Below are 54,944 nucleotides of genomic sequence, written 5' to 3' on the forward strand. Positions count from 1 at the left end.
ACCCGGCCCCGACCGGGTTGCGCCGGTGTTCCGCGCCGGGCTTCCGTTCGTTGTGAAGTCCGTGTACGAGGTTGCCCGGAAAGGGGTGGGTCCTGCGGGACCGGCGGTGCTTGTTGCGTCGGTCTGATAGATGTGGAGGCCCCCAATTGACCCTCGAGCAGATACCGGACGACGGACATGAGCGCCCCAACCCCGGCCCCGGGTGACGACAGGCCCCGCGATGGGTACTACCCGGACCCGTCCATTCCTGGATATGTCCGGTACTGGAACGGCGCCTCCTGGGTGCCGGGCACCAGCCGTCCGGCACCGACGGACGGCGAAACGCTCGCCCCGCCGCCGGGCGCGCAGCCGGCCCAGCCCGCGCAGGCCGCCTCGGTGGAGGAGACCGGCCCGCACTTCTTCGACGAGGAGCCGGCCCAGGAGCCCGCACCGGACGGTGCCCAGCACGGCAGCCGTCCTGAGCCGGCGTCCGCCTGGGGCGCCGACCCCTCGCGGCAGTCCGGGTTCGGCGGCGACCAGGAGAACCGCGTCTCCTGGGGCGCCCCGCAGGGCACCGACCCGCGCGTGGCCCAGCCGGACGGCCGGGCAGCCCGTACGGACGGCTCGGCGACGATCCCCCCTGCCGAGCCGGAAGCGGACTCCGGAAGCCTCGCCTCCGGTGACACGTTCATGATCCGTCGGCCGGTCGCGGGGGCCGGGGGAGCAGCCGGGAGAGCAGCCGGTGGAGCGCCTTCCTCCGGCACTCCCGAGCAGGCCACTCCGCACATCCCCAACCCCGCGGGCCCCGCGCCCGTCGACGGCACCATGGCCATCCGCGCGCTGTCCCCGCGCACGGGGCAGCAGGGCGGGGCGGCCGGGGCGCAGGCCGGGAGCACGGGCGCGTCCGCCGGTTCGGGCGCCGCACGTCCGGACGCGGGCCACCCCCCGGCGGCCGGTGCCCCGCAGGGCCCCGGCTTCGGCGCCGGGAAGGCCGCCGCCGACCGTGCCGCAGGGGCCCAGGGACAGGCTCAGGCGGGCGCGCAGCCCGCGGCAGGCCCCCAGGCCGCCGGTACCGCTCCCGCGGGCCTCTCGGGCCCGCAGCAGGCCGCCCCGAGCGTCCCCCAGCAGGGCGGCCCGCAGTCCGCGGCGCCCATGGCCGGCGGGGCCGGCGGCGGCCAGGCCTCCTGGGCGCAGCAGGTGCACCGGCTCGCGGGTGACGAGCAGCCGGTCGCCCCGTGGAAGCCCCCGGTCGAGGACATCTTCCAGGCCGCCGCCATGCGCCAGGCCTCCGCCCGCCCCGCGAACCTCGGCAAGCGGCTGGTGGCCCGGATGCTGGACAACTTCGTGGTGGCCGCCGTCACCTCGGCCGCCGCCGTGCCGTTCGGCATCAAGGCGATCGACCACGTCAACGAGAAGATCGACGCCGCCAAGCTCTCCGGCGAGACGGTCACCGTGTGGCTGCTGGACGGCACGACATCGGTGTACCTGGGCATCACCCTGGCCGTCCTGCTGCTGGTCGGGCTCGTCTACGAGGTCCTGCCCACCGCCAAGTGGGGCCGCACGCTGGGCAAGAAGCTGCTCGGCCTGGAGGTGCGGGACATCGAGGCCCACGAGCCCCCGGAGTTCGGCGCGGCTCTGCGCCGCTGGCTCGTCTTCACCGTCCCCAACCTGCTCGTCATCGGCGTCGTCGGCGTGGCGTGGTGCCTGTTCGACCGGCCCTGGCACCAGTGCCTGCACGACAAAGCGGCCCGCACGTTCGTCGCCGGCTGACCGGGGTACGTCCGTCCTACGCCCGTCGCGGGGTCACCCCCTGAGGCGAACGGCCCGGACGATTCCGTACTCCGGACGGCCCCGCGCCGGATGCGAAGTCGCGGGGTTCGCGGTCGACTCGGGCCATGAGCAGCGAACCGCCGCCCGGCTCCGGTCAGCCGCCTCCGGAAGACGACCCGTTCAGGAAACAGCCCCCGCCGCCCGAGGGCTCGGGATCGCCGTACGGCGATCAACCGCCGTACGGCAGCCAGCCCCCGCCGCCCTACGGCGGTGGCGGTGATCCGTACGGCGGCGGCGGGTATCCCACCGACCCGCTCGCCGGGATGCCGCCGCTCGCGGACAGCGGCAAGCGCACACTGGCGCGCATCATCGACATGATCCTCGTGGGCGTCGTCGTCTGGCTGCTCACCTGGGGATTCGGCGTCACCTCGTACGACATGGACACCGACGAGGTGGAGTACGGCAAGTCCTTCGCGCAGTCGCTGGTCGCCGCCGTGCTCTTCATCGGCTACGACACCTTCCTGATCGCCAGGACGGGGCAGACACTCGGCAAGAAGCTGCTCAACATGCGGGTCGCCAACCTCGACAACGGCGACACACCGTCCGTGCAGACCTCGCTGATGCGGGCGGCGGTGCTGTGGATCCCGTTCGCGTTCTGCTGCGCCTGCATCTGGACCGTCATCTGCGGCGGCTGGAGCTTCTTCGACAAGCCCTACAAGCAGGGCCTGCACGACAAGGCGGCGAAGACGGTGGTGGTCAGCACCGACGGCTGACGTATGCCGGCACGGTCAGGACTGCGTCAGGACTGGGTCAGGACGGGCTCTTCGGTCTGCTCCCGGTCGCCGACGGGCTTGCGCACCGTCACTACGCGGGACTTCTTCGGCAGGGGCACCGTCATGGCGACCAGCAGCCCGAGCAGGAGCGCCGCCACGGCGATGACGGCGATCCCCGCGCCCGAACTCGTCTGTGACAGCAGCAGCATGGCGAGCGTCGAGAAGATCACGGTGCACGAGCCGTAGGAGAGCTGTGCGGCGGTCGGACGAGGCATGATCATCGTGTCCTCGGAATCAGGGGTGCACGGGGGTTTCGGCCTGGCTTTCCGCCGACGTCCGGGCGTTCCGCCATCCGACTCTAACCGCGTGCATGCCCGAGGGGAACAAACCGTAAGCGTGACCTGACCAACAGTGCCGGTGCACGGGGGGCGCACGGAGTCATGGCGTCCAGCAAGTGGACGGGCGCACGCGCCTGTTGGTAGGGGAGTAGTTGTCCGTAAAACGAACATCAACTCCGCATAGTGCACTTGACTTGTTCAAGTCAAGGTCTGTTTTTTCTGCTTAACCTCTAGTCAAATGTCGTCACTTGACTACACGCGTTGATCAGGCGTGCGCGGACCCTCCGAGACCAGGACCTCCTTCCGCGCGCCCGGACGCGGGGGAGGAAGCAAGTGACCAGTAGACCCTGGACGTTCAGAGCGGCGGCAACCACCGTCGCGCTCGCGACGGCAGCGGCGACGTTCTCGACCTTCGCGGTGGCTCAGGCCGACGAAGGCGCGGCGGCACCGTCCGTGGAGCGCCACGACCCGGCGGAGCACCCTCACGCCGACCACAACCTGGAAGGCCCCCTGAGCAAGACCCTGGAGGCGCAGCGCGAAGAGGCGCTGAACCAGGTCATATCCGGCAAGGCCAAGGTGAAGGAGCGTGCCGGCTCCAAGGTCGTCGAGCTCAAGAGCAAGAAGGGCGACAGCAAGTACGTCGAGCTGGGCCGTGAGCAGACCGACAAGATATTCACGATCCTGGTCGAGTTCGGTGACCAGATCAGCGAGTTCGGCGGCACGCCCGGCCCGGCCCACAACCAGATAGCCGCGCCCGACCGCAAGAAGGACAACTCGACGGCCTGGCAGGCCGACTACAACCAGAAGCACTACCAGGACCTCTACTTCGGCACCGGCGCGAAGACCGAGTCGCTGAAGAAGTACTACGAGAAGCAGTCCTCGGGCCGCTACTCGGTCGACGGTGAGGTCACCGACTGGGTCAAGGTCCCGTACAACGAGGCCCGGTACGGCAACAACGCCTGCGGCCAGACCAACTGCTCCAGTGTCTGGAACGTCGTCAGCGACGGTCTGAACGCGTGGGTCGCCCAGCAGAAGGCAGCTGGGAAGACCGACGCCGAGATCAAGGCGGACGTCAAGCAGTTCGACCAGTGGGACCGCTACGACTTCGACGGCGACGGCGACTTCAACGAGTCCGACGGCTACATCGACCACTTCCAGGTCGTGCACGCCGGTGAGGACGAGTCCGCGGGCGGCGGCGCGCAGGGCACCGACGCGATCTGGGCCCACCGCTGGTACGCGTTCGGCACCGACGCGGGTGCCACCGGCCCCGACGGCAACAAGCTGGGCGGCGCGAAGATCGGCGACACCGGCGTCTGGGTCGGCGACTACACGGTCCAGCCGGAGAACGGCGGCCTCGGCGTCTACGCCCACGAGTACGGCCACGACCTCGGCCTGCCGGACCACTACGACACCTCCGGCGGCGAGAACTCCACCGGCTTCTGGACCCTGATGTCCTCCGGTTCCTGGCTCGGCACCGGCAAGCAGGAGATCGGTGACCTGCCCGGCGACATGACCGCCTGGGACAAGCTGCAGCTGGGCTGGCTGAACTACGACACGGCGAAGGCCGCGACGGAGTCCGAGCACAAGCTGGGCGTCGCCGAGTACAACACCCGGCACAAGCAGGCCCTCGTCGTCGAGCTGCCCAAGAAGAAGGTCACCACCGAGATCGTCGCCCCGGCCCAGGGTGCGAACCAGTGGTGGAGCGGAAGCGGCGACAACCTCGCCAACACGCTGACCCGTTCCGTGGACCTCACGGGCAAGTCCGCTGCCTCGCTGACGCTCGACGGCTGGTACGACATCGAGGCCGAGTACGACTACCTCTACACCGAGGTCTCGACCGACGGCGGCGCCAACTGGACGGCCGTCGACGGCACGGTCGACGGTGCGGCCCTCCCGAAGGACGCCAGCGGCAAGCCGGCGCTCACGGGCACGGTGGACGCCTACAAGAAGCTGGTCTTCCCGCTCGACGCCTACGCGGGCAAGAAGATCGACCTGCGCTTCCGCTACCAGACGGACGGCGGCGTGGCCCAGAAGGGCTTCGCGGCCGACGAGATCACCGTGACCGCCGACGGCACCGCGGTGTTCTCCGACAACGCCGAGAGCGCGGACGCGGCTTGGAAGACCAAGGGCTTCTCGCGCATCGGTGCGTCCATCACGGACGACTACGCGCAGTACTACATCGCCGAGAACCGCCAGTACGTGTCGTACGACAAGGTCTTGAAGACCGGCCCGTACAACTTCGGCTTCTCGACGACCCGTCCGGACTGGGTGGAGCACTACGCCTACCAGAACGGCCTGTTGATCTGGAAGTGGGACACCTCCCAGGCGGACAACAACACCAGCAAGCACCCCGGTGTCGGTCTGGTCCTCCCGGTGGACTCCCACCCGACCCCGCTGAAGTGGGCCGACGGCACGCTGATGCGCAACCGCATCCAGTCCTACGACGCACCGTTCAGCCGCTTCCGCACGGACGGCATGACGCTGCACAACGCGGACGTCGCGGCGAAGATCCCGTCGCGTGCGGGGGTGTCGGTCTTCAACGACCGCACCAACACGTACTACGACGCGGCGACCCCGACGGCGGGTGTCAAGATCACTGACACCAACACCAAGATCAAGATCATCAAGGAAGCCTCGAATGGCTCGACGATCACGGTCGAGGTCACTCCCGCGGTGAAGTAATCCACGTTTTAGCAGGTCAGAGCGCTATCGGCGGCGACCCCCTGGCGGGGTTGCCGCCGATCGTGTTTAGGTGCACCTTGTGCTTCCCTTATTGACACCGACTCGCACGGGGGTGTGACCGCATGGCCGCAGGAGGTTTCTGCAAGCTGCCGACCGGCAGCGTGGTGGTGGCGCTGGAACTGCCCAGACCCACCGCCGACGGCACGGGCTGCGTCCGTGTCCTCGTCCACGCCCAGAACCGCGCCCGAGCCCTGACCAGGCTCCGCAACCTGGGCATGCGCGCGGTGTACCTGCGCGGCAACGGCTCCCCGCCCACCCCGGACGAGATCACGGCGGTCCTGCACCACCCGGACGGCCTGATATGGCGAACGGCACCCGACAACGGTGTCGCGACCGCTCCAGAGCTGATGCAGGAGCTGTGGCACCCGATCCGGGCGTTGCTGAGAAGGCCCGCTGCAACGCCCTGAAGGGGCGCGGGGCTGCATCGATATGCGGCTCCGCCGCGCGGGCGCGACCAGCCACAACGCCGCCGCAGCCGCCCGACGGCCTATCGCGGCACTACCGCAGAGCGCCCGGCGCTACGCGACCACGGGCTTCCCCAGCAGCTCGACCCCCGCCTCGCGCATCTCCTCCAACGCCCGCTCGGTGGTCTCAGTAGCCACACCCGCGGTCAGGTCCAGCAGCACCTGAGTACGGAAGCCCTCCCGCGCCGCGTCCAGCGCGGTGGCGCGCACGCAGTGGTCCGTGGCGATGCCCACCACGTCCACCTCCGCGACCGCCCTGGCCCGCAGCCAGTCGGCCAGCTTCACCCCGTTCTCGTCGGCCCCCTCGAACCCGCTGTACGCCGCCGAGTACGCCCCCTTGTCGAACACGGCGTCGACCGCGCCGGAGGCGACCGCGGGGGCGAAGTTCGGGTGGAAGCCGACGCCCTCCGTGCCGGCGACGCAGTGGGCCGGCCAGGAGTGGGCGAAGTCGGGGTTCGTGGAGAAGTGGCCGCCGGGCGCGATGTGGTGGTCGCGGGTGGCTACGACGTGCTGGTAGCCGGACCCGGCCGCCTGCCCGATCAGCTCGGTGACGGCGGCGGCCACGTCGGCACCGCCGGCCACCGCGAGGCTGCCTCCCTCGCAGAAGTCGTTCTGCACGTCTACGACGATCAAGGCGCGGCGCATGGTCGGTGTCCTTCGGTTATGGACGCTGAGGTCGGGACGGTGAGAGCGTGCGGGCCCGGCCGTGAACTTCCGAGCCTAGAGACTTCGCGTCGGGTGCGGGAGGGGGCATGGGGTGAGCGCGCCGGGCGCACTCGCTTCACGACCCCGTCTGGCTACCCGAGCGCCCGTTGACATACTCCGTCGGGATGACGGGTTCCCCGCGCGAGAGCTGCGTCGCGGACAGCGGCAGGTCCGCCAGGACGGCCGCGTGCCGGTCCCGTACGACGTCCAGCGGCTCGCGCGCCACGACGTCACCGCCCTTGACCAGCTCGACCAGCAGCTGCCGTTCGGCGAGCTCCGCCGGAACCGCTCCCGTGCCGATGACCTCGGCCTCCGCGACGCCGTACTCGTCGGAGCGCCGCGCGGCCCACTTGCGTCCGCCGATGGAGGTCTTGCCGCCGCTCGACTTCTTCGCCACTGCCACCAGCGGGGCCATCGGGTCGGTGGACTCGGCACGGGCGACCAGCTTGTAGACCATCGAGCAGGTCGGATGCCCGGACCCGGTCACCAGCTGGGTGCCGACGCCGTACGCGTCCACCGGCGCCGCCGCCAGCGAGGCGATGGCGTACTCGTCCAGGTCGGAGGTCACGATGATCCTCGTGTCCGTCGCGCCCAGCTCGTCCAGCTGCTGCCGGACCCGGTGCGCGACCAGCAGCAGGTCGCCCGAGTCGATCCGGACGGCGCCCAGCTCGGGCCCGGCGACCTCCACGGCCGTACGGACCGCCTCGGCGACGTCGTAGGTGTCCACCAGCAGCGTGGTGCCCCGGCCCATGGAGTCCACCTGGGCCTGGAAGGCGTCCCGCTCGCGGTCGTGCAGGAGGGTGAAGGCGTGGGCGCTGGTGCCGACGGTGGGGATGCCGTAGCGGAAGCCGGCGGCCAGGTCGGAGGTGGAGGCGAAGCCGCCGACGTAGGCGGCGCGGGAGGCGGCGACGGCGGCCAGCTCGTGGGTGCGCCGGGCGCCCATCTCGATGAGCGGGCGGTCACCGGCGGCCGACGACATGCGGGAGGCGGCCGCGGCGATCGCGGAGTCGTGGTTGAGGATGGAGAGGATCACCGTCTCCAGCAGCACACACTCGGCGAAGGTGCCCTCGACCCGCATGATCGGCGAGCCGGGGAAGTAGACCTCGCCCTCGGGGTAGCCCCAGATGTCGCCGGAGAAGCGGTAGCCGGCCAGCCACTTCAGGGTCTCCTCGTCGACGATCTTCCGTTCGCGCAGGAAGCCGAGGACGTCCCCGTCGAAGCGGAAGTTCTCGACGGCGTCCAGGACGCGGCCGGTGCCCGCGACGACGCCGTAGCGCCGCCCGTTGGGCAGTCGGCGGGTGAAGACCTCGAAGACCGACCGTCGCTCGGCGGTGCCCGCCTTCAGGGCGGCCTGCAGCATCGTCAGCTCGTACTGGTCCGTGAAGAGCGCCGTCGAGGGAACGTCCACCGGCAGCCCAAGGTCCGCTGTGTTCATGGCAACCGATGGTACCCCCATCTCGTCAGTCTGACGATTTGGTCCCCGGTGTTCGCCGAGGATTTGTGCGACCACCCCCCTCCGGTGGCAGCATGGGCTGTGTGACGTCACCCGCTCCCGTAGAGATCGAACGCACCGAAACGGCGGAAGAGACCTTCGCCGTACCCGAGCCGGACGTCCCCTGGGTCACGATCGTCCACAACGACCCGGTCAACCTCATGAGCTACGTGACGTACGTCTTCCAGTCGTACTTCGGCTATCCCAAGGACAAGGCCACCAAGCTCATGCTCGACGTCCACCACAAGGGCCGGGCGGTCGTCTCCAGCGGTACCCGCGAGGAGATGGAGCGCGACGTGCAGGCCATGCACGGCTACGGCCTGTGGGCCACCCTTCAGCACGACCGCAAATGACCTCCCGCCCGCAGGACCGGAAGTAGCGAATCGCCTCCATGCCAGGAACCTTCGAACCGCTCCCCGGCGGCGGCGCGGCCGTCGCCCTCGACGACGTCGAGATCTCCATCATCCGGTCGCTGGCCGTGCAGCTCCTGGAGCTCATCGGCCCCGGCCCCGGCGGGGACGCCTCCGACGACCCGCTCGCCGAGCTCTTCGCCGAGGGCCCGAGCGAACCGCCGGCCGACCCGGTCCTCAGGCGCCTGTTCCCGGACGCCTACAGCGACCCGGAGGGCACCCCGCAGGCCAAGGAGGCCGAGGAGCAGCGGGCGTACTCCGCGGAGTTCCGCCGCTACACCGAGAACGACCTGCGGGCCGGCAAGCGAGCGGGTGCGCTCGCGGTGGTGCACTCCCTGGACGCGCTCAGCGCCGCCTCCGCCGGGGAGGGCGGCGCGGTGCTCAAGCTCTCCGTCGAGGAGTCGCAGCAGTGGCTCGGCGCCCTCAACGACCTGCGCCTGGCCATCGGCTCCCGGCTGGACATCGCCGACGAGGACGACACCGAGCTGCTCTACCGGCTCCCGGACGAGGATCCGCGCAAGCCGATGGTGATGGCGTATCTGTGGCTGGGCGGGCTCCAGGAGACGCTGGTCGCGACGCTGATGCCGTAAGGCGTGCTCCCTCTCCTGAACTCGTCCTCCTGAACTCGTCGTGCCCCTTTTCTTGACGATCTGTGATGGTTTTGTGTTCGCTCAGCGGACGCTCAAATCCGGATAACGATCGCGTCACCGCCGCCGCCCGCTCTGCGGGCGGTGGTGCTGTTTGTCCGGTTCTTCCTGTGCGATGCGCCACATGTCCTGGGCCCGATCACTGTTACGGCCGTGATAAATCTTCACGACGCCCGACGAGCACCACCCGAATGTTCGGCCGGGTGCGCCACATGATCGGCGGATCGTCGGTCAGGCACAGCTCCAGCAATCCGGGGGGATCGAGACCCGATCCGAGGCCGACGAAGGCCCGGGTCGGCATGGAGAAAGGCGCACTACACATGACCTCTGCGAAGGTCACTGACGAGAAGGTCACGGGTGCCCCGGAAGAGGGGTACGAGCGAGGCCTGGGCAGCCGTCAGGTCCAGATGATCGCGATCGGCGGCGCCATCGGCGTCGGGCTGTTCATGGGTGCCGGAGCGAACATCGCGAAGGCCGGCCCCAGCATCATCCTCATGTACGCCCTCGCGGGCGTCGTCATCTTCTTCATCATGCGGGCCCTGGGCGAACTGCTCCTCTACCGGCCCGTCTCCGGCTCCTTCGCCGAGTACGCCCGCGAGTTCCTCGGCCCGTTCTTCGGGTTCGTCACGGGCTGGACGTACTGGCTCATGTGGGTGGTCACCGGCATGGCCGAGCTCACGGCCGCCGCGATCTACATCCACTTCTGGTTCCCCGAGATCCCGCAGTGGGTCAGCGCCCTGGTGTTCCTGGTGGTGCTCTTCGGCGTCAACCTGATCTCCGTCAAGATCTTCGGCGAGGTCGAGTTCTGGTTCTCGATGATCAAGGTCACGGCCATCATCGGCATGATCGTCATCGGCCTCGGCGTGCTCACCCTCGGCTTCTCCGACGCCGGTGACACCGCCACCGTCTCCAACCTCTGGGCGCACGACGGCTTCTTCCCGAACGGCATCGGCTCCAGCCTGATGACGCTCCAGGGCGTCATGTTCGCCTACCTCGCCGTCGAGCTCGTCGGCGTCACCGCGGGCGAGTCCGAGAACCCCGAGAAGACCCTGCCCAAGGCCATCAACACCCTGCCCTGGCGCATCATCGTCTTCTACGTCGGTGCGCTGCTGGTCATCCTGTCCGTCGTGAAGTGGACCGAGTTCTCCGCGGGCGAGAGCCCGTTCGTCCACGCCTTCGGCAAGATCGGCATCCCGCTCGCCGCGGGCATCGTCAACTTCGTGGTGCTCACCGCGGCCCTGTCGTCCTGCAACTCGGGGATGTACTCGACCGGCCGGATGCTGCGCGACCTCGCCTCCAACAGCGAGGCTCCGCAGGCCTTCGGCAAGCTCACCGCCCGCAAGACGCCCGCCATCGGCATCGCGGTCTCCGTCGCGCTCATGGGCATCGGCGTCGTCCTGAACTACGTCGTCCCGGAGAAGGCGTTCCAGTACGTCACCTCCGTCGCCACCGCGGCAGGCATCTGGACCTGGATGATGATCCTCGTCAGCCACATCCGCTACCGCGCCGCGGTCGACGCGGGCCGACTGCGCGCCTCGTCCTTCCCGGCTCCCGGCGGGGCGATCTTCAGCTGGGTGGCGCTCCTCTTCCTCATCGGCGTGACCTTCATGATCGCGTACGACAAGGACGCGCGGATCTGCCTGTACGTCGCGGCCGGCTGGGCCGTGGCCCTGGGCATCGGCTGGGCGATCCTCAAGAGGCGCAACCCGCAGATCACCGTTCGCGGTGGCGACGAGCCCGAGCTCGAGAAGGTCGGCTGACACCAAGACCGTGGACGTCCGCCGCAGGGGGCACTCGTGGCGCTCCCTGTGGCCGCCGCTCAGGACGTCCACATCCCAGGACGTAACCCACGTCCGGCATATGGGCCGCTCCGTACCATCCCTCGGTACGGGGCGGCCCCTCTGCTTATCCTGACGGGCATGCTGACCATCACCCAGGCCCTCGTCGACCAGATCGTCGCCCACGCGCGCAAGGACCACCCCGACGAGGCGTGCGGCGTCGTCGCGGGCCCGGCCGGCTCGGACCGTCCCGAGCGCTTCATCCCCATGCTGAACGCGGCCATGTCGCCCACGTTCTACGAGTTCGACTCCGGCGACCTTCTCAAGCTCTACCGCGAGATGGACGACCGCGACGAGGAGCCGGTGGTCATCTACCACTCCCACACCGCCACCGAGGCCTACCCCTCGCGCACCGACATCTCCTACGCCAACGAGCCCGGCGCCCACTACGTCCTCGTCTCCACCGCGGACACCGACGGCCTCGGCGATTTCCAGTTCCGTTCGTTCCGGATCGTGGAAGGCGAGGTCACGGAGGAGGAGGTCACGGTGGTGGAGTCGTACTGATCTCGCTATTCGGCCGGAATCCATCCAGTATGCGAGATCACACTCCAGGGCCCTGACCGGGAATCGATACGATGACCCCATGGTTCTGAACGACGTGAGCGACAAGGCGCCGAGCGTGCTGCTCGTGGCGCGGCTGCACGTCGACCTGTGCAGGCTGAACAGCGCCATCTGTTGACGTTCCCTGCCGCCGTACGGCCGTGAGCCGCGGCGTGCCGTCGTGCGCCCACTGACCCCTTTACTCCCGACAGGAGCCCGCAACCATGGCCATCGAGGTCCGCATCCCCACCATCCTCCGCACCTACACCGACGGTCAGAAGGCGGTGGAGGGCAGCGGTGACACCCTCGCCGAGCTGTTCACCGACCTCGAGACCCGGCACGCGGGCATCCAGGCCCGCATCGTGGACGGCGGCGAACTGCGTCGCTTCGTCAACGTCTACCTGAACGACGAGGACGTCCGCTTCCTCGAAGGCATCAACACCAAGCTCGCCGACGGCGACAACGTCACGATCCTGCCGGCCGTGGCCGGCGGTATGGCCTGATCCACATGCGCTACGACTCCCCGCTCGCCGCGGTGGGCAACACTCCTCTGGTGTGCCTGCCGCGGTTGTCGCCGTCCGAGGACGTCCGTATCTGGGCCAAGCTGGAGGACCGCAACCCCACCGGCTCGGTCAAGGACCGCCCCGCCCTGCACATGATCGAGCAGGCGGAGAAGGACGGCCGGCTCACCCCGGGCTGCACGATCCTGGAGCCGACCAGCGGCAACACCGGCATCTCGCTGGCCATGGCGGCGAAGCTCAAGGGCTACCGCATCGTGTGCGTGATGCCCGAGAACACCTCGCAGGAGCGCCGGGACCTGCTCGCCATGTGGGGCGCGGAGATCATCTCCAGCCCGGCCGCGGGCGGCTCCAACACCGCCGTACGCGTCGCCAAGGAGCTGTCGGCCGAGCACCCCGACTGGGTGATGCTCTACCAGTACGGCAACCCGGACAACGCGGGCGCCCACTACGCCACGACCGGCCCGGAGATCCTCGCCGACCTCCCCTCGGTCACCCACTTCGTCGCCGGCCTCGGCACCACCGGCACCCTGATGGGCGTCGGCCGCTACCTGCGCGAGAACAAGCCGGACGTGAAGATCGTCGCCGCCGAACCGCGCTACGACGACCTGGTGTACGGCCTGCGCAACCTCGACGAGGGCTTCGTCCCCGAGCTGTACGACGCCTCCGTCCTGACCACCCGCTTCTCGGTCGGCTCGGCCGACGCGGTCACCCGCACCCGTGAACTCCTCCAGCAGGAGGGCATCTTCGCGGGCATCTCCACCGGCGCCGCACTGCACGCCGCGATCGGCGTCGGCAAGAAGGCACTGAACGCGGGGGAGTCCGCCGACATCGTGTTCGTCGTGGCCGACGGCGGCTGGAAGTACCTCTCGACCGGCGTCTACACGGCGGCGACCACCGAGGAAGCGATCGAGACGCTCCAGGGGCAGCTCTGGGCATGAGCCGGTCCGCCGGCTCCGGGTCCGCGAGGCCCCGACAGGGCGAGTGACGGCGCCCTACGTCGCCAGGTGACGGACCTGGTCCCACACGACCGGGTCCATCACCCCCACCCGCCGCCGGAAGTCCGACACCGGTACGTCCCGCAGCTCACCCGTCTCCAGAAAACTCGCCCGCCCCCGGGTGTCCCCGACGGACCCCGGTGGCAACGGGATCACGCCGTACCGCTCGTCGCGGTACTTGCTGGTGATCTTCGCGACGGTGACGCGCTGCCCGCGCACCGCGAGCACCAGACACGGCCGGTCCTTCGCCCGCCCGTCTCCCGCCACCGCCCTACCTGACGCGCTACGCGCGGCCCCTCTGGATTCCGGCCCGTCCTCGTACGGCACGTTCGCCCACCAGATCTCCGCAGGCTCGGGACGAGTCGACGTGCGCCCCCGAGCACGTCTGTCCTCAGGCCGCCCCGGCGGGCGAGTGCGCCGCCCCTGCGGCCGTCGTCTGCGCCCCCACCCGTCGACGAGCGTGGCGACCAGTGCGAGCAGTACCACCGCCGCGAGCGCGAGCCACCAGGACGTGTCCATACGCACGAAGGTACCGGCGCGCGCCCACCCCCGCGCGCCTTCTCTCCGGCCACATACTCCCCGCGTCCAGCCGAACGCGTGACACCACAGGTGAGTTCGCCCACAACCGACCTTGGCGGAGGAGCGACCGGAGGTTTTGCGCCTTACGCTCGACGAACCGCACGACCCCCGACGCCCCATTACCGATCTTCTGGATTCTCTGGATTTCCAGCCAGCGGAGGTTTCTGTTTCATGAAGCTCACCGTCGTCGGCTGCTCGGGGTCGTTCCCGTCCGCGGAATCGGCCTGCTCGAGCTACCTCGTCGAGGCCGACGGCTTCCGGTTGCTTCTCGACATGGGCAACGGTGCCCTTGGCGAGCTGCAGCGCCACTGCGGTCTCTACGACCTCGACGCGATTTTCCTCAGCCATCTGCACGCCGACCACTGCATCGACATGTGCGCGTACTTCGTCGCGCGCTACTACCGGCACGACGGCGGCCGCTGCGACCCGATCCCGGTCTACGGACCCGAGGGCACCGAACAGCGTCTGACCACCGCCTACGCCGACACCCCCACCGCCTCGTCCATGAGCGAGGTCTTCGACTTCCACACCGTCAAGCCGTCCACCTTCGAGATCGGCCCGTTCCTGGTGCACACGGAGCGCGTGGCCCATCCGGTGGAGGCGTACGGCATCCGCATCGAGCACGGTGGAAAGACCCTGACCTACTCCGGCGACACGGGCATCAGCACGTCCCTGGACGAACTCGCCCGCGACGCCGACCTGTTCCTGTGCGAGGCCGCCTTCACGCACGGCAAGGAGAACATCCCCGACCTGCACCTCAACGGCCGCGAGGCGGGTCAGACAGCGGCCCGCGCGAACGCCCGCCGTCTGGTCCTCACCCACATCCCCCCGTGGACCGACCCCCAGGTCAACCTGGCCGACGCACGTGAGGTCTACGACGGTCCGGTGGAGCTGGCGGCGCCGAGGCAGACGTACGAGATCTAGCGGCCGGTCGAGAACCAGCCCGTACGGGGTTCAGGCCCGTATGCGCCCGAATATGTGCCCGAAGGCCCCGGAACCTTTTCGGTTCCGGGGCCTTCGAGCGTCCGCGGCAGGGCCGTCGGCCTACTTCGCCCAGGCCTACTTCGCCTCGGCCTTCTGGAGCTCGGCGAGCTCCTCGTCGGACTCGCGGCCCGGCGTCGGCAGGTTGAACTTGGTGATCGCGAACCGGAAGATCACGTAGTAGAGCGCCGCGAAGCACAGGCCCACCAGGGCCAGGCCCCACGGGTTGGTCGCGATGCCCAGGTTCAGGCCGAAGTCGACCGCGCCGGCCGAGAAACCGAAGCCGTCCTTCATGCCCAGTGCCCAGGTCAGCGCCATGGAGACGCCGGTGAGGACGGCGTGGATGGCGTACAGGACCGGCGCGATGAACATGAACGTGAACTCGATCGGCTCGGTGACGCCGGTGACGAACGAGGTCAGCGCGAGGGAGAACATCATGCCGCCGACGACCTTGCGGCGCTCGGGACGGGCACAGTGGACGATCGCCAGACAGGCGGCCGGCAGGGCGAACATCATGATCGGGAAGAAGCCGGTCATGAACTGGCCGGCGCTCGGGTCACCGGCCAGGAAGCGGGCGATGTCGCCGCTCTTGCCCTGGTACTCGCCGGCCTGGAACCACGGGAACGAGTTCAGCAGGTGGTGCATGCCGATCGGGATCAGCGCACGGTTGGCGACACCGAAGATGCCGGCGCCGACCGCGCCCGAACCGACCAGCCACTCACCGAAGTTGTGCAGACCCGCGCCGAGGACCGGCCAGATGTAGCCGAAGACGATGCCGATGAGCAGACCCGCGAAGGCCGACAGGATCGGGACCAGTCGACGGCCGCCGAAGAAGCCCGCCCAGTCGGGCAGCTTGGTGCGGTAGAAGCGCTGGTAGAGGAGGGCGACGACCAGGCCCATGACCACGCCGCCGAGGACCTTGGCGTCCACCGGTGCATCGACCATGACTATCTTGCCGTCGACCACACTCTCCTTCTGCGGGAGATTCGGGTCGGTGAACGTGCCGAGCACGTTCTTGAAGACCAGGTAGCCGACCACGGCCGCGAGCGCCGTCGAACCGTCCGACTTCTTCGCGAAGCCGATCGCGATGCCCACGGCGAACAGCAGCGCCATGTTGTCGAGAATGGCGTTGCCGCCGGCCGCCATGAAGGAGGCGATCTTCGTGAGGAACCCGGGGAACTCCGGGCGTCCGAGCATGTCGGTGTTGCCGAGGCGTACCAAGAGGGCGGCGGCGGGCAGCACCGCAACCGGCAGCATGAGGCTCCGGCCGATGCGCTGCAGCACAGCCATCACCCCGGCGCCCTTCTTCTTCTCGGCCGCGGGAGCGGCGCTGGCCGTGGTCACAACTTCCTCCTGGAGGGCAAGGCGCCGCCCGGGAACCATGGGAGGGGACGGGGACGGCAGCGACAGGTCTACACCACTCAGTGGTGTAGACCTGTTGTAGCACGATGAAGGTGAGATAAGGAACCCGCGATTCCCGGGGGATTTTCTGGTCAACTCAGGCCGTAACTCCTCAGCCCTTTGTGACGTCCTCGACCTCGTCCTCAGGTTCTCTGCCCGGTGTCTTGAGATCGAACTTCGTGATCGCGAAACGGAAGATCGCGTAATACACGACCGCAAAGCAGAGACCGATCGGAATGATCGCCCACGGTTTCGTCGCGAGGTTCCAGTTGATGATGTAGTCGATCAGTCCGGCGGAGAAGCTGAACCCGTCGTGCACGCCCAGTCCCCAGGTCACCGCCATCGAGACGCCCGTGAGCAGGGCGTGCACCGCGTACAGGAGCGGGGCGATGAAGAGGAACGAGTACTCGATCGGCTCGGTGATGCCGGTGACGAACGACGTCAGCGCCACCGACAGCATCAGACCGCCGATCTCTTTGCGGCGGTGCGGCTTGGCGCAGTGGGTCATCGCGAGGGCCGCGGCCGGCAGGGCGAACATCATGATCGGGAAGAAGCCGGAGGTGAACTGGCCGGCGGTCGGGTCGCCCTCCAGGAACATGTTGATGTCGCCGTGCACCACCTCGCCGTCCGGCTTGGTGTAGCTGCCGAACTGGAACCAGATGGGCACGTTCAGGAACTGATGGAGCCCGATGACCAGTAGCGCGCGGTTCGCGACACCGAACACACCCGCACCCCAGGCGCCCAGGTCGCTCATCCAGTCGCTGAAGCTCTCCAGCGCCTCGCCGATCGGCGGCCAGACCCACAGGCACAGCACCGCGAACACGATCGCCACGAACGCCATGAGGATCGGGACGAGCCGTCGCCCGTTGAAGAAGCCGAGCCAGTCCACCAGCTTCGTCCGGTGGTAGCGCTGCCAGAACCAGGCCGCCAGCAGGCCGATGACGATGCCGCCGAAGACGCCCGGGTTCTGGTACTCGAAGACGGTCACCGACCCGTCCTGCACCTGGCAGCCGACGTTCGGGACCGCCGTCGAGCCCCCCGGGCAGTCCTCCGGGAACTCGCGCAGCACGCTGTAGTAGACGAGGAACCCCGTCACCGCCGCCAACGCCGTCGAACCGTCCGCCTTCTTCGCCATGCCGATGGCCACACCGACGCAGAACAGCAGGGGCAGCCCGAGCGAGCCGTCGAGCAGCGCGCTGCCCGCGCCGTCCATCACCCTGGAGACGTTGTCCCAGCCCAGGCCGTCCGCGCCGAACATGTCGGGCTGCCCCAGCCGATTGAGGATGCCCGCGGCCGGCAGTACGGCGATGGGAAGCTGCAGACTGCGGCCCATCTTCTGCAAGGCCTGGAACGCCGCCTGCCACCGCCTGCGTGCGGGCGAGGTCTCGGTCTCGGCACTCATGGGTTGGCGACCGCCCGTCAGGTGGTGTAGACCAGTTACCGGCGATGGGGTTGCTGTGACGTCATCCTTCGGCACTCACCACGCAACCGCTCGTAAAGTTGGGCCAACAGTGCGTGAGGAGAACGAAATGGCCACCAAGGCTGAGAAGATCGTCGCCGGGCTCGGCGGCATCGACAACATCGAGGAGATCGAGGGCTGCATCACCCGGCTCCGCACCGAGGTCAGCGACCCCGCGCTGGTCAACGAGACCGCCCTGAAGGCCGCCGGCGCCCACGGCGTCGTGAAGATGGGCACGGCCATCCAGGTCGTCATCGGCACCGACGCCGACCCGATCGCGGCGGAGATCGAAGACATGATGTGAAGCCGCGGGATCATCCCGGGCTTCACCCCTTGAGGGCCCCTTCCCCTGGCGGGAGGGGCCCTTCCGCATGTGCGGCTAGGCTCACGCCATGTCCTCATTGCCTCGAATCGACGGCCGTACCCCCGACCAGCTCCGCCCGGTCACCATCGAACGCGCCTGGAGCAAGCATGCGGAGGGCTCCGTCCTCGTCTCCTTCGGCGACACGAAGGTCCTGTGCACCGCCTCCTTCACGGAAGGCGTCCCGCGTTGGCGCAAGGGCAGTGGTGAGGGCTGGGTCACCGCGGAGTACGCCATGCTGCCCCGCGCCACCAACACCCGCGGCGACCGCGAGTCCGTCCGGGGCAAGATCGGCGGCCGTACGCACGAGATCAGCCGCCTGATCGGCCGCTCGCTGCGCGCGGTCATCGACTACAAGGCGCTCGGCGAGAACACGATCGTCCTCGACTGCGACGTCCTCCAGGCCGACGGCGGCACGCGCACGGCGGCCATCACCGGCGCCTACGTCGCCCTCGCCGACGCCATCGCCTGGGCCCAGGGCAGGAAGCTGATCAAGCCCGGCCGCAAGCCGCTCACCGGCACGGTCAGCGCCGTCTCGGTCGGCATCGTCGGCGGCGTCCCGCTCCTCGACCTCCGCTACGAGGAGGACGTGAAGGCCGACACCGACATGAACGTCGTCTGCACCGGCGACGGCCGCTTCGTCGAGGTCCAGGGCACCGCCGAGGCCGAGCCCTTCGCCCGCGAGGAGCTCAACTCCCTTCTGGACCTTGCCGTTTCCGGTTGTGGGGAGCTGGCCGAACTCCAGCGCAAGGCGCTTGATACGGTCCTCGAAAAGTAAAGGGCACACCAAGAACCAGTCGCAGCTTCGGGCAACCGCGCCGCCTTCCCCGGCGTCACTAGGGGTACGGGCGTACGGCACACCGCTGTACGCCCGGCCAACGCACAACGGGGGCCTGCGAGGCCTGAGGCAGGGAGGGAACGTCAACCATGGCCACGAGCCGACGCCGCCGGAGCCGTATCGCCACAGCAGCCGCAGTCATCGCGGCAGTCGGGCTGACGGCCGGGCTGACCACCGGCTGCGACGCCGTCAACAAGGCCCTGGACTGCGTCCAGACCGCCGACGCCATCGCCGACAGCGTGACCGAACTGCAGCAGGCCGTGGAGAACGCGTCGAACGACCCGACGCAGATCGAGGAGTCCATCCAGTCCATCGGGGACAACCTCGACGAGATCGGCAGCAAGACGGACAACGCCGATCTCGACAAGGCGACCGAGGACATGCGCAAGGCCCTGGTCGAGGTCCAGACGGCCGTCGAGAACGGTGACGAGACACCCGACATCAGCGGGGTCACGGACGCGGCCGGCGAGCTGACCAAGGTCTGCACGCCGTAATACCCGGGAAAGCGGGTCCGCGGGGCCGGGATACTGGTCCCCATGACCCGCTTGATCCTCGCCACCCGTAACGCCGGAAAGATCACCGAGCTCAGGGCGATCCTCGCCGACGCAGGCCTGCCTCACGACCTCGTCGGCGCGGACGCCTATCCGGACATCCCCGACGTCAAGGAAACCGGCGTCACCTTCGCCGAGAACGCCCTGTTGAAGGCGCATGCCCTGGCCCGGGCCACCGGCCTGCCGGCGGTCGCCGACGACTCGGGACTGTGCGTCGACGTCCTGAACGGCGCCCCCGGCATCTTCTCGGCCCGCTGGGCCGGCCGGCACGGCGACGACAAGGCCAACCTGGATCTGCTGCTGGCCCAGCTGGGCGACATCGACGACGCCCACCGCGGCGCCCATTTCGCCTGCGCCGCCGCGCTCGCCCTGCCGGACGGCACCGAGCGGGTGGTCGAGGGCCGGTTGACGGGCACCCTGCGCCACACACCGGTGGGCACCAACGGCTTCGGGTACGACCCGATCCTCCAGCCGGAGGGCGACACCCGGACGTGCGCCGAGCTGGAGCCCGCCGAGAAGAACGCGATCAGCCACCGGGGCAAGGCGTTCCGGGCGCTCGTGCCGGTCGTACGAGAGCTGCTCGCGCCGTAGCGGGAGCAGCTCGGGAAGGCAGATGGTGCGGCCGGAGGGACTCGAACCCTCACGGGTGTTACCCCACTGGGACCTAAACCCAGCGTGACTGCCAATTCCACCACGGCCGCGTGACCTTGCCCGGCCATGCTACTGGCCGGGCCGGGTGGTCAGATGCCCAGATCCTTGATGATCTTCGCCACGTGGCCGGTCGCCCGCACGTTGTACAGCGCCCGCTCGACCTTGCCCTCCTCGTCCACGACCACCGTGGAGCGGATGACACCGAGATACGTCTTGCCGTAGTTCTTCTTCTCGCCCCAGGCGCCGTACGCCTCCAGGACCGCCTTGTCCTCGTCCGCGACCAGCGTGATCTTCAGGGACTCCTTGTCCCGGAACTTGGCGAGCTTCTCCGGCTTGTCGGGGGAGACCCCGATGACGTCGTACCCGGCGCCGGCCAGCAGCTCCAGGTTGTCCGTGAAGTCGCAGGCCTGCTTGGTGCAGCCGGGCGTCAGGGCGGCCGGGTAGAAGTAGACGATGACCTTGCGGCCCTTGTGGTCCGAGAGGGACACCTCGTTGCCGTCGGCGTCGGGCAGGGTGAAGGCGGGGGCCACGTCCCCCGGCTGGAGTCGCTCGCTCATCGGACCAGCCTAACCGGGGAGCCTGACAGTGCGGTTCGGCGAGGAGCTGACAGACTGTCCGCAAACAGCATCAGCTTCACTTCGGAGGCCGTACGGTGGCGGACACGTCGGACACCAGAACCCCGGCGCAGATCGAGGCGGACATCAGGGCCCGCCGCGCAGTGCTGGCCGAGACGCTCGACGAGATCGGGGTGCGTGTGCACCCGAAGACGATCGTCGGCGACGCCAAGGCCAAGGTCGTGTCGAACATCGACCACACGCTCGGACGGGCCTACGTCGGGGTCAACCGGGCGGTGACCGATGTCAAGACCAAGTTCACCCATGACGACGGGGCGCCCCGCCTGGAGCGGATCGTGCCCGTCGCGCTCGTCGCCGTCGGCCTCGTGGGGCTGCTCGCGCTCGGCACCCGGCGCCGCAAGGGCTGAGTGACGGCGAACCCGGCGGCGTACGGACGTGGCAAAGGCAGGTAGGTTCAGGGCGTGAGCGCCAACAGAAACGAGCACAGCACCCACCACGACAAGCTGCCCATCCGGATGCTGCACGACCGAGTACTCGTGCGGCAGGACACCGGTGAGGGCGAGCGGCGTTCGGGCGGCGGCATCCTGATCCCCGCCACCGCGGCCGTCGGCCGCCGGCTGGCCTGGGCCGAGGTCGTCGCGGTGGGACAGAACGTCCGGACCGTGGAGGTGGGCGACCGGGTCCTGTACGACCCGGAGGACCGTGCCGAGGTCGAGGTGCGCGGGGTCGCGTATGTGCTCATGCGTGAGCGTGATCTGCACGCCGTCGCCGCCGACCGGTTCGAGGGGTCGGAGGACTCGACGGGGCTCTACCTCTAGTTCAACGGTTCAAGGGGCTGGTGACCATCGTCACCAGCCCCTTTTCCTGTGTCTTCCTATCTCTTTGCTAGCTTTGAAGGAACCCGACGAGACGCGCCGTACCGGGCGAACGCAAAGACGACGCACCCCGCTCAACGTCGCCACGTCTCGGAGGTGCCTGTCATGGCCTGGGTTCTGCTCGTCGTCGCCGGTCTGCTCGAGGTCGGCTGGTCGATCGGTATGAAGTACACCGACGGTTTCACCCGGCTCGTCCCCAGCCTGTTCACCGGCGCCGGCATCGTCGCCAGCATGCTGCTGCTGTCGTACGCCGCGAAATCCCTGCCCATCGGTACCGCCTACGGCGTCTGGGTGGGGATCGGGGCGGCCGGTGCGGCCGTGTTCGGCATGGCGGTGCTGGGGGAGCCGGTCACCGCCGCGCGGATCTTCTTCGTCTCACTGCTGCTGGTCGCCGTGGTGGGGCTCAAGGCGACCAGCGGTCACTGAGCCGGGCCGGCGGTCACGAGCGGGCCCGGCGCTCACTCGTTGAGGATCGAGGTCCGCGGTCCGCCCGTGGTGCCCGTCGTCCCTCCGCCTCCGGTGTCCGTCCCGCCGGTGTCGCCGCCGGTACCGCCTCCGGTGTCCGTGCCGCCGGTACTGGTGTCACCCGTGGTGCCGCCGTCGGTAGTCGTGCCGCCGTCGGTGGTGCCGCCGGTCGTCGTGTCGCCCGTGGTGCCGCCGTCGGTCGTGCCCCCGTCGGCCGTGCCGCCCGTCGTGGTGTCGCCCGTCGTGCCGCCGTCCGTCTCGCCCGGCGTCTCACCGCCGGTCTGGCCCTCGCTGTCCTGGCCGCCCGTGGTGTCCCCGGTGGTGCCGCCGTTGTCCTGGCCGCCCGTGCCGGGGTCGCCCTTCGTCGGGTCGGTCGTCGGGTACTGGGGCACCTCCGCGCCCTCCTGGAGCTCCAGGTCGAACTCGGTGACCGGCTTGCCCTTCAGGGCCGCCTTGGTGAACTGGGCCCAGATCGCGGTGGGCGGGCCGCTGCCGTTCATCCGGTCCACGCCCAGCGCGCCGTACAGGGACTTGTGGTGGGCGGTCACCGGGTCCTGGCCCATGACCGCGACGACGGTGGCGAGTTCCGGGGTGTAGCCGGCGAACCAGGCGGCGGTGTCCTCCTCCGCCGTGCCCGTCTTGCCCGCCGCCGGACGGCCCGCGGCCTGGGCGGGGGTGCCGGTGCCGTTCTCGACCACGCTCTGCAGGACCGAGGTGGTGGTGTCGGCGGCCTCGCGGCTGATGGCCTGGGTGGTCTTGCGCTTCGGCAGCTCGATGACGTCGGCGCCGTCCTTGGTGACCCGCTCGATCATGGTGTACGTGCCGTGCTTGCCGTGGTTGGCGAGGGTCGCGTAGGCCTCCGCCATGTCGAGGACGCTGGCGTGCGCCACGCCCAGGGCGATCGACGGGGAGGCGTAGAGCTCCGGGGTGGTGCTGGGCAGGCCGAGCTCGATCGCGGTGTCCTTCACCTTCTCGGCGCCCACGTCCACGGCCATCTGCGCGTACACCGAGTTGACGGACTTGTCGGTGGCCGTACGGACGCTGATGTCGCCGTAGGAGTACTGGTCCTCGTTCTCGGGGGCGTAGTTCCCCCCGGTCCAGCCCTGCACGGGACGCTTGTTGGTGCCGTCGTAGATCGTGTTCGGGGTGATCTGGCGGCCGTCCTGCGTGGTGGAGTCGTTCTCCACGGCCGAGGTGAACACGAACGGCTTGAAGGTGGAGCCGACCTGGAAGTCCCGGCGGGTGGCGTTGGGGGTGTACTGCTTCACGTAGTCGATGCCGTTGTACATCGCGACGACCTTGCCGGTCTTCGGGTCGACGGAGGCGCCGCCCGCGCGGACGTAGGTGTCGACCTTGTTGTTCTTCTTGTCCAGCTTGGAGATCAGCTGGTCGTTGACGGCGTCGACGAAGGCGTCCTGCTTGTCCTTCTGGATGGTGGTGGTGATGCGGTAGCCGCCGGCCTCCAGATCGTCCTCGGTGGCGAGCTTGTTCTGGATCAGGTAGTCCTTCACGATCCGCACGAGGTAACCGCGCTGCCCCGAGAGGTTGGTGGAGACCGTGGCCTCCTTGGGCATCGGGAACTTCATGCCCGCCCGCTTGCTCTCGCTGAGCCAGCCCTTGGTGACCATGCCGTCCAGGACGTAGTTCCAACGGGCCACCGCCGCGGCCTTGTTCTCCGGGTGGGCGACGACGTCGTACTCGCTGGGGGCGTTGACCAGGGCGGCCAGATAGGCGGCGCGGGCCGGGTCGAGGTCCGCCGCGTCGATGCCGTAGTAGGCCTGGGCGGCGGCTTGGATGCCGTAGGCGTTGCGGCCGAAGAAGCTGGTGTTGAGGTAGCCCTCGAGGATCTCGTCCTTGGTCTTCTCGCGGTCCAGCTTGATCGAGATGAAGAACTCCTTCACCTTTCGGGTGACGGTCTGGTCCTGGGCCAGGTAGTAGTTCTTCACGTACTGCTGGGTGATCGTGGAGCCGGACTGCTTGCCCTCGCCGGTGGCCGTCTTCCAGGCGGCGCGGAGCATCGCCTTGGGGTCGATCGCGGACTCGGTGTAGAAGTCGCGGTCCTCGGCGGCCAGGATCGCGTGCCGGCCGTCCTTGGAGATCTGCGCGAGGGTGACGTTCTCCCGGTTGACCTGGCCGTCGCGGGCGATCACGGAGCCGTCCGCGTAGAGATAGACGTTGGCCTGCTTGGTGGCGAGCGCGTTGGCCGGCGGGATCTTGACCATGGAGTAGCCGAGGAAGAACAACCCGAACAGCAGCAACGCGCCGATGACGAAGGTGCCGAGCACCGTCCGCCAGGTCGGGATGATCCGCCGCCAGCCCGTCCGTTTCGGCCGACCGGCGCTCGGGGTCGGCTGCTGTGGCGGCTGCTGCTCGTCGCTCATGTCGTGCACGGACTCCTGTTTCGCGTCGTACGTTCCCGTACGCCTCGTACGCCTACTAGCGCCCCCCTTTGAAGACTCTCGCACCGGGTGATCCGTTCCCGGAAACCGGCGCGTGTCCGAGGAAAGTGAGCAGGTTCTCGCGTCGGCGGTCCCGGAAAACGGCTGGCAGCCCTCGTCACCCGCGCACTAGGCTCCTGCGCTTCGGTGCCTGGCGCGGGCGAGGAGGGCTGTGGATGTGGGCTCGGGGCGGTTGTACTTAGCCGTCGCGGTGGGCGGGTTCAGACGATACGCGACATATCGGGCCGCTACGGCGGCCGGGGTGTTCACCAACACCGTCTTCGGCGTGATCCTCGTCTACACGTATCTGGCGCTGTGGGACGAGAAACCGCACCTCGGGGGCTACGACCAGGCGCAGGCCGTCACCTATGTGTGGCTCGGGCAGTGCCTCTACGCGACGTTGGCCATCCAGGGCGGCGGCGCGGAGAAGGACCTGATGGAGCGAATCCGCACCGGGGAGATCGCCGTCGACCTGTACCGGCCGGCCGACCTCCAACTATGGTGGCTGGCGGGCGACATGGGGCGGGCGCTGTTCCAGATGCTGGGACGGGGCGTGATCCCGTTCGCGTTCGGCGCGCTGTTCTTCCCGATGGCGCTGCCGACGGAGCCCGGCCCATGGGTGGCCTGTCTGGTCGCGCTCCTGCTCGCGATGGTCGTCAGCTTCGCGATCCGCTATCTGGCGGCGCTGAGCGTGTTCTGGCTGCTGGACGGCATGGGCGTCAACCAGTTCCTGACGATCACGGGGATCTTCTTCTCGGGCATGGTGCTGCCCCTGAACGCCTTCCCCGGTGTGTTCGGCGAGATCGTGCGGGTGCTGCCCTGGGCGGCGCAGATCCAGATGCCGGCGGACGTGCTGATGGGGGAGACCGATCCGCTGCGGGCGTTCGCCTTCCAGGCGGTGTGGGCGGTGGTGCTGCTGACGGCGGGACGGCTGCTGCAGTCGGCGGCGACGCGGCGGGTGGTGGTGCAGGGTGGGTGAGCGAGGCGTCCTCGCCGAAGGAGTGCGGGCCTATCTGCTGATCGCCGGGATGTGGGTGCGATCCAGCATGACCTACCGCACCTCCTTCGTGGTCACGGTGTTCGGCAACCTCGTCGTGACCGCCCTGGACTTCGTGGCGATCCTGCTGATGTTCTCTCAGGTCGACTCGCTGGGCGGCTGGACGCTGCCCGAAGTCGCCTTCCTGTACGGGCTGTCGGTGACGGCGTTCGGGATCGCCGACCTGGTGCTCGGCTCGATGGACGTCCTGGGCGCCCGGATGCGCGACGGCTCCTTCGACACGCTGCTCGTACGGCCGGCGCCGGTGCTCGCCCAGGTCGGCGCGGACCGCTTCGCGCTGCGCCGCCTGGGCCGGATCACCCAGGGCGCGGTCGTCCTCGGGTACGCGGTGGTCGCGATCGACGTCGACTGGAGCGCGCCGAAGGTGCTGCTGGTGCCGGTGATGGTGATCAGCGGTGCGGCGATCTTCTCGGCCGTGTTCGTGGCGGGCGCGGCCTTCCAGATCTTTGCGCAGGACGCGGCCGAGGTGCAGAACGCGTTCACGTACGGCGGGACGACGCTGCTGCAGTATCCGCCGACCGTGTTCGGCAAGGACCTGGTGCGCGGCGTCACCTTCATGCTGCCGCTCGCCTTCGTCAACTGGGTGCCCGCCGCCTATGTGTTGGGGCGGCCGTACCCGATCGGCCTGCCCGAGTGGACGGCCTTCGCCTCACCGCTGGTGGCGGCGGCGTGCTGTGCGCTGGCCGGTCTGGCGTGGCGGACCGGGCTGCGGTCGTATCGGAGCACGGGGAGTTAGGGGAGATGGGCGAGTTGGGCGAGTTGAGTGAGCCGGGCGAGTGGGGCACGGCCGTGCGGGACGGCGCGTTCATCGAACTCGACGGCGTCGAGAAGGTCTTCGACGTACGCAAGAAGACCGGCTTCCTGAAGCGGGAGCGGCGGCAGGTGCGGGCCGTCGACTCGATCTCCTTCACCGTGGCGCGCGGCGAGATGGTGGGCTACATCGGCCCGAACGGCGCAGGCAAGTCGACGACGATCAAGATGCTGACGGGGATCCTGACCCCGAGCGGCGGGCGGCTGCGCGTCGCCGGCATCGACCCGTCCCGCGAGCGCAGGCAGCTCGCGCATCGCATCGGGGTGGTGTTCGGGCAGCGTACGACGCTGTGGTGGGACCTGCCGCTGATCGACTCGTACAAGCTGATGCACCGCATGTACCGCATCCCGGACGGCCGTTACCGCGAGAACCTCGACCGGCTGGTCGAACTCCTCGACCTGGCCGCCCTGTTGGACGTCCCCGTGCGCCAGCTCTCGCTGGGCCAGCGGATGCGCGGCGACATCGCGGCGGCCCTGCTGCACGATCCCGAGGTGCTGTACCTGGACGAGCCGACGATCGGGCTCGACGTGATCTCGAAGGCGAAGGTCAGGGAGTTCCTGCGGGAGGTGAACACCGAGCGCGGCACGACGGTGCTGCTGACCACGCACGACCTCCAGGACATCGAGCAGCTGTGCTCGCGGGTGATGGTCATCGACCACGGGCGGATGATGTACGACGGTCCGCTCGCCGGGCTGCACGAGGTGGGGGAGAGCGAGCGCACCCTCGTGGTCGACCTGGAGCGGGAGCTGCCGCCGATCGAGGTGGCGCCCGCGCGCGTGGTGAAGGTGGAGGGGCCGCGGCAGTGGCTGGCGTTTCCGGCGGCCGAGTCGGCGGCGGTGCTGGTGGCGCGGATCGCGGCGGAGTATCCGCTGGTGGATCTGTCGGTGCGGGAGCCGGACATCGAGGCGGTGATCGCGAAGATGTACGCGGAGCAGGCCGAGCAGGCTGACGGGGCCGGGCGGGCGGTCTCGTAGCCCCGGGGCGGGGTTGCTCGTAGGCTGCTCTACATGAGCGACGATGCCCCGGAGCTGCGTGCGTCCGACGCCGATCGTGAACGAGTCGCCGAGGTCCTGCGGGACGCCCTCGCGGAGGGGCGGCTCGACATGGAGGAGTTCGAGGAACGGCTGGAGGCGACGTACAAGGCGCGTACGTACGGCGATCTGGCGCCGATCACCCGGGATCTGCCCGTCGGTGAGGTGGCCGTCCCCAAGGTCGACATGGTCAAGAAGTCCGGGATCGCGGACGGCAGTTGGACCGGGCGGATCGTCGGCGGTGAGGGTTCGTCGACCTGGGGTGTCGCCGTGATGTCGGGGTTCCAGCGCAAGGGGCGCTGGACGGTGCCGAGGCGGTTCACCGCCGTCGCCTTCATGGGGGGCGGCGAGATCGATCTGCGGGACGCGAACTTCGCCGACCGGGAGGTCGTGATCAACTGCGTCGCGATCATGGGCGGCGTGGAGGTGATCGTGCCGCCGGGGGTCGAAGTGGTGATGCGCGGGATCGGGGTCATGGGGGGCTTCGATCACCTTGAGGAGAGCGAGCTGGGGGAACCCGGGGCACCTCGGGTGATCGTCACCGGGTTCGCCTTCTGGGGCGGTGTCTCGGTCGAGCGGAAGCTGACGCGGACCCAGCGGCAGGAGCTTCGGGAGGAGCGGCGGCGGGAGAAGCTGGAGCGCAGGGCCGAGCGGCGGGAGCTTCGGGGTTCGGTGCGGGATGAGCAGTACGAGGCGCATCGCAGGATGCTCGATGAGCATCGGGACATGGGGCGCCATGGGCGTGACGAGCGGGGGCAGCGGCGGTCCCGGGAGCGGGACGAGGACTGAACGGCCGGGCCGGGGCCGCCCCCCAGCCGCGATTGACCCCTACGGCTGTGCCCTTGCCCCCTACAGCTCCGCCGGTGCCGCCCCCTTCAGGTCCTGGAGGCTGAAGGACTCCGCCATCTCCTCGTAGCCCTTGTCGCTCGGGTGGAGGTGGTCGCCCGAGTCGTAGTCGGGGCGGAACTTGCGGGGGTTGTAGGGGTCGCGCACGGCCTTGTCGAAGTCGGCGACCGCGTCGAAGACCCTGCCCGAGCGGATCTCGGCGTTGATCTGCTGGCGGACGTTCTCGCGGGCGTCGGTGTAGCCGCGGTGGCCCTGGAAGGGCATCAGGGTCGCGCCGATGACCTTCAGGCCGCGGGCGTGGGCCTGGCGGACCAGGGTGCGCAGGCCGTCGAGGATGTGGTCGGGGTCGGCGAGGTTCGGGTTGCGCAGGATGTCGTTGACGCCGAGGTCGATGACGACGACCTTGACGTTCGTACGGGAGAGCACGTCGCGGTGGAAGCGGCCGACGCCGGCCTGGTTGTCCGCGGGGCGCCCGGAGCCGCTGGCGAGGATCTGGTTGCCGCTGATGCCCTGGTTGACGACGCTGTAGCGCGGCACGTCCGCACCGGTGGCGACCGCCTCGCGCAGCCGGCGCGACAGGACGTCCGTCCAGCGGCGGTTGGCGTTCGCGGTGGATGTGATGCCGTCGGTCAGCGAGTCGCCGAAGACCACGACGGTGCCGTCGGACTCGTTGCTGAGCACGTCCACCGCGGTCAGGTACCGCCAGGACTCGACCTGCCCGGTGTACGCCACGCCGGTCGCGTCCTCGGTGAGGTCGCCCTCGGCGACGTAGCTGGTCTGGCGCGCGTGGGGGTGGAAGGTCACCGGGCCGGACGGTGTGGGGGAGTAGGTGGTGACCAGGACGTCGGTGTCCGCCTGGATCGCGAGGCGCACGGAGTCGCTCAGCACCTGCTGCCCCGGCGGGACGACGACCGTGGTGTTGCCGCCGAAGGTGAGCCGCCGCATGGTGTCCGTGAGGGCGGCCGCGGTCCCGGCACCGGCGGCCACGGCGATCGACGCGTGCGTGATCGTCAGCGCCGACTGGCCGTACAGGTTGGACAGCGTGATGCGGGCACTCGTACCGCCGACACTCGTGTGCACGACGTTGCGTACCGAGCGGCCCACCAGACCCTCGACCTCGGTGCCGGGCTCGGCGCCGACCGGGGAGGCGGACCAGGCGCCGACCCAGATGCCGGTGGAGGCCGGGGCGACGGGGCCTCGCTGGCTGCCTTCCCTGGTGGGGGCGCTCCTGGCGGTCGTGGTTCCGTCGTAGGAGGCGACTCCGACATATATGGCGACCGAGACCGCCACAATCAGTGCGATGACCCCCGAAAGCAGGGCATAACCGTTTCGCCTGGTCATGCGGTGCGTGTCTCCTCGGGCGGATGGGAGCCCGAGGCTCCGATGTGATCACCTCATGATGCGTCATAAGGCAGAGGGGAGTTGCACGGACCCCCCATTGGGCCGCCGGAGTTCATCCGGAGTTCGCCATCGACCTCCCCCCACCGGACAGACGCCGGGAACTCTTGATTCGTTCCAGGAGTCGGTCAGGTAGGGACAATGAGTGCGGGGGATCCTGGACGGGTGGAGCGGATGGAACGTACGAATCCGGATGAAACGGGAACGCCTGACGTAGAGCAGCATGCCCGGACGGATGCCGCCGATAACCGACGCGTCCCCGCATCGGCCGTACGCGCGATGACGACGTTCACCGCGGCCGACGAGGAGAAGCAGCGCGGCGTACGGCAGATGAAGATCACCGCGACCGGGATGCTGCTGCTCGTGGCGCTGATCTACGTCCTCGCCAAATGGGCGTCGAACGAGGGCGCCGGAGCCTGGGCGGGCTATGTCGCCGCGGCCGCCGAGGCCGGCATGGTCGGCGCGCTCGCCGACTGGTTCGCGGTCACGGCCCTGTTCCGCCATCCGCTGGGCATCCCCATCCCGCACACCGCGATCATCCCGAACAAGAAGGACCAGCTGGGGGTCTCGCTGGGGGAGTTCGTCGGCGAGAACTTCCTCTCCGAGGACGTCGTCCGGCAGCGGCTGCGCGCCGTCGGCATCGGCAGCCGGCTGGGCGCCTGGTTGGCGGAACCGGCGCACGCCGACCGGGTGACGGCCGAGCTGGCGACGGCGCTCAGAGGCGCCCTGACGGTGCTGCGCGACACCGACGTCCAGGCGGTGGTCGGCGAGGCGATCACCCGGCGGGCCGACGCCCGGGAGATCGCGCCCGGCATAGGCAAGATGCTGGAGGGGATCGTCGCCGACGGCGGGCACAAGCGGGCCGTCGACCTGATCGTGGCGAAGGCGCACGACTGGCTGATCCTGCACGACGACGAGATCATGGGCGCGGTTCAGGGCGGCGCGCCCGGCTGGACGCCGAAGTTCGTCGACCGGAAGGTCGGCGAGCGGGTCTACAAGGAGCTGGTCCGCTTCTGCGTCGAGATGCGCGACATGCCCTCCCACCCCGCCCGCGGCGCCCTCGACCGGTTCCTCATCGACTTCGCCTCCGACCTGCAGTCCGACACCGACACCCGCGCGCGCGTGGAACGGCTCAAGGGCGAGGTGCTGGCCCGGGGCGAGGTGCAGGACCTGATCGCGTCCGCCTGGACGGCCGTCCGCGCCATGATCGTGTCGGCGGCCGAGGACGAGCGCAGCGAGCTGCGCCTGCGGGTGCGGGCCTCGCTGCTGTCCCTGGGCGCCCGCATGGCCGCCGAGCCCTCGATGCAGAACAAGGTGGACCGCTGGGTCGAGGACGCCGCGGTGCACGTCGTGACGACGTACCGCAAGGAGATCACCTCCCTGATCACCGACACCGTGGCGAGCTGGGACGCCGAGCACACGACGAAGAAGATCGAGGCGCACATCGGGCGTGACCTGCAGTTCATCCGGATCAACGGCACGGTGGTGGGGTCGTTGGCCGGGTTGGTGATCTATACGGTGTCGCGGGCGCTGGGCGCGTAGGCGCTCCGCTGGTTGGGCCGTGGTGGGTTGTGGGTTGTCTGCGGCTGCGTTGTGGCTGGTCGCGCCCGCGCGGCGGAGCCGCATATCGACACGGCCCCGCGCCCCTGAGGGCGCGGCCGGACCGCAGCCGAATTCGCCAGGGACGCTTGGCCGGCCGGAGCCCTGTGGGGCCGGTCCCGGCTCTCCTCGTGGTGAGAGCCGGGACCGGAGATCGCGCCTGCGCGGCCCTTACTGCGCCTCGCGCCGGGCACGGTCGCGGCGGCGCAGTAGCAGGAGGCCGCCTGCGAGGGCGGTGATGCCGGTGGCGGCGGTCCAGGCGACGGTCTCGTTGGAGCCGGTGGCGGCGAGGTCGCCGGAGGAGGCGGACGCGGAGGGGGCGGCCGTGGTCCCCGTCTGCGGTCGCGGGTCCGACCCGGCGCCGGCCGACGCAGCTGCCGATGCCGACGGGGACGGGCTCGACGCACTCCCCGTGCCCCCGCCCCCCTGCGCCTTGTCCCGCGTGAACGCCAGCGTGCCGAAGCCGAGTTGGTCGAAGCCGCCGCTGTTGGGGCCGTAGTCCCCGCCGCCGCCCTCCGGCCCGGACTTCGCGGCGATCTGCGTGAGGTACGACGCCGACAGGCCCCGGCGCTTGGTGTAGTGGTTGGCGATCATCGCCCAGATGGGGCGGGTCATCGCCGGGTCCACAGGAGCGGCCTCGGTCACGGTCTCCGAGCCCGACCAGCCGTTGATCGCGCCCTTCCTGCGGGTGTTGTCGGTGAACGGCACGTCCCCGCCCATGGCCCACTTGGCGACGTATTGGGCGCCCTTGAGGAAGCGGCTGTCGTCGTAGCCGTACAGGTCGATGCCCTGGTTCCAGGCCATCTCGCAGAAGGTGCCCATCAGGCCGACGCCGAGGAGAGCGTGCCCCTGGTCGCGGCCGGCCTCCAGCCACTCGGCGAGTCCGTCGTCGTGCACGACGGGGATGGCGTTCTTGATGGAGCCGAGGCCCTCGCCGTGCTTGAAGTAGTCGACGGCGCGGGTGACCTGGGCCTTGTCGTCGCAGAGGATGCCGGTCGCGAGGACGCAGCACATGTTCGCCAGGTCCCAGTTGGTCCAGTAGTTGCTGACGACGGCGCCGTTGTGCCTGACCAGGAAGTCGTCGCTGAGCGGCGCGAAGACCTTGGTCAGCATCTCCTGGAACCGGCCGAGCTCGAAGTCGGGGTGGTCGCGGACGAGCTCGGCGGCGTTGGCGAACTGGTAGCCGTACAGGCCGGAGGCCAGGAAGCGGTCGGCGTTGCCGCCGAGGCCGGTCAGCTTGGCCGACCAGGCGTTGAGGATCGCCACGGCGGTGTCGAGATGCGCGCCGTCACCGCTGACGTGGCCGCGCAGGGCGTTCTGGTAGGCGGCGTGGATGTCGTTGTAGAGGGTCACGTAGTTCTGGCCGGCGCCGCCCCGGATCACGGTCGCCTGCGGGTTGGCCGTCCAGCCGCTCTGCGCGTGCCGGTTGGCGGTCAGCCTGGCGAACCCGGCCGTGTAGGGGGCGGCGCCCGCCTTCACCTTGGCGGCCATACGGCCGAGGTCGGCGCCGGTGTGCAGGAGGCCGGGGTGCGCATAGGCGCCGGCGGCGACGGCGGGGGTGGGCAGCACGGCCGTACCGATACCGACGGCTCCGGCTGCCGCGCCCGCGGCCTTGAGCATGCTCCGGCGGCTGATCTGTCGTGTCACGTCGTCAATTCCTCGCGTGCCTGCGGCTGGGGACGGTGAGGAGACGGGGGAAGACTGCGGGGGATAACAGAAACTCCGGACGCCGATCACAGAGAACCGACGCCGACCACAGAGAACCGACACCGACCACAGAGAACCGACGCCGATGAGGAGCCGTATCCGATGACCATCCGCAGGATCGTCCCCAACATCCAGGTCCAGTCAGCAGGGCAGATGGCGACGAGCCGCGACTTCTACGGCCTCCTCGGCTTCGAGGAGGTCATGACTCTGTTTTCTGGGGGAGACCCCCAGACCCCCGAGGGCTGGGTGACGACCATGGCGTCCCCCGCCAACCCCACGGCCCAGATCAGCTTCTTCACGGAGGAACGCACCGCCCCCGTCGTCTCCGACCTGAGCGTGGAGGTCGAGGACGTCGACGCGGTGTACGCGCGCGTGCTGGCGTCGGGCGCGGAGGTGGTCCGGGAGATCCAGGACGAGGAGTGGGGCGTACGGCGGTTCTTCGTACAGGATCCGAACGGGCGGGTGGTGAACGTGCTGAGCCACCGGTCGTAGCCGAGGCGGCCGGACCGGTGGCCCCTAGGGTCCAGGTCAAGCGCGCCGGTCAGCCACCGCCCACGATGCCAGGGCCACCGCCCCCGCGACCCCGAACACGGCGGGCCAGGCGCCCACCTTCTTGGCCAGCGGATGCGACCCGGCGAAGGCGCCGACATACGCGGCGGTCAACGCCCCCGCGGCCTTGCCGCCCGCCTGCTGCCGCCACTGCTGCGCGGCCGCGGCCCCCGCTACGGCCAGCACGACCCCGCCGAGCTGCCGCTTCTTCGTCCAGCGAGCCACGCCGTACCCACCGACGAGCCCACCCGCCGCCACCGCCGCGCTGGGGATCCGCGCCATGTCTGCCTCCCACCACTACTGCCGATCCTTGGAGAACCGAGGCTAACCGGCCTCCCCCTTGCGCGACGCGGCCCGGGCCCGCAGCTCCGACGCGTACCCCGCGCCGATGGCACACCCGGCGCCGGCGAGCGCGAGGCCCACCACGCCGGGGTTGACGTACCCGGGCACGTCGCCGTTGTCGTAACTCCCGCCGTCGCTCGTCTCGCAGACGAATCCGAGAGGGACGTACGAGACGGAGTGGCCGACGATCTCGATGCCCTGCTGATGCCGCTCCCACCAGCCCTGCGTACGGCAGGACTGCGGCGGTGACGAGTCGGCGCCGCCGTCCTCCGCCACCAGGACCGCGCCGCAGACGGCGAGCAGCCCCCATGCGTACAGTGCGCACGCCCCCGCACCCACGAAGGCGGCGAGGGCGCGCAGCCGGACGGGGGCGCTCGCGCGCCGGATGCCGTGGTCGGCCAGTGTGCTGCCGCCGTATCCGAACAGAGCCACCGCGACGATCACCGCGACGACGACGAACAGCAGGAGCAGCAGCAACACGTGGCCTCCAGGGGCTGTTACGGGAAGGGCGCTACGGGAAGGGCGTCACATGAGCTCGCCCAGGCGGTCCACCTGGTCCGGGTCGAGGCCATGGCAGTAGAGCATGACCTCGTCGGCGCCCAGGTCGGCGAACGCGGCAATCGCGGCGCGGATCTCGGCGGGGGAGGTCAGCAGGCCGGCCACCATCCGGTCGGCCATGCCGGTGAAGGCGTAGTAGGCGTGCATGCGGGCGCGCGCGTCGTCGAGCACGTCCTGCGGGCCGAGCGCGACGTTCACCTGGGCCACGAGGCGGGGTTCGCCGTCGCGGCCGTACTCCTTCCAGAAGCCTCGGACGGTGTCGAACAGGCCGCCCGCCCAGGAGGGCGGCGCGGCGGCGAGGAAGCCGTCGCCCCAGCGGGCGACGCGTTCGAGGGCGGCGGGCTTGAAGCCGCCGAACAGCACCTGAGGGCCACCTGGCCGGGCGGGCGCCGGACCGATCGGGCCGACACCGATGCCGTCGCCGTCGCCGACACTGTCGTACGACTCGCCCCACCACAGCCGGCACATCAACGCCATCTGCTGGTCCAGGCGCCGGCCCCGGGTGCGCAGGTCGGTGCCCGCGGCGCGGTGGTCGTCGTCCCGGCCGCCGACGCCCAGGCCGAGGACGAGGCGGTTGCCGCCGGTCATCCGGTCGAGGGTGGCGGCCTGCTTGGCCAGCAGGGCGGTGTCGCGCAGCGGGGCGAGCAGCACCTCGGTCTGGACGCGGATGCGCGAGGTGGCGCCCGCCAGGACCGACAGGGCGACCAGCGGCTCGGGGTTGTCGTACACGAGCCGGTCGAGCAGACCGAGCGTGCTGAAGGGGCCGGCTTCGGCGCGCCGGGCCCAGGTGAGCAGGGTGGCCGGGTCGCCGATGGGCAGGCCGATGCCCACGTTCGTACCGACGTTGTTCATGGAGGAGCCTCCGGAATGAGGGGTCGACAAGGACAGCTGCCGCCCCTCCTGCACCTCAGTGATCCCGATGGGCCTCAGTGAGGTGGGACGCTCCCGTTCTGCGGCGTGTTTCCGGGGGAACGTCTCTTCGAAGTCGGCTCACAGTAGGACGAGCCGACTTCGCGGGACAAACCATTTGCTCTCACCGGGACATCGGAGGGCGGGACATGGGAGGGCGGGACACGGGCGGGCATGCGGAGGCCCGTTCGAGTACGACCGTCCGCATGCCCCCCGGCCCGCTCTCCTCGTGCCGCACGCGCAGCCCGGCGGTGCGGAGTTGCTCCAGCACCCAGGCGTGGGAGAGCCGCAGTTTGCGGTAACTGTGCGCGGTGAGGGTCCAGTCGGCGTCCGCGCCGTCCCGGGTGTGGATCAGGTCGTGCACGACGACCGTGTAGTCGTCGAAGTCGTCCGGGTACTCCAGGAAGCAGGTCATGATCCGGTTCTCGGTGGCCCGGACCGGGAGGAAACGGTCGGTTCCGGTGAGCGGGACCGTCAGGTCGCGGTAGCCGAACACGGCCGTCCCGCCGGGTGCGAGCGCGGCGGCGGCATCGGCGAAGAGGGCGGCCACATCACCGCGGGTCGGCAGATGCGTCAGGGTGTCCCCCAGACAGACGACGGCTGCCGCCGACCCTGGCCGCACCAGCTCCCGCAGCGCCGTCCGCACATCCGCCCGCACCGGTCGTACGGCAGTCAAGTCGGCCGCGTGTGCGGCGAGTTCGCCCAGCAACGGCCGGCTCAGATCGACCGCGAGGACGGAGTCGAAGCCCAGCCCGGCCAGCGCGAGGCTCGCCTGCCCCGGCCCGCACCCCAGATCCACGGCGAGCGCCCCGTCCGCCGGACCGGCCGCGGATTCCGGGGTCACACCCCACGCCAAGAGGGAGGCGCGCTGCGTCGCGGCGAGCGCGTCGAGATCGCCGCCGAGCATCCACGTGTAGTGCTCGGCGAGGAAACGGTCGTAGTGGTGGACGGCTTGGTCGAGTGCCGCAGCAGTCGGCGTTGTGGTCGTCGCGGTCGTCGCGGTCGTCATCAGGGGACGGCTCCCTTCGGTCCGGCGGACGAGGGAAATGTAGGGCGGAATACGGGAGTTGGGCGGCTCGCCCGAACGAAATTCGGCACCCCGGGAAGAATGACGGCCATGGACGACACTGATTCGGCGATCCTCACCCATCTCCAGCGCGATGCACGGCTCACCAACCGCGAACTCGCCCGCAGGATCGGCATCGCACCCTCCACCTGCCTGGAACGGGTCCGCGCCCTGCGCGCCCGAGGTGTGATCACCGGCTACCACGCGGCCGTCCAGCCACGCCTGCTGGGCCGCTCGCTCCAGGCGCTGGTCTTCGCCCGCCTGCGCCCGCTGAGCCGCGAGGTGATCCAGGACTTCGAGGGCTACCTGACCCGACTCCCCGAGGTCGTCTCGGTCTTCGTGGTCTCCGGCGACGACGATTTCCTCGTGCATGTGGCCGTCCCGGACATCGAGCACCTGCACGCCTTCCTCATGGACCGCTTCAGCGCCCGGCGCGAGGTGGTGAGCTTCCGCAGCTCGGTGATCTACCGGCAGACGGAGACGCGCGTACTGACGCCCATGGAGAACGGTCGGGACGCAGGCTGAGCCTCAGACCCCGTCGAGCAGCGACATGAGGCCGTGGTCCAGCTCCGGCCCCAGGTCCTCTCTTCCCGGCTCGACGACGGCGTACGACCGTTGCAGGAACCGTCGGAGAGAGGCCGTACCGAACCGGATCGCGGCCATGCCGTGCGGCGTGTGGAACTCCACGACCGTGCGGGACCGCCCGAGCGGCACGATGCGGACGTCCCCGATCCCGGCCGTCCCGCTCCCGCGGAGCCCCTCCTCCAGCAGCGAGCGCGCGAACGTCCAGGTGGCCCCGCGCTCGTCGTCCGAGACATGGGCGGGGAAGTCGATGCGCACGGCGAAGGGATCGGCGGCGGAGTAGCGCAGGGTGGGGCGTATCGCCAGCTGCCGGTAGTGGGGGGTGACGAGGCGCGCGCGGACGGGCTGTTGGAGGGTCTGGAGGGTCTGGAGGGCGTGGCGCATGGTCGGTCTGCTCCTGTGTAGGTGACATCGCGCCTTCTCGACCCGGCGGCGGGCCTTTTGATTACGCCGAAATGGAACGCGCTCTCTGTGATCTAACTCACGCGAACCAATTGGTTGAGATTTTAGTCATCTACGCTGACAAACTCGCCCGCCGCCCATCAGCAGCTCAGCAGCTCAGCAGGCAACTGGAGCGTTCCTGCCATGACCGACGGTTCCCCCAAGGTGCCCGCCCAGGCGTCACCGCCCGCGTCCGCGGCCCCGTCCGCCACCGCGACTGCCACCGCCTCGTACGCCCGTATCTACGAGGAACAGCAGCCGCGTCTGGTCGCTTTCGCGCGCTCGCTCACCCGTAACAACCCCTGGGCAGCGGAGGACCTGGTCGCCGAGGCGCACTTCCGCGTCTGGCGGCGGCTGTCGGAGGGGCACGAGATCGAGAACGTGCCGGCGTACCTGATGACGACGGTGCGGCACCTGGCCGCGACCGCCGGCGGCGATGCCCGCGAGACCCCGCACGACCCGCGGACCGCCGCCGAGCGGACCGAGATCGCCGTCCACGCGGAGGACGCGGCCGACCCGGCCGAGCAGGTCTCCTCCGTCGACCTGTTGGTGCGGGTGCTCGGCCAACTCCCCGAACGCTGGGTCCAGGCCCTGTGGCTGGCGGAGGCCGAGGGCCAGCCGCTGGAGACGGTCGGCCAGCGCATCGGCGCCAAGCAGGGCGCGACGGCCGTACTCCTGCACCGGGCCCGCGAGGGCATGCGTCAGGCCTTCCTGCGCTCCCAGACCGGCGCCCCCGACGACCCCGCCTGCGAGGTCCACTGGGTGCGTATGCCGGCGTACGTCCGCGGCAGCGCGACCCCGCGCCAGTCGGAACGCCTGCTCGCCCACGTGGACGCCTGCGACGACTGCCGGGGCCGGCTCGCGGTCCTCATGCGCGCCAACGACCGCCTGCCCGCGATGGTCGGCCCGGCCCTGCTGGTCCTCGCCGTCGGCGGCACGGGCAAGTTCCTGCTGTCCTTCGCCGCCGGTGCCGCCGGAGCTGCCGGGTCCGTCGGTGCCGCGGCCGGCCTCGGCGGCCAGATCGGCGGCGCCCTGCACACGGCCCGCCAGGCGGTCACCGGCGGCGCAGGCGGTGCGAAGGTGCCGACGGCGATCGCGGCGGGCGCCACGGTCGCGGGCGCTGCCCTCGCCATGATGATCGCGCTGGGCGTGAACGACCCGTCTCCGGCACCGCTTTCGCCACGGGTGCCGCTCGCGGAGACGCCGGTGGCCGCGCGGCCGTCGGAAGCGCCGGTCGAGGCGGCGGAGGCGCCGGGGAGGCCGGGGGGTGAGGGGCAGGCTCTGGCTGCCGAGGCCGCGGGGGCGGGTACGGCGGTCAGGGGGCCGGTGGTTGCGGTTGAGTCGGGGGTTGAGGCGCCCGATGCCGGTGCGCCTGATGCTGAGGTGCCTGATGCCGAGGTGCCTGATGTCGAGGTGCCGGTGGCCGACCCGCCCGCGGAGGAGAAGCCCGCGCCGGGAGGTGGCGTGCCGTCACCGTCCGTACCGGTGCCTGCGCCTGCGCCTGCTGATCCGGTGGGCGAGCAGCCGGAGAAGCCTGGGCCGGAGGAGCCGGGCCAGGAGGAGCCGGGGCACGGGAAGCCTGGGCCGGGGGAGCCGGGCCAGGAGGAGCCGGGTCACGAGAAGCCTGGACCGGAGAAGCCGGGCCAGGAAGAGCCCGGGCACGAGAATCCGTACCCGAACGATCCGGGGGCGGAGCCGCAGGACCCGGAGCCGGAGACCCCGGGGGCCGAGAGTCCTTCAACTCCGGTAGAGCCGGGGCCGGTTGAGGAGACGCCGGAGGCCCCGCAGGCCCCGCAGGCACCGGAGACGCCCGAGGCGCCCGAGGCGCCCGACACCCCGCAGGCGCCGGAGGGCCCGGAGAGCCCGGAGAGTCCGGACCACCCCACCCCGCCGGAGACGACCGACCCCGACCCCGCACCCGCACCTGCCCCGCAGCCAACACCCGAGGCCCCCGGAAACGACTGCGGGAACTGACGTTCACTGGAGGCCGGACAGGCGAGTTGCCTGTCCGGCCTCTCCAAAACTCCCCAGTCCCTTCCATCTCATTCAGTCTCCTTCCGTCTCCTTCCGTTTCTGAATTCGACGTTCCGTGCGCAGAGTTCAGAAATTGAGATGGTGGCGACCGGCCCGCAGCGCTACTCTTCTGAATTCCGGTAGGCGCGCGCAGGGGTGCGTGCACGGGGGTATCGGGGGCGGCGGTATGCGTTCAGTCGTGACAAGGGTGTTTGCTCTGCCGATAGTTGGGATGACGCTGCTGGCCACGATGGGTGCGGCAGGCTGTGACGGGTCGGCCTCCTTCACTCCAACTTTCTCGCCGGTGACATTCACGCTCGACTCATCGGGGAAAATCACCGTTTCCGTAGGGCGATCTTTTGTGACCCCGATCGGGGTCTTCTCCGTGGATGCGGGAGTTGAGCATCAGTTCGAAATAAACCCCAAGGGATACCTCACAGCGGTGTTCCGATACCTGAGTCCCAAAGAGGGGCTGGTGGAGGCGGGATATCTGATCCGCACGGACCGCCGAGTCGAACCTTCCCTCGACGGCCAGTCCCTGGCCGCGGCCAAGGGCGGCACGCTGCGCATCGACGCCACCGAGGCCGAGCCGGGCGAGACGACCGAGCTCACCGTCTCCGACACCCCGCAGGATTCCCCGGTCCCCAGCGCCTCGGCCTCCGCGGCCTGTCCCGACTCCGGCGCCGTCGATGTCGTACTGCCGGAGGTGTCCGCCGGTGACTCCGTGACGGACACGGTCGCCAAGCTGACCGCCGCCTGCCTCCAGGTCCAGTACGCCGCCGAGGAGTCGGACGGGTCAGAGGGCGCCGTCACCAAGGTCGAGATTCCCACGACCGGCTCTGCCGGGACGGTGCAACTGCCGCGCCCCGACGAGTCGGCCCCCGGCCCGGGCGACAAGGTCGAGGCGTCCGTGGACAAGGCCGCCACGGTCTTCGTCGCGACCCCCGCGCAGACACCGTCTCCGTCCGACACCGACACCGATTCCGCCACCGACCTCTCGCCAACCCCCACGGACCCCGCTTCGCCCACGGACGACACGACCGCCCCGGCCACCACGACCGTCTACGGCCGGGCCTCCGCCCCGGTCCGCTCCGACCCGAGCACGGCCGGTGTCCAGGTGAGCAGCATCGCCGCGGAGGGCGAATACCGGGCCCTGTGCTTCCAGCACGGCGAAGAGGTCTCCGCACACGGCTCCGTCAGCGACATCTGGGTCAAGCTGCTCCGCAGGAACGGCGAGACGGGATGGGTCACGGCGACCGCGCTGAGCGGCGAACCGGAGACGCTGGTCCCCACGGCCTGCTGACCCGGGTCGAGTTGAGGTGCCTGGCCGATCCTCCAGTGGGGCCGGGTTCACGTAGCGAAGACGGCGGCTCGCCCACGGGCCGCACGCCGGCGGAACTGCATGAGGACTTGCTGACGCTGGACCCCGGCGGCCGGCCGGAAAATCACTCGCCCGGCCCTACTCTCACCGCGTGACCCGAGCGTCCTCGCTGACGGACACCCTTGTGACTCACGTCACCGAGATCGCGCGAAAAGAAAGCGGATGCTGTCCCCACGGCACTGGCATGCTCATGCATGACTACTGGGGGGTAATCACCGTCTGCGCACCGCGCCGGAACGGCCGTATCGACATGCCGCGCATCCCGACCATCGGCATGCCCTGATACGCCGATCCGCTGCCGCCCGCCGCAGCGCACGTCTGCTCCCCACCCGTCACCTCCTGCAGCGCACCCCCATACACCGCTCCCGAGGAACACGCGTGCACAGACCCAGGCTCAAGAGACATGCCCTACTGCCGGCAGTGACCCTGGCGGCCCTGCTGGCCACCGGTTGCTCCACCAACCCTCCGACCACCGCCACCGACACACCGACCACCAGCGCGGCCGAGACCCCCGAAGCCGCCCCGGTCCAGGAACAACTCGCCGTCGTGTCGCCCCCGTCCGGTACGGCCACCCCCACCGCGGTGGCCGACGAAGGAGAGGGAGGCACGGCGAAGAGGTCCTCCCTCAAGGTCGCCTCGTACGACAGGAAGAGCGGACGGGCCGTCATAAAGGCGCCCTCGGCCGGAGCCTCATCCAGCCCTTCACCCAGCCCTTCATCCAGCCCTTCACCCAGCCCCGCAAAGCACGCCACGGTCGCCGTCGGCGACATCATCGCCAGCGCCCCGGCCCCCGGCGCCCCCGACGGCGTACTGGCCGAGGTCACGCAGGTGGTGGGCGCCACGGAAGACGGCGATACGACCGTCGAGACCGAACCGGCGAAGCTCAACTCCGTGCTCGGCGCGAGCAAGGCCGCAGGCACGGTCCCGGTGGACCCGTCGGCGATGGAGGTCGAGCCGCTCGTCCAGGGAGTGAAGGTCTCCTGGGCCAAGACGGGTGACCTTCACTTCGGCCCCGAGGGCGCGAAACTTCCGCTCGGCAGCCTGCGTATCGACGTGGGCGCGGTGATCGCGACGGCCGAGGGCGCCCCGGCGTCGGCGGCGGCGTCAGTGAAGGGCTTCGTCCAGCTGGCCCCCGAGGTCGAGTTCTCTTACGACGGCTCCGGCTCCGGCACCGGCACCGGCGCCTCGCCCGGCGGCGCCTTCCTGGGCCTGTCCGGCGACTGGGCGTCCCAGTGGTCCCTGAAGGGCCGCGCGGCCGGCTCCACCGACGGACAGCCGATCCGCATCCCGTTCGCCGAACTCCACTCCGACCCGGTGATCCAGGTCGGCCCCGTCCCCGTAGTCGTAAATCTGGACCTGACCTGCTACATCCAGGTGAACGCGGACGGCAGGGTCACCGTCGACGTCGAACAGGGCCTCAAGGGCGACTTCCGCGTCGGCGGCACCTTCTCCTGGGCCAAGGGCTGGACCCCGGTCAGCGAGTCCGACATGACGGGCGAGCCCCTCAAGGCCCGAGTCACGGCGGCCGGCGACGTCAAGGCGGCCCTGGGCGCCGAGGCGACCGTGGGCCTCTACGGCACGGTGGGCGTCACCGCCGACCTCGCCCCCTACATCCGCGCCCACGCGGACGCCTCGGCCGAGGGCTCCGCCGACGGCACGGGAACGGTGACAGGCGCCTACGCCCTCTACGGCGGAGTGGACCTGACCGGCTCCCTCCAGCTCCAACTGACCATATTCGGCACACCCGTCTTCCAGAAGAAGATTCCGCTCGGGGCACTGCACCATGAGTGGCCTCTGACGGAGGGCGGGGGAGCGATGACGACGAAGCCGACGACACCGACGAAGCAGTCGCAGCCGAAGACCGCCTGACCCTGATACGCCACACCACGCCACGCCTCACCCCGCACCACAGGGGTGGACCGACCGCGGGCCGCACCGAGGACTGACTGGTACTCGGCGCGGCCCGCGCTTTCTTGCCCTACGCCGCCCCCGCCCCGGCGGGGAACCGCGCGACTTCAGTCGCCCGAGCCGGCGCCCGCGCCGGAGCCCCAGTCGGAGCCCGAGTTCGAGCTCCTCCCCGAGCGCCCCGACTTCCGCACCAACTGGCCGACCCCCAGGGTCACGGCGGCCACACCGCGCACCCAGCGCGGCCCACCACGCGACGCCCACACCACACAGACGCATCCTCCGACGACAAGCAAGAGAACGCCGACCAAGACGAGCACGATCACACTCATCCCCCTTTTCCCTCGGTGGTCCGCGCAATCCTCGCAGCCGAGGGAACAGCCCTTCGAACCGGATCGGCAGGAAGGAGGAGTCCTGCCCGATCTGCTCACCCCACCTCCACCGAACCGGTGAACGCGGGTTCGCCGTGGCCGACCGGGGGAGTCCGGAGGTGCGGCCGTCAGGGTGGCGCAGCGTCAGGTTCCGGTACGTCAGGTTTCAGTGCATCAGGTGCTGAAGCATCAGGTTCCGGGGCGTCAGCTTTCTGTCCGTCAGGGACGCTGAGGCATACGCCAGTACTGCCGCTTCTTCTCATCCCGTATGACGACCCCGAGCCTCAGCAGCTCCCCGCGCAGCTCGCGGGCGTCCTCGGCGCCCTCGCCCTTCTCCCGAGCCGCCGCACGGGCCCTGAGCAGCGCGTCCGCCCCGTCGGGCAGACCAGGCACACCGGGAACCCAGCGCCTGAACTCCTCCCGGTGCGGATCCTCGTCCGCCCACCGGTACCCCCGCTCGGCGAAGGCGTCGGCAAGCCGCCGCCAGGGCAGATGACAGTCCTCCCGCGCGATCTCCATACCGTCCGGACCGAGCAGCACGAGCTGCTTCCCGTCCCGCGCCACCAGCCCGACCTCATCGCCCCCGAACTCCTGCGACGCGTCCCGGACGGTGAGGACCACCCGGCTACGGGAGACGCTCACGGCCAGCGACTCATGCACCCCGATGAACCCGATGACCAGCCCCACCACCGCCCCCACACCCACGGCACCGAGGGTTCGCCCCGGCTCGGGAAGGGAACTCAGCAGCTCGGCCGGCCCCTTCAACGGCGCCCAACGCAGCGTCACAAGCCAGTCCGCGAGCAGCGGCGCCAACCAGCCGACGACGACCCCGCACCCCATGCAGAAGAGCACAAGAAACCGGGCCGACTCCGCGATCACGACGTCCGCGTCACGTTCCGACGCACCGGCCGACGGACGGCCCTTCCTCGAAAGATCCCCCGTACCCCTCATATCCCCCATACCTACGCTTCCGGTCTTCGTCTCCGGACTTCCGAAGACGTCAATCCCGGCCGCCGGACGCGACCAGGCGCCATTCTGCAGACAAGCCCCCACCCCTGCCATCGGCCGATGGTCTACGACACCTGCAACTTTGGTTGTCCGCCCACAAACGAAGACAGGGCCCCGCGCCCGAGTCGAAGACCCGGGCGCCGAGACCCATATCGGCGAGCTACGTCGCACAATTCCTGTTGATCAGTCTCAGCAGGTGCCGCCGAAATCGGTGACTTGCCCACCGGCATTGCCCTCGCCGTTGACCGCATTGCCCAGAAGGCCGTTGAGGATGCCGACCTGGCCGAGGATGTCGATGTTCATGTCGTGAGACTTGCAGTGACCGCCTCCGTGGCCGTGGCCACCCGAGGGCTGGGCGGTGGCAGTGCCGCTGGCTATGAGGGTCAGACCACCGAGCATGGCGGCCGCAACAGCGGCCTTCTGAAACTTACGCATGACTCCTCCTTAGTTTGAGTAGAGCGCGCACCACCAAAGATCCACATCGCGCTCACTTCGGAGGCTATGCCGATATTTCCCGCACCGCTCATCGGGGCCGCCATCCGGGGCGATGGGTCGAACCGGTTACGGTGACGTCTCCCGAGGCGTGCACGCACGGGGATGCGCAGCCCCACCCCCGCCTCTGCACCTGCGTCACAACCGGCTGACCACCGGCACGGGAGAAACGAATGCAAAACCGGACCCCCCGTCAACACCGTTACACCAGACCCGCATCTCTCCTGCCCCACGCCCTGGCCGCCCCACTCCTCCTCCTGACGGCCTGCACACCGGACCAGGCCCACGGCCAAACTCGGCTCCCCCGCAGCCACTTCCTCAACGGCCCCTCCTCGTGCGGCCGACGCGCAAACCGAAAACTCTCGTCTGAGGAGTGTCGTCCAGCGGAACGAGTGCCGCTGGAGGACATCGCTCGTCAGGAGAGAAGGGCAGGACATGGGTTGCTAGGCGGGCATCGGGCAATCCAAGCAGCGAAAGGCGCGAGGGGTGCTGGCTGAGGTGGTGGTGTTTGGGGCGAACTCAGAGAAGCCGCCGCTCTCGTTGCGATACACCAGGCCAATCCCGTGTTCGGCGAGCAGGTTGCGGAGATTTTCGCGGGGGAGCTCGGGGGTCAGCACCATCAGGTGCAGCGGCTGGCTGTGGGCAACGTTACGCAAGTAGTGGCGTGCTAGCAGCAGTTGAGTCATGGCCTCCGCGATCGACTCGCTGGCCGCGCTCCCTGTCGGCTCATAGACCGTGTTGCTCGTGGGGTTGTAGAGCTCGGCTATGAGCTCAGCCGTTGCGTCACGCATCGACACTTCGAGTTGGCCGATCGTTTCTCCTGCGGCGAGAGTGCTCTCTTCGAAGGTGTCGGCCAAGTCATCACGAGCAGCGGCTACTTGATCGACGTTGGACACTTGGAGCTGCTGACGTCGCTGACGTCGATAGGCGCGGGTGAGCCTGGCTGCGTTGCGGCTGAATCGGGAGCGGGCGCTCGTGGCGCGCGGGAGGGTGTCCTCTTCCCGTCGGATGTGCAGACCAGTGGGACGTAGGCGGAAGACGATTACGTTGCGATCTGCGCCAATTTCATCCTTGGCTTCCCTTATTTCGAACTGCTTGCGCTCATCGACCTTGAATTCACCTATGTAGAGATGTGTCCGGGTGTCGCTTCCGGGGACCTTGCCTACGGCGATAAAGAGGTGCAGGGTGCGACCCTTGTCGATGTGCTCCAAGATGGCCTTGTTGCCGCCTTCTAAGGCTTGATCGCCGCGCTTCCCGGCGCCGGTATAGGTGAATATGGGGCCGATGTCGTCGTCCTCGGCGAGCCATCCGTCGCGGTATCCGAAGCGCTCGCCGACCTTGCTGTCGGAGAAGATGAGAACGTTCCTCTTCTCGACCGCGGGGCAGATTCCGGCGAAGCCGGCCCCTCCAAGTACGGGATGTATTTCTGCGCGCGTGAGGATCTGGCCGGGGCGGGGCCCGGACGTGTGGGTCGTCATGATCCGAGGCTAATGGTTTCAGTGAGCACAGAGTGACGGCCTGGCACAGATCGCTAGTGATGACTTTGTGACAGTGCATGGCTCAGGTGAGGATGGGGCCATGGGTGACGCGACAGCGACTGTCATAGCAGGTGGCATCGGCCTTGTGGCAGCGGTTATCGGGGCTGTGATCGCGGGGAGGTACGCCGAGCGTGGCGCAAAGGCGGGTGGGCGAAAGGCTGTTGAGGCCGCGCTCGCACAGGTTCAGGGGCAAGCCGCAGCGGAGCACTGGCAGTGGGTGCGTAGTCAGCGGTACCAGTCCTTCGCTTCTCTCCTCGCGGCCTATACGGCTCTTGATGAAGTGCTCGCACGCGTCACGCCTGAGGTTAGCGACGGCGTCCCACTTGATGTAGCAACCAAAGACGAACTGCGGCGGGCCGCGCTGGAACTGCAAGACAAGACAAGCTTGCTGGCGTTGTGGGGGCCGGATGAGGCGAGGGCGCTGGCGTACGCCCTAACGCAGAAGACGGTTGTGGCAGTCAGGTCCTTGCTTCAAGCAGAGCAAGCAACAGCTCTCCAAGGCCAGAGCCCAGAGTGGCCGATCTATGAACGGGCTAGGAGTGGTATGACCGAGTCCTATGCCGCTTTCCTTCAGAGAGCAGGAGAGATAATCCGCGATCCTATGCAGACTGTCAGTTAACGCGGCTCGCTTGTCTGGAAATGGCGCCTATGAAGTTCTCCCACGTTGCAGGGCTCAGAGTGAGTTGCGGCCCTGAGGGGACCTTCGAGTCACGCACTGCGATAGTCCCCGCACGCGCAGCCATCTCCAGGCACTCGCCCCCCATGCCGTTGCTGTAGCTGCTCTTGTGCCACGGGATGCTCGATGGCGGCATCATCGGGAGTTCTCCTCCAGGAGTTTTGTGATCAGCAAGGTCGAGCGCTGAGGACTCAGAGCCAAGGCCCTGAGATGGTCGAATGCCTTCGTGTAGAGGTTCACGTCCTTGGGTTCTTCGAGGTAGACCGAATCGGTAAGCCCCTCTCGGTAGACCACGTCTGGGTCCTCCTGCTCTGGGAAGCCGAGGATCGTGAACGACCCGGTGGTGGGGTAGGCGCCCGCGTCGAACGGCAGGACCTGAACGGTCACGTTCTTCAGCTTCTGAATTTCCAGCATACGTTCGAGTTGGCGGGTCATGACCTGGCGGCTACCGATCGTGTGCAGCAGTGCAGTGTGGTGGACAACTGCCCACAGGTCAGGCGGGTTTTCGCTAGTGAGTAGTTGCTGGCGCCGCATCCGGACGTCGACCATGCGCTCAATCTCGTCGGGAGTATGGTCAACCCACGCGCGACTCAGTTCGGCGGCGTACTCATCTGTTTGCAGCAGGCCGGGGATGAACTCGGCCTGGTAGGTGCGCAGGTCAGAGACCGCCTGCTCGAGGCCGACATACACCGAGAACCAAGCGGGGATCGCATCGCCATGTGCGTGCCACCAGCCCTTCGTCTTGGACTCCTTGGCCAGCTCCTTGAGGAGATCACGCAGGTCATCAGCGGTCGCATAGAGGCGGCACAGGGCGTCGACGTCTGAGGGTTGGACGCGCCCTTGTCCTGTCTCCATGCGGCTGACTTTGGAACTGCTCCAGTCCAGCTCCTTGCCTACTTGGCTACACGTCAGGCTGCTTTCTTCGCGTAGCCGCTTGAGCTCGATCGCAAGACGGCGACGCCGAGCTGTGGGAGATCCGGCCATGTCAACTCCTGGTGGGCTAGCGGATGTTCCATCCCATCGGAAGAGGCATGAAAGTCCAATCACCCTTAAGAGGGAATCCCTTCGTGCATGTTGCAAGACGGGACATGCACTGCAACTCTCTCACTGAGAGTCATCACCGCATGCACGGTGTGCAACGAAGCGCGTGAAGGGTGTTCAGAGATGATCTACGTGAGCGGCTGCGTCGGACGGGAGCCCTGGGTGCACCAGTTCGTTGCTCAGCCGAGTGAACTCTCCCAATTGCGACGGATGGTGAAGCTTCGGCTCATCCTTTGGGGGCTGCGCGAACATGTTGATGCGGCACAGGTTTGCCTGTCAGAGCTGGCAACCAACGTCATTCAGCATGTCGGCCAGGGAACCTCCGCCACGCTGAGCCTGGCGCTCAGCGGGCCGTATCTACGCCTGGAACTTGAGGACCCCGATGCGCGGACATTGCCCACCTTGCTCGCTGCAAGTAGTGCGATGGAGTCGGGCCGAGGAATGGCACTCGTTGATGCCCTGACGGATCACAGGTGGGGCGTGATCCGTCGAGGAGTTTCCAAGGTCGTGTGGTGTGAGCTCGCTGTCGATGCCACGCCTGCGAGCGGCCAGGCGAACGGCCCCCGTGTCACACGGGCCGAGGCCATTCTTGACCTTTACGGATCGTGGCGACTTCCGCACGGTAGAGCCGTGTCGAGTGAGGGCAGTGTGCTGAGCCTGGCTGTGGCGGAGGAGACTGCCATCGGGGTCATGGCCGACATGCTGCACTGGTTGCGTGCACACGGCTTTGACCCCGATGACGTACTCGACCGAGCGCAGTCTCACTTCGAGGCTGAGCTCGGCGAGGTTATCTGAGGGTCGGCTCGGCTAGCCCGCAGCAATGGCCGAGTACGACCACACATCCGCAGGCAGCTCGTAGTGCAGCCGCCAGGTGATGGCCATCGGCTTGCTGCCCTCATGTTGGACATAGGCCGCTGGGCCGAGCAGCATCCAGGGTTGGGCCTTGCCTATGTCGGTGTCCTTGTAGCGACGCATAAACAGCATCACGTGGCTACCGCGTTGGGCGTGCTGCTGGTAGCGCAGGCCTGTGGGCGAGGTGTCTGCGGTTGTGCTCTGCGACTCCCAGTGGAAGAGGGAGGGAGTCAGTGCGTAGTCCTTGTACCGGATGGTGGGGGAGAAGTCCTTTTCGTTCTTCTCGCGGGTGATCAGCAGTGTGTCCATCTGGTTCGACTCGTCCCACAAGACACCCTGTGCAAAGGATCCCGGCATCTGACCGCCGAGGCGAGCGACGCCGAGTGCGGCCAGGATCTCCGAGCGGTTGTACGCGCTGTGGATCTTCAAGGGGATGTGTGCGTGCCGGCCCTCCAAAGGAATCGGGAAGTGGTCGGCTTGCCCCATCACATGGTGGAGTGCCTGTCGCAGTTCGCTGCGAAGTGCTCGCTGCTCACGGAGTGATTCAAGTCCCTGGGCGTAGGAGCTGAACCCACCAGCCTTGTCCCAGAAGTTGAAGAAGAGCATGCGAGCGTAGGTTTGGTCTCTTGGGCTCAGCGACTCATAGCTCGGTGCATCGTCGCTCAACAAGCGGGTGTATGCATCAGCACGTTCACGGTCATCGACGTGCAGAAATGCGTGCACGCGCTTCAACAGATCTTCTTCGCCTGACTGTTCAGGTAGGTCGGCCAGACCGGATCGGCGTAGGACTGACGTCCATGAGTTACTGGACTTGTACAACTCCCTGATTTCGCGGCGGCTCTCCCTGAGATAGTCCGAGAGGCGCGGCGTGTTGAAGGCTCTCACTTCCTTGGCGAGGGTCTGGACGGTCGCCTTGAGCTGGGTGCGGATGTTGCCCAGAACCAAGTCCTTGGACTTGCCTTCCAAAATGATCTGACAGCCGGACGGCAGCATAGGGAAGTCGTGCTCAGCGTGCTCAAGAAGCCGGTTGCGCGACAGGTTGGTCATCGCACGGAACTGCTCTTCGAAGCGGAACTCCGCACGGTGCTGGCCGATGAAGTCGAGCACAGTGAGTACGGGCTTGTCCGGCGTGCGGCGCAGACCTCGTCCGAGCTGCTGAAGGAAGACCGTGGCACTGCTCGTTGGGCGCAGGAGGAGCAGCGTGTCGACGTCGGGGATGTCCAAGCCCTCGTTGAAGAGGTCTACGGAGAAGATGACTTGAATCTCTCCGGCCTTGAGCTGAGAGAGAACTCGGTCGCGGACTTCGGGCTTCGACGCGCTGTCTAGGGCCTCAGCTTTGAAACCTGCATCCTGGAAGCACTTCGCCATGAAGTGAGCGTGCTTCCTGCTGACACAGAAGCCGAGAGCCCGCATGCTCATCGGGTCGGACACTTTGTCCCGTACCTGCTTGATGACGATACGGGCTCGGGCGTGATCGGCGGAGAACAAGTCGCCGAGTTGGCTCTGGTCGTACGTCCCAGAACGCCAATTGAGGCGGGTGAGGTCGGTGCCGTCGGGCAGACCGAAGTAGTGGAACGGGCAGAGAAGGTCGTTGTCGAGGGCCTCCCACAGCCGCATTTCGGCGGCTATCCGCCCTTCGAAGAATGTGTCCTGGACGTTGAGACCGTCGGCACGTTCGGGAGTGGCAGTTAGGCCCAGGAGCTGCTTCGGCTTGAAGTGGTTGAGAACGCGGCGATACGTCGTAGCCGTGGCGTGATGGAACTCGTCGATGACGATGATGTCGAAGTGTTCCGGTGCGAACTGGTCGAGACGTTGGTCGGTGAGTGACTGGACGCTGGCGAAGACGTGCTTCCAGTCGCGTGGTAGCTCGCCGCTGAAGAGGGCTTCGCCGAAGGATGCGTCATCGAGTACTTCGCGGTACATGCGTAGCGACTGCTTCAGGATCTCTTTGCGGTGCGCCACGAAGAGAAGCCGCGGGTACTGCTTGCCGCCCCACTCCTTGTGCAGATTGCGGTAGTCAAGGGCAGCCATGACTGTCTTGCCCGTACCGGTCGCAGCAACAAGCAAGTTGTGCCGGTGACCGTGGACCTCACGCGCGACGCGCAACCGCTCCAGCATGTCGGCCTGGTGTGGGTGAGGTCGAACCTCAAGGCCAGACAGGCTGATCTTGGAATCTTGGCTGGACGGCGTCCCGCCTGCCAGGCGCAGAGCTTCGTCCAACTTATCGGCGTCGCGATCTGGGTCGTAGGGCTCAAAAGCGATGTCGTTCCAGTACGCGTCGAAGGTGGCCTCGAACTTGTTGAGAACCCCCGGAGTAGCTACTGACGACAGGCGCACATTCCACTCCAGGCCGTCGAGCAATGCGGCCTTCGAGAGGTTGGAGCTGCCAACGTACGCCGTATCGAAGCCGCTCTCGCGGCGGAACAGCCAGGCCTTTGCATGGAGACGTGTCGAACGGATCTCGTAGTTGACCTTCACCTCAGCGCCGAAGTCGCGGACGAGTCGGTCGAGTGCATGACGGTCGGTAGCGCCGATGTAGGTGGTTGTGATCACCCGGATCGGGACACCGCGTTCTGCGGCGGCACGGAGCGAGTCTTCGAGTACGCGCAGGCCATACCACTTCACGAAGGCGCAGAGCAGATCGATTCGGTCTGCTGTTGCTAGCTCAGCGCGCAGCTCACTGCCGAGGCTCGGATCCTCGGGGGAGTTGGTGATGAGTGCGGTCTCCGAAAGGGGCGTGAGTGGGCGTATCGCGTAGACGCCGGGAGCCTCTTTCTCCGCCAGGGCGAGGAGTTGGCGAGGTCCATCGGCGATGAGGTCAACAGTGTCGCCGCTTCCGAGGGCGCCAGGGTCGGATGCGAGTGCCGCGATGATCTGGTTCGCTACGGCGACGCGCTTGTCATGCGGCAGCTGACTGAGGCGCCGACTCACGGCCTGACTGATGTGTCGGGCGAGTACATGGGGGGACGATTCTTCGCTGACCTCGTCGTCGATTGTTTTCCAACCTGCTGCGTTCAACTGCTGCATCTGTTCATGCATGCCTTGGGTAACGAGTTCCTCGTAAACACCCGCGACAGGTTGCGACAGATCCCTCGGCTGAGCCACGCTGATTTCCCCTATCCCCACACAGCAATGGCTCTGTTCTAGCAGGTGACACTGTCAGGACGGAGGGATGCCTTGGGTTTCTCTGTAGGTGCCGTTGGACCGCCCGCTTCTTCGGCAGTGTCGCGCTTCCGCAGGCCGCCTCAAGGGCGCTTCACTCCGCTGCGCTGCGTTCCGCGTCGGCTGCGCCGATAGCCCTCCGGGCCACCCTTGACCCGGCCCGCTCCAGCACGGAGTAGAAGCAAGCGGGAGGCCCGGGGAGGCGGGTGGCCCAGGTTGGCTGGCGGTTGGGTTGGCTGCGTGGTGGGGCGGGGTTGGGGCGCGTTCGCGTCTCGGGGGCACGCCTGGTCGGCTTAGCGGCTTGCGGTCGGTGAGCGCGTAGGTGAGTGGGTGAGTGAGCTCAGTCGCCTATTTCCCGGCGTCGGAAAGCCGAGTCGCGAGCCGTCGCCTCGGCCGACCGGCGTGGGCATGGAGCCCCAACAGGCTTGGGGCGGGACGAGCCCGACTGCTCCCGGCTACATCAACCCCGCGGTGACACCCCGTGGCAGTCGCCATAAGCCTGCCCCGACCCACACCAACACCCCGCCCCCCGCTGAGGAGGCCACCCCACAGCCCGCCCCCTCGCCGCCAACGTCGTCGCATACTGCGGCAGCAACGTCGCATCCCCCGGCGACGCCCCCTCCGAAGCCGCGAACGCCTCGTATGACGGCACCGTCCCCGTCACGATCCCCAGGTTCGGCGTGCCCGACGCAGCCAGTTCCCGCAGGGACGCCTCTATCGTCGCCAGGTGCTCCTCATGCGAGGGGTACTCCTCAGCCAGGGCCGGATACGCCGCAACCAGCTCCGTCAGTTCCCCCGCCGTCCAGTGCAGCACCGCCACCGGGAACGGACGCGACAGCGCCTCCCGATACGCGCCCAGTTCCGCCCGCAGCCGCGAGATCTCCGCCTCCAGCTCCGCCGGGTTGTCCGAGCCCAGGGACCAGACCCGCTTGGGGTCGTGGAGTTCGTCCAGGGAGATCGGCATCGAGTGCAGGGTGTCGGCCAGGATGTCCCACTCGTCGTGGGCCACGCCCAGCATGCGGCGTACGCGATGGCGGCCGAACAGGAGGGGATGCGTTGAGTACGGGGGTTCCGGCACGTCCGTCAGGAGGAGGCGGGCTCCCTCCGTGAAGGTCTCCTGGGCCTGCTCAAGCTCGTCGTGGGACTCCAGGGCCTCCGCGACGATCACCCATGCCGCCGGGTCCCGGGGGGAGGCTGCCCGGACGCCTTCGATGATCGCCCTTGCTTCCGCCTCGTGGCCGTACTCCCACAGGTTCGACGCCTTCAGGGCTCGTACCAGGTGGGGGTTTTCCAAGCCGGCGGAGGACGACAGCAGGCGGTCGTAGAGCGCGGTCGCGGCGGGGCGGTCGCCGGCCAGTTCCAGGTGGGCCGCGGCCTGGAGGAGCAGGGCCTCGGCGTCCTCGGGGTAGAGGCCGGCGGTTCGCTCCAGGCGTGCCGCTTCGGCGGTGTGGTCGACGTTTTCGGCAGGCGTGTCGGGGCGCATGGGGGACACCGTACTGCCCGCAGCTGACGGAGGAGAGAAGAGAGGGGAGATGAGGGTGCAGATATTGCCTGGTCGCGGCCGTGGCCGTGACCGGGGCCGGGGCCGGCGGAGTGTGCCGTGGTTGTGCCGTGGTGATGCTGTGGTGCTCTTACGTCTTCGCCAGGATCAGCAGCATCAGGAACGGCACCGGGATGAGGGCCGCCGTCGCCAGCCATCTGCCGGGGCGGTCCTCGCGGCGGCGGCGTGGGCCCAGGACGTCCACCGCCAGCAGGGCGAGGAGCAGCGCCACCCCGGTCAGCGCCAGCAGGAACATCATCGGACCCGCGTGGTCGAGCGTGTGGAAGTTGCAGTTCCGCACGTCCGGCCTGGCCATGTCCGTGATGTCCCGGCAGTCCATCGGCAGGTACTCGGTCAGGAGCCAGTACGTCGCGTACAGCGGGATGATCGCGGGCACGCCCAGGGCAAGGTTCGCCAGGGCCGGCGTCAGCAGGCCGCGGCGCCGCTCGGGGCGGTGCCCGCGTTCGTCCGAATTCGGTTGCACCGGTTCTACGACTGCTTCCGCCATACCGCGCATGACGTTCCGGGTGCGCCGACCGGTTGCGTTACCGCTGCCCTCAGATCACCACCCCGTCCACCTGCAACGTCTGCACCGACTGCGCCGCGAACGGCACCGCCACCGACTTCCCGCTGAGGAACGTGTTCGAATACGACCGATATTGATCGCCGCCCGTCGTCACCGTGTTCCAGCGCGGGACCAGGCCGCCCGAGCCGCCGCTCACCGTCGTGAAGCGGGACAGGTCGAAGGTCAACGTCTGGGCCGACGTCGACGTGTTCACCGCCACGATCACCAAGCGGCGTGCCGACGCGTCGTACGCCGCCGCCGCGTAGCTCACGCCCGTGTCGAGGATGCGCATGCCGGGGCGGATGTGGCGGCTGAACTGGGCCATCACGTAGTACTTGGTCTGGACCGTCGTCGGCTGCAGGGTGTTCGCGTCGTACGCGATCATCGCCCAGCCCGCCGTCGGGTCCATGACCTGCCAGTAGCACCAGGCCGTCGGGTGCAGCCAGCGGAAGTCGTAGCAGAGGTTGGACGCCAGGGTGAGGCCGGTGCCGTCGCCGTCGCCCGTCTCCGAGTTCCACAGTTTCTTGCCGGACGTCGTGACGACGTCCGTGTAGAGGAGGTCGCGGCGGCCGCCCGAGCCCTGGTAGCCGTGCACGTTCACCTGGCTGACCAGGGCCTTCGTGGAGGAGCCGAAGGAGGACCACGTCGAGCGGGCCGTGTCGTAGTTCGTCTCGTCCGATGCCGAGATGCGGACGCCCGTCAGGCCGCGCTTGTCCAACTCGCTGCGCATGTACGGGAGTACGGCCGCCTGGACCGCCGGGTCCATGTGGCAGCCCTCCTGGGTGCCGGTGGCGGTCCACCAGGTGGAGGCCGGCTCGTTGAAGGGGTCGACCGTCGCGAAGTTCACGCCCCAGTTCGACTTCGCGTACAACGCCGTTGCCGCCAAATGCGAAGCGTGCTGGCGGTAGTTCCAGGTCTGGAGGTTGTTGCCGCCGCCCGCCGCGCCGGACGGGTTGTGGTTGGAACACATCCACCACATGGGGGAGTTGGCGAACAGTTCCGTGGTCGCGCCGCGCGCCGTCGCCTTCTGCAGCATCGCCCGCTGGGGCGCGTCCGCCGTCCAGTCCCAGGCCGAGGAGGTGGGGTCCTCGTTGTTCCAGTCCTGCCAGAAGCCCT

General features: G+C 68.7%; 56 protein-coding genes, 1 tRNA gene and 1 riboswitch (1 of these 58 running past the window's edge). Of the genes, 31 read left to right on the forward strand and 26 right to left on the reverse strand.

Annotated elements, in window-relative coordinates; genetic code table 11:
• Window positions 1-177: 177 nt before the first annotated feature.
• Window positions 178-1,749 (forward strand): RDD family protein, encoded by a 1,572-nt coding sequence (locus BLU79_RS25060; RefSeq protein WP_093908153.1) that lies wholly within the window; start codon window positions 178-180, stop codon window positions 1,747-1,749.
• A gap of 125 nt (window positions 1,750-1,874) precedes the next feature.
• A complete protein-coding gene (locus tag BLU79_RS25065) occupies window positions 1,875-2,522 on the forward strand; it encodes an RDD family protein (RefSeq protein WP_093908154.1) in 648 nt (215 codons plus the stop codon).
• Window positions 2,523-2,548: 26 nt separating this feature from the next.
• On the opposite strand, the gene BLU79_RS25070 is transcribed toward BLU79_RS25065, so the two are convergent.
• On the reverse strand, window positions 2,549-2,797 hold the full coding sequence (locus BLU79_RS25070) for a hypothetical protein (RefSeq protein WP_093908457.1): 249 nt from the start codon (window positions 2,795-2,797) through the stop codon (window positions 2,549-2,551).
• Window positions 2,798-3,193: 396 nt separating this feature from the next.
• On the opposite strand from BLU79_RS25070, the gene BLU79_RS25075 reads away from it, so the two are divergent.
• Complete coding sequence (locus tag BLU79_RS25075; protein ID WP_093908155.1) at window positions 3,194-5,542, forward strand: immune inhibitor A domain-containing protein; 2,349 nt, start codon at window positions 3,194-3,196, stop codon at window positions 5,540-5,542.
• Window positions 5,543-5,664: 122 nt separating this feature from the next.
• Window positions 5,665-6,009 carry a hypothetical protein gene (locus BLU79_RS25080; RefSeq protein ID WP_093908156.1) on the forward strand — a complete coding sequence of 115 codons (345 nt, stop codon included), beginning with the start codon at window positions 5,665-5,667 and terminating at the stop codon, window positions 6,007-6,009.
• Between the two features lie 111 nt (window positions 6,010-6,120).
• On the opposite strand, the gene BLU79_RS25085 is transcribed toward BLU79_RS25080, so the two are convergent.
• Entirely contained in the window at window positions 6,121-6,711 is a 591-nt protein-coding gene (locus BLU79_RS25085; RefSeq protein WP_093908157.1) for an isochorismatase family protein, read from the reverse strand.
• Window positions 6,712-6,847: 136 nt separating this feature from the next.
• The gene (locus BLU79_RS25090) at window positions 6,848-8,206 is read right to left on the reverse strand and encodes a nicotinate phosphoribosyltransferase (protein WP_093908158.1); all 1,359 of its coding nucleotides are present in this window, start codon (window positions 8,204-8,206) and stop codon (window positions 6,848-6,850) included.
• A gap of 92 nt (window positions 8,207-8,298) precedes the next feature.
• On the opposite strand from BLU79_RS25090, the gene clpS reads away from it, so the two are divergent.
• The 7 genes from clpS to BLU79_RS25120 all read left to right on the forward strand — a co-directional run bounded on the left by clpS (window position 8,299) and on the right by BLU79_RS25120 (window position 13,157).
• On the forward strand, window positions 8,299-8,616 hold the full coding sequence (gene clpS, locus BLU79_RS25095) for an ATP-dependent Clp protease adapter ClpS (protein WP_093908159.1): 318 nt from the start codon (window positions 8,299-8,301) through the stop codon (window positions 8,614-8,616).
• A 38-nt stretch (window positions 8,617-8,654) separates the two neighbouring features.
• Window positions 8,655-9,263, forward strand: a complete 609-nt coding sequence (locus BLU79_RS25100; protein WP_093908160.1) for a DUF2017 domain-containing protein — start codon at window positions 8,655-8,657, stop codon at window positions 9,261-9,263.
• Window positions 9,264-9,640: 377 nt separating this feature from the next.
• Window positions 9,641-11,080, forward strand: coding sequence for an amino acid permease (locus BLU79_RS25105; protein ID WP_093908161.1), 1,440 nt, complete (start codon window positions 9,641-9,643; stop codon window positions 11,078-11,080).
• A gap of 159 nt (window positions 11,081-11,239) precedes the next feature.
• On the forward strand, window positions 11,240-11,662 hold the full coding sequence (locus BLU79_RS25110; protein ID WP_093908162.1) for a M67 family metallopeptidase: 423 nt from the start codon (window positions 11,240-11,242) through the stop codon (window positions 11,660-11,662).
• A 79-nt stretch (window positions 11,663-11,741) separates the two neighbouring features.
• Window positions 11,742-11,837 (forward strand): putative leader peptide, encoded by a 96-nt coding sequence (locus BLU79_RS50065; RefSeq protein ID WP_311737150.1) that lies wholly within the window; start codon window positions 11,742-11,744, stop codon window positions 11,835-11,837.
• Between the two features lie 85 nt (window positions 11,838-11,922).
• Complete coding sequence (locus tag BLU79_RS25115; protein ID WP_093908163.1) at window positions 11,923-12,201, forward strand: MoaD/ThiS family protein; 279 nt, start codon at window positions 11,923-11,925, stop codon at window positions 12,199-12,201.
• Between the two features lie 5 nt (window positions 12,202-12,206).
• Window positions 12,207-13,157 (forward strand): PLP-dependent cysteine synthase family protein, encoded by a 951-nt coding sequence (locus tag BLU79_RS25120; RefSeq protein WP_093908164.1) that lies wholly within the window; start codon window positions 12,207-12,209, stop codon window positions 13,155-13,157.
• A gap of 54 nt (window positions 13,158-13,211) precedes the next feature.
• Here the strand turns inward: BLU79_RS25120 and BLU79_RS25125 are convergent, their stop codons facing one another.
• Window positions 13,212-13,733 (reverse strand): type II toxin-antitoxin system PemK/MazF family toxin, encoded by a 522-nt coding sequence (locus BLU79_RS25125; RefSeq protein WP_093908165.1) that lies wholly within the window; start codon window positions 13,731-13,733, stop codon window positions 13,212-13,214.
• 231 nt (window positions 13,734-13,964) lie between these two features.
• Between BLU79_RS25125 and BLU79_RS25130 the strand changes: the two genes are divergently transcribed.
• Window positions 13,965-14,717, forward strand: coding sequence for an MBL fold metallo-hydrolase (locus tag BLU79_RS25130; RefSeq protein ID WP_093908166.1), 753 nt, complete (start codon window positions 13,965-13,967; stop codon window positions 14,715-14,717).
• A gap of 135 nt (window positions 14,718-14,852) precedes the next feature.
• On the opposite strand, the gene BLU79_RS25135 is transcribed toward BLU79_RS25130, so the two are convergent.
• Window positions 14,853-16,118 carry a PTS transporter subunit EIIC gene (locus BLU79_RS25135; RefSeq protein WP_093908167.1) on the reverse strand — a complete coding sequence of 422 codons (1,266 nt, stop codon included), beginning with the start codon at window positions 16,116-16,118 and terminating at the stop codon, window positions 14,853-14,855.
• A gap of 169 nt (window positions 16,119-16,287) precedes the next feature.
• The gene (locus tag BLU79_RS25140; RefSeq protein WP_093908168.1) at window positions 16,288-17,577 is read right to left on the reverse strand and encodes a PTS transporter subunit EIIC; all 1,290 of its coding nucleotides are present in this window, start codon (window positions 17,575-17,577) and stop codon (window positions 16,288-16,290) included.
• A gap of 127 nt (window positions 17,578-17,704) precedes the next feature.
• On the opposite strand from BLU79_RS25140, the gene BLU79_RS25145 reads away from it, so the two are divergent.
• The 4 genes from BLU79_RS25145 to rdgB all read left to right on the forward strand — a co-directional run bounded on the left by BLU79_RS25145 (window position 17,705) and on the right by rdgB (window position 19,975).
• Window positions 17,705-17,938, forward strand: coding sequence for a PTS sugar transporter subunit IIB (locus BLU79_RS25145; protein ID WP_048583244.1), 234 nt, complete (start codon window positions 17,705-17,707; stop codon window positions 17,936-17,938).
• Between the two features lie 97 nt (window positions 17,939-18,035).
• Window positions 18,036-18,773 carry a ribonuclease PH gene (rph, locus tag BLU79_RS25150; protein ID WP_093908458.1) on the forward strand — a complete coding sequence of 246 codons (738 nt, stop codon included), beginning with the start codon at window positions 18,036-18,038 and terminating at the stop codon, window positions 18,771-18,773.
• Window positions 18,774-18,922: 149 nt separating this feature from the next.
• Complete coding sequence (locus BLU79_RS25155) at window positions 18,923-19,327, forward strand: hypothetical protein (RefSeq protein WP_093908169.1); 405 nt, start codon at window positions 18,923-18,925, stop codon at window positions 19,325-19,327.
• A gap of 42 nt (window positions 19,328-19,369) precedes the next feature.
• Complete coding sequence (gene rdgB, locus BLU79_RS25160) at window positions 19,370-19,975, forward strand: RdgB/HAM1 family non-canonical purine NTP pyrophosphatase (protein WP_093908170.1); 606 nt, start codon at window positions 19,370-19,372, stop codon at window positions 19,973-19,975.
• 23 nt (window positions 19,976-19,998) lie between these two features.
• Here the strand turns inward: rdgB and BLU79_RS25165 are convergent.
• Window positions 19,999-20,085: transfer RNA gene (locus tag BLU79_RS25165), tRNA-Leu, on the reverse strand.
• Window positions 20,086-20,124: 39 nt separating this feature from the next.
• Window positions 20,125-20,592, reverse strand: coding sequence for a thioredoxin-dependent thiol peroxidase (gene bcp / locus BLU79_RS25170; protein ID WP_093908171.1), 468 nt, complete (start codon window positions 20,590-20,592; stop codon window positions 20,125-20,127).
• A gap of 95 nt (window positions 20,593-20,687) precedes the next feature.
• Between bcp and BLU79_RS25175 the strand changes: the two genes are divergently transcribed.
• The 3 genes from BLU79_RS25175 to BLU79_RS25185 all read left to right on the forward strand — a co-directional run bounded on the left by BLU79_RS25175 (window position 20,688) and on the right by BLU79_RS25185 (window position 21,911).
• A complete protein-coding gene (locus BLU79_RS25175) occupies window positions 20,688-21,017 on the forward strand; it encodes a DUF3618 domain-containing protein (protein ID WP_093908172.1) in 330 nt (109 codons plus the stop codon).
• A gap of 54 nt (window positions 21,018-21,071) precedes the next feature.
• Window positions 21,072-21,428 carry a GroES family chaperonin gene (locus BLU79_RS25180; protein WP_093908173.1) on the forward strand — a complete coding sequence of 119 codons (357 nt, stop codon included), beginning with the start codon at window positions 21,072-21,074 and terminating at the stop codon, window positions 21,426-21,428.
• 56 nt (window positions 21,429-21,484) lie between these two features.
• Window positions 21,485-21,555: riboswitch (guanidine-III (ykkC-III) riboswitch) on the forward strand.
• 35 nt (window positions 21,556-21,590) lie between these two features.
• On the forward strand, window positions 21,591-21,911 hold the full coding sequence (locus BLU79_RS25185) for a DMT family transporter (protein WP_093908174.1): 321 nt from the start codon (window positions 21,591-21,593) through the stop codon (window positions 21,909-21,911).
• A gap of 32 nt (window positions 21,912-21,943) precedes the next feature.
• Here the strand turns inward: BLU79_RS25185 and BLU79_RS25190 are convergent, their stop codons facing one another.
• Window positions 21,944-24,331 carry a transglycosylase domain-containing protein gene (locus tag BLU79_RS25190; protein WP_093908459.1) on the reverse strand — a complete coding sequence of 796 codons (2,388 nt, stop codon included), beginning with the start codon at window positions 24,329-24,331 and terminating at the stop codon, window positions 21,944-21,946.
• Between the two features lie 235 nt (window positions 24,332-24,566).
• On the opposite strand from BLU79_RS25190, the gene BLU79_RS25195 reads away from it, so the two are divergent.
• From BLU79_RS25195 to BLU79_RS25210, 4 genes are read left to right on the forward strand one after another with little or no spacing between them, the layout of a single operon-like run.
• Window positions 24,567-25,367 (forward strand): ABC transporter permease, encoded by an 801-nt coding sequence (locus BLU79_RS25195; RefSeq protein WP_093908175.1) that lies wholly within the window; start codon window positions 24,567-24,569, stop codon window positions 25,365-25,367.
• Window positions 25,360-26,181: an ABC transporter permease gene (locus BLU79_RS25200; protein ID WP_093908176.1), complete on the forward strand. Its 822-nt coding sequence runs from the start codon at window positions 25,360-25,362 to the stop codon at window positions 26,179-26,181. Before BLU79_RS25195 ends, BLU79_RS25200 begins: the two co-directional genes overlap by 8 nt.
• A gap of 5 nt (window positions 26,182-26,186) precedes the next feature.
• Window positions 26,187-27,230 carry an ABC transporter ATP-binding protein gene (locus BLU79_RS25205; protein ID WP_256333458.1) on the forward strand — a complete coding sequence of 348 codons (1,044 nt, stop codon included), beginning with the start codon at window positions 26,187-26,189 and terminating at the stop codon, window positions 27,228-27,230.
• Between the two features lie 33 nt (window positions 27,231-27,263).
• A complete protein-coding gene (locus BLU79_RS25210) occupies window positions 27,264-28,076 on the forward strand; it encodes a DUF1707 SHOCT-like domain-containing protein (protein ID WP_093908177.1) in 813 nt (270 codons plus the stop codon).
• Between the two features lie 60 nt (window positions 28,077-28,136).
• Here BLU79_RS25210 and BLU79_RS25215 read toward each other — a convergent pair whose 3' ends face one another.
• Entirely contained in the window at window positions 28,137-29,474 is a 1,338-nt protein-coding gene (locus BLU79_RS25215) for an SGNH/GDSL hydrolase family protein (protein ID WP_093908178.1), read from the reverse strand.
• A gap of 198 nt (window positions 29,475-29,672) precedes the next feature.
• Here BLU79_RS25215 and BLU79_RS25220 point away from each other — a divergent pair, with 198 nt between their 5' ends.
• Complete coding sequence (locus BLU79_RS25220; RefSeq protein WP_093908179.1) at window positions 29,673-31,073, forward strand: DUF445 domain-containing protein; 1,401 nt, start codon at window positions 29,673-29,675, stop codon at window positions 31,071-31,073.
• Between the two features lie 228 nt (window positions 31,074-31,301).
• On the opposite strand, the gene BLU79_RS25225 is transcribed toward BLU79_RS25220, so the two are convergent.
• Window positions 31,302-32,750: an alginate lyase family protein gene (locus BLU79_RS25225; RefSeq protein WP_093908461.1), complete on the reverse strand. Its 1,449-nt coding sequence runs from the start codon at window positions 32,748-32,750 to the stop codon at window positions 31,302-31,304.
• A gap of 189 nt (window positions 32,751-32,939) precedes the next feature.
• Between BLU79_RS25225 and BLU79_RS25230 the strand changes: the two genes are divergently transcribed.
• Window positions 32,940-33,329 (forward strand): VOC family protein, encoded by a 390-nt coding sequence (locus tag BLU79_RS25230; protein WP_093908180.1) that lies wholly within the window; start codon window positions 32,940-32,942, stop codon window positions 33,327-33,329.
• A 36-nt stretch (window positions 33,330-33,365) separates the two neighbouring features.
• Here the strand turns inward: BLU79_RS25230 and BLU79_RS25235 are convergent, their stop codons facing one another.
• The 4 genes from BLU79_RS25235 to BLU79_RS25250 form a co-directional block, all read right to left on the reverse strand.
• A complete protein-coding gene (locus BLU79_RS25235) occupies window positions 33,366-33,668 on the reverse strand; it encodes a hypothetical protein (protein WP_093908181.1) in 303 nt (100 codons plus the stop codon).
• A 42-nt stretch (window positions 33,669-33,710) separates the two neighbouring features.
• Window positions 33,711-34,208, reverse strand: coding sequence for a hypothetical protein (locus BLU79_RS25240; protein WP_093908182.1), 498 nt, complete (start codon window positions 34,206-34,208; stop codon window positions 33,711-33,713).
• Window positions 34,209-34,253: 45 nt separating this feature from the next.
• Window positions 34,254-35,138: an LLM class flavin-dependent oxidoreductase gene (locus BLU79_RS25245; RefSeq protein ID WP_093908183.1), complete on the reverse strand. Its 885-nt coding sequence runs from the start codon at window positions 35,136-35,138 to the stop codon at window positions 34,254-34,256.
• 181 nt (window positions 35,139-35,319) lie between these two features.
• Entirely contained in the window at window positions 35,320-36,204 is an 885-nt protein-coding gene (locus tag BLU79_RS25250) for a class I SAM-dependent methyltransferase (RefSeq protein WP_093908184.1), read from the reverse strand.
• Window positions 36,205-36,312: 108 nt separating this feature from the next.
• Between BLU79_RS25250 and BLU79_RS25255 the strand changes: the two genes are divergently transcribed.
• Window positions 36,313-36,786, forward strand: coding sequence for an Lrp/AsnC family transcriptional regulator (locus BLU79_RS25255; protein WP_093908185.1), 474 nt, complete (start codon window positions 36,313-36,315; stop codon window positions 36,784-36,786).
• 3 nt (window positions 36,787-36,789) lie between these two features.
• On the opposite strand, the gene BLU79_RS25260 is transcribed toward BLU79_RS25255, so the two are convergent.
• The gene (locus BLU79_RS25260) at window positions 36,790-37,227 is read right to left on the reverse strand and encodes an SsgA family sporulation/cell division regulator (RefSeq protein WP_093908186.1); all 438 of its coding nucleotides are present in this window, start codon (window positions 37,225-37,227) and stop codon (window positions 36,790-36,792) included.
• A gap of 201 nt (window positions 37,228-37,428) precedes the next feature.
• Between BLU79_RS25260 and BLU79_RS25265 the strand changes: the two genes are divergently transcribed.
• The 3 genes from BLU79_RS25265 (at window position 37,429) to BLU79_RS25275 (ending at window position 42,547) form a co-directional block, all read left to right on the forward strand.
• On the forward strand, window positions 37,429-39,258 hold the full coding sequence (locus tag BLU79_RS25265; protein ID WP_093908187.1) for a sigma-70 family RNA polymerase sigma factor: 1,830 nt from the start codon (window positions 37,429-37,431) through the stop codon (window positions 39,256-39,258).
• A 481-nt stretch (window positions 39,259-39,739) separates the two neighbouring features.
• Window positions 39,740-40,600 (forward strand): SH3 domain-containing protein, encoded by an 861-nt coding sequence (locus tag BLU79_RS25270; protein WP_143052523.1) that lies wholly within the window; start codon window positions 39,740-39,742, stop codon window positions 40,598-40,600.
• A 456-nt stretch (window positions 40,601-41,056) separates the two neighbouring features.
• Entirely contained in the window at window positions 41,057-42,547 is a 1,491-nt protein-coding gene (locus BLU79_RS25275; protein ID WP_093908189.1) for a hypothetical protein, read from the forward strand.
• A 146-nt stretch (window positions 42,548-42,693) separates the two neighbouring features.
• Here the strand turns inward: BLU79_RS25275 and BLU79_RS25280 are convergent, their stop codons facing one another.
• The 4 genes from BLU79_RS25280 to BLU79_RS25295 form a co-directional block, all read right to left on the reverse strand.
• The gene (locus tag BLU79_RS25280) at window positions 42,694-42,915 is read right to left on the reverse strand and encodes a hypothetical protein (RefSeq protein WP_093908190.1); all 222 of its coding nucleotides are present in this window, start codon (window positions 42,913-42,915) and stop codon (window positions 42,694-42,696) included.
• A 258-nt stretch (window positions 42,916-43,173) separates the two neighbouring features.
• Window positions 43,174-43,833, reverse strand: a complete 660-nt coding sequence (locus BLU79_RS25285; protein ID WP_093908462.1) for a YqeB family protein — start codon at window positions 43,831-43,833, stop codon at window positions 43,174-43,176.
• Between the two features lie 318 nt (window positions 43,834-44,151).
• The gene (locus BLU79_RS25290; RefSeq protein WP_093908191.1) at window positions 44,152-44,397 is read right to left on the reverse strand and encodes a hypothetical protein; all 246 of its coding nucleotides are present in this window, start codon (window positions 44,395-44,397) and stop codon (window positions 44,152-44,154) included.
• 500 nt (window positions 44,398-44,897) lie between these two features.
• The gene (locus BLU79_RS25295; RefSeq protein WP_093908192.1) at window positions 44,898-45,932 is read right to left on the reverse strand and encodes an SRA domain-containing endonuclease; all 1,035 of its coding nucleotides are present in this window, start codon (window positions 45,930-45,932) and stop codon (window positions 44,898-44,900) included.
• Window positions 45,933-46,032: 100 nt separating this feature from the next.
• Between BLU79_RS25295 and BLU79_RS47885 the strand changes: the two genes are divergently transcribed.
• Window positions 46,033-46,611 (forward strand): hypothetical protein, encoded by a 579-nt coding sequence (locus BLU79_RS47885; RefSeq protein WP_143052524.1) that lies wholly within the window; start codon window positions 46,033-46,035, stop codon window positions 46,609-46,611.
• Here BLU79_RS47885 and BLU79_RS25300 read toward each other — a convergent pair.
• Both BLU79_RS25300 and BLU79_RS25305 read right to left on the reverse strand, forming a co-directional pair.
• Complete coding sequence (locus BLU79_RS25300; RefSeq protein ID WP_093908193.1) at window positions 46,604-46,807, reverse strand: DUF397 domain-containing protein; 204 nt, start codon at window positions 46,805-46,807, stop codon at window positions 46,604-46,606. The two genes, BLU79_RS47885 and BLU79_RS25300, sit on opposite strands and share 8 nt — an antisense overlap.
• Entirely contained in the window at window positions 46,804-47,652 is an 849-nt protein-coding gene (locus tag BLU79_RS25305; protein ID WP_093908194.1) for a helix-turn-helix domain-containing protein, read from the reverse strand. The genes BLU79_RS25300 and BLU79_RS25305 overlap by 4 nt, the downstream gene beginning before the upstream one ends.
• 180 nt (window positions 47,653-47,832) lie before the next feature.
• Here BLU79_RS25305 and BLU79_RS25310 point away from each other — a divergent pair, with 180 nt between their 5' ends.
• Window positions 47,833-48,504, forward strand: a complete 672-nt coding sequence (locus BLU79_RS25310; protein ID WP_093908195.1) for an ATP-binding protein — start codon at window positions 47,833-47,835, stop codon at window positions 48,502-48,504.
• A gap of 12 nt (window positions 48,505-48,516) precedes the next feature.
• Here the strand turns inward: BLU79_RS25310 and BLU79_RS25315 are convergent, their stop codons facing one another.
• From BLU79_RS25315 to BLU79_RS25330, 4 genes are all read right to left on the reverse strand, one after another.
• On the reverse strand, window positions 48,517-51,600 hold the full coding sequence (locus tag BLU79_RS25315) for a DEAD/DEAH box helicase (protein WP_256333479.1): 3,084 nt from the start codon (window positions 51,598-51,600) through the stop codon (window positions 48,517-48,519).
• A gap of 583 nt (window positions 51,601-52,183) precedes the next feature.
• Window positions 52,184-53,206, reverse strand: coding sequence for an SEC-C domain-containing protein (locus tag BLU79_RS25320; protein ID WP_093908196.1), 1,023 nt, complete (start codon window positions 53,204-53,206; stop codon window positions 52,184-52,186).
• Window positions 53,207-53,354: 148 nt separating this feature from the next.
• Complete coding sequence (locus BLU79_RS25325) at window positions 53,355-53,747, reverse strand: hypothetical protein (protein WP_218137792.1); 393 nt, start codon at window positions 53,745-53,747, stop codon at window positions 53,355-53,357.
• 73 nt (window positions 53,748-53,820) lie between these two features.
• Window positions 53,821-54,944 carry the 3' portion of a glycoside hydrolase gene (locus tag BLU79_RS25330; protein ID WP_093908197.1) on the reverse strand. 349 nt of this gene lie beyond the right edge of the window, so 1,124 of the gene's 1,473 nt are visible here — the last part of the coding sequence; the start codon falls outside the window, past its right edge; its stop codon occupies window positions 53,821-53,823.

The sequence above is a fragment of the Streptomyces sp. cf386 genome (genome assembly GCF_900103585.1).
Taxonomy (GTDB): domain Bacteria; phylum Actinomycetota; class Actinomycetes; order Streptomycetales; family Streptomycetaceae; genus Streptomyces.

What these genes read in the sequence shown, in the direction of transcription:
- BLU79_RS50065 (WP_311737150.1), top strand. Translation starts at nt 11,742, where the DNA reads ATGGTTCTGAACGACGTGAGCGACAAGGCGCCGAGCGTGCTGCTCGTG.
- clpS (WP_093908159.1), top strand. Translation starts at nt 8,299, where the DNA reads ATGGGCTGTGTGACGTCACCCGCTCCCGTAGAGATCGAACGCACCGAA.
- BLU79_RS25230 (WP_093908180.1), top strand. Translation starts at nt 32,940, where the DNA reads ATGACCATCCGCAGGATCGTCCCCAACATCCAGGTCCAGTCAGCAGGG.
- BLU79_RS25145 (WP_048583244.1), top strand. Translation starts at nt 17,705, where the DNA reads ATGGCCACCAAGGCTGAGAAGATCGTCGCCGGGCTCGGCGGCATCGAC.
- BLU79_RS25190 (WP_093908459.1), bottom strand. Translation starts at nt 24,331, where the DNA reads ATGAGCGACGAGCAGCAGCCGCCACAGCAGCCGACCCCGAGCGCCGGT.
- BLU79_RS25070 (WP_093908457.1), bottom strand. Translation starts at nt 2,797, where the DNA reads ATGCCTCGTCCGACCGCCGCACAGCTCTCCTACGGCTCGTGCACCGTG.
- BLU79_RS25295 (WP_093908192.1), bottom strand. Translation starts at nt 45,932, where the DNA reads ATGACGACCCACACGTCCGGGCCCCGCCCCGGCCAGATCCTCACGCGC.
- BLU79_RS25125 (WP_093908165.1), bottom strand. Translation starts at nt 13,733, where the DNA reads ATGGACACGTCCTGGTGGCTCGCGCTCGCGGCGGTGGTACTGCTCGCA.
- bcp (WP_093908171.1), bottom strand. Translation starts at nt 20,592, where the DNA reads ATGAGCGAGCGACTCCAGCCGGGGGACGTGGCCCCCGCCTTCACCCTG.
- BLU79_RS25155 (WP_093908169.1), top strand. Translation starts at nt 18,923, where the DNA reads ATGGCCACGAGCCGACGCCGCCGGAGCCGTATCGCCACAGCAGCCGCA.
- BLU79_RS25080 (WP_093908156.1), top strand. Translation starts at nt 5,665, where the DNA reads ATGGCCGCAGGAGGTTTCTGCAAGCTGCCGACCGGCAGCGTGGTGGTG.
- BLU79_RS47885 (WP_143052524.1), top strand. Translation starts at nt 46,033, where the DNA reads ATGGGTGACGCGACAGCGACTGTCATAGCAGGTGGCATCGGCCTTGTG.
- BLU79_RS25140 (WP_093908168.1), bottom strand. Translation starts at nt 17,577, where the DNA reads ATGAGTGCCGAGACCGAGACCTCGCCCGCACGCAGGCGGTGGCAGGCG.
- BLU79_RS25255 (WP_093908185.1), top strand. Translation starts at nt 36,313, where the DNA reads ATGGACGACACTGATTCGGCGATCCTCACCCATCTCCAGCGCGATGCA.
- BLU79_RS25060 (WP_093908153.1), top strand. Translation starts at nt 178, where the DNA reads ATGAGCGCCCCAACCCCGGCCCCGGGTGACGACAGGCCCCGCGATGGG.
- BLU79_RS25210 (WP_093908177.1), top strand. Translation starts at nt 27,264, where the DNA reads ATGAGCGACGATGCCCCGGAGCTGCGTGCGTCCGACGCCGATCGTGAA.
- BLU79_RS25225 (WP_093908461.1), bottom strand. Translation starts at nt 32,750, where the DNA reads ATGCTCAAGGCCGCGGGCGCGGCAGCCGGAGCCGTCGGTATCGGTACG.
- BLU79_RS25265 (WP_093908187.1), top strand. Translation starts at nt 37,429, where the DNA reads ATGACCGACGGTTCCCCCAAGGTGCCCGCCCAGGCGTCACCGCCCGCG.
- BLU79_RS25115 (WP_093908163.1), top strand. Translation starts at nt 11,923, where the DNA reads ATGGCCATCGAGGTCCGCATCCCCACCATCCTCCGCACCTACACCGAC.
- BLU79_RS25130 (WP_093908166.1), top strand. Translation starts at nt 13,965, where the DNA reads ATGAAGCTCACCGTCGTCGGCTGCTCGGGGTCGTTCCCGTCCGCGGAA.
- BLU79_RS25290 (WP_093908191.1), bottom strand. Translation starts at nt 44,397, where the DNA reads ATGCGTAAGTTTCAGAAGGCCGCTGTTGCGGCCGCCATGCTCGGTGGT.
- BLU79_RS25310 (WP_093908195.1), top strand. Translation starts at nt 47,833, where the DNA reads ATGATCTACGTGAGCGGCTGCGTCGGACGGGAGCCCTGGGTGCACCAG.
- BLU79_RS25085 (WP_093908157.1), bottom strand. Translation starts at nt 6,711, where the DNA reads ATGCGCCGCGCCTTGATCGTCGTAGACGTGCAGAACGACTTCTGCGAG.
- BLU79_RS25100 (WP_093908160.1), top strand. Translation starts at nt 8,655, where the DNA reads ATGCCAGGAACCTTCGAACCGCTCCCCGGCGGCGGCGCGGCCGTCGCC.
- BLU79_RS25235 (WP_093908181.1), bottom strand. Translation starts at nt 33,668, where the DNA reads ATGGCGCGGATCCCCAGCGCGGCGGTGGCGGCGGGTGGGCTCGTCGGT.
- BLU79_RS25305 (WP_093908194.1), bottom strand. Translation starts at nt 47,652, where the DNA reads ATGGCCGGATCTCCCACAGCTCGGCGTCGCCGTCTTGCGATCGAGCTC.
- BLU79_RS25090 (WP_093908158.1), bottom strand. Translation starts at nt 8,206, where the DNA reads ATGAACACAGCGGACCTTGGGCTGCCGGTGGACGTTCCCTCGACGGCG.
- BLU79_RS25315 (WP_256333479.1), bottom strand. Translation starts at nt 51,600, where the DNA reads ATGCATGAACAGATGCAGCAGTTGAACGCAGCAGGTTGGAAAACAATC.
- BLU79_RS25260 (WP_093908186.1), bottom strand. Translation starts at nt 37,227, where the DNA reads ATGCGCCACGCCCTCCAGACCCTCCAGACCCTCCAACAGCCCGTCCGC.
- BLU79_RS25105 (WP_093908161.1), top strand. Translation starts at nt 9,641, where the DNA reads ATGACCTCTGCGAAGGTCACTGACGAGAAGGTCACGGGTGCCCCGGAA.
- BLU79_RS25300 (WP_093908193.1), bottom strand. Translation starts at nt 46,807, where the DNA reads ATGATGCCGCCATCGAGCATCCCGTGGCACAAGAGCAGCTACAGCAAC.
- BLU79_RS25320 (WP_093908196.1), bottom strand. Translation starts at nt 53,206, where the DNA reads ATGCGCCCCGACACGCCTGCCGAAAACGTCGACCACACCGCCGAAGCG.
- BLU79_RS25185 (WP_093908174.1), top strand. Translation starts at nt 21,591, where the DNA reads ATGGCCTGGGTTCTGCTCGTCGTCGCCGGTCTGCTCGAGGTCGGCTGG.
- BLU79_RS25250 (WP_093908184.1), bottom strand. Translation starts at nt 36,204, where the DNA reads ATGACGACCGCGACGACCGCGACGACCACAACGCCGACTGCTGCGGCA.
- BLU79_RS25065 (WP_093908154.1), top strand. Translation starts at nt 1,875, where the DNA reads ATGAGCAGCGAACCGCCGCCCGGCTCCGGTCAGCCGCCTCCGGAAGAC.
- BLU79_RS25120 (WP_093908164.1), top strand. Translation starts at nt 12,207, where the DNA reads ATGCGCTACGACTCCCCGCTCGCCGCGGTGGGCAACACTCCTCTGGTG.
- BLU79_RS25215 (WP_093908178.1), bottom strand. Translation starts at nt 29,474, where the DNA reads ATGACCAGGCGAAACGGTTATGCCCTGCTTTCGGGGGTCATCGCACTG.
- BLU79_RS25220 (WP_093908179.1), top strand. Translation starts at nt 29,673, where the DNA reads ATGAGTGCGGGGGATCCTGGACGGGTGGAGCGGATGGAACGTACGAAT.
- BLU79_RS25280 (WP_093908190.1), bottom strand. Translation starts at nt 42,915, where the DNA reads ATGAGTGTGATCGTGCTCGTCTTGGTCGGCGTTCTCTTGCTTGTCGTC.
- rdgB (WP_093908170.1), top strand. Translation starts at nt 19,370, where the DNA reads ATGACCCGCTTGATCCTCGCCACCCGTAACGCCGGAAAGATCACCGAG.
- BLU79_RS25110 (WP_093908162.1), top strand. Translation starts at nt 11,240, where the DNA reads ATGCTGACCATCACCCAGGCCCTCGTCGACCAGATCGTCGCCCACGCG.
- BLU79_RS25245 (WP_093908183.1), bottom strand. Translation starts at nt 35,138, where the DNA reads ATGAACAACGTCGGTACGAACGTGGGCATCGGCCTGCCCATCGGCGAC.
- BLU79_RS25205 (WP_256333458.1), top strand. Translation starts at nt 26,187, where the DNA reads ATGGGCGAGTTGGGCGAGTTGAGTGAGCCGGGCGAGTGGGGCACGGCC.